The organism is Streptomonospora wellingtoniae (assembly GCF_031845375.1).
Classification (GTDB): domain Bacteria; phylum Actinomycetota; class Actinomycetes; order Streptosporangiales; family Streptosporangiaceae; genus Streptomonospora; species Streptomonospora wellingtoniae.
In genome coordinates this window covers 1-57,671 of the sequence record NZ_JAVREK010000008.1, presented here as the reverse complement: position 1 = coordinate 57,671, position 57,671 = coordinate 1, and the positions used below count along the sequence as shown (strand labels likewise).

Sequence of the window (57,671 nt, the reverse complement as noted above, 5' to 3'; positions counted from 1 at the left end):
GTGTCGCCGTCGGCGATGAAGCAGATGTCGTGGCTGTCGGGCTTGTCGGCCACCGCCAGCCCGCGGTGCTCGGCCTCGGCGCGGACCTCGTCCTTGGTGCAGTCGCCCAGCGGGAACATGGCGTGCGCCACCTGGCCGCGGTCGAGTACGCCCAGGACGTAGGACTGGTCCTTGTCGGCGTCGACGCTGCGCCGCAGCCGGCCGCCGGCCTTGCGCACGTGGTGGCCGGTGCACACGGCGTCGAAGCCGAGAGCGACCGCGCGGTCCAGCACAGCCTCGAACTTGATCTTCTCGTTGCAGCGCAGGCACGGGTTGGGTGTGCGCCCCACCGCGTACTCGGAGACGAAGTCCTGCACGACGTCGCGGTCGAACTCCTCGGCCATGTCCCAGACGTAGAACGGGATGCCGATGACGTCGGCGGCCCGCTGCGCGTCGCGGGAGTCCTCGGCCGTGCAGCAGCCGCGGGCGCCGGTGCGGTAGGACTGCGGGTTCTTGGAGAGGGCCAGGTGCACGCCGGTGACGTCGTGGCCGGCCTCGGCGGCCCTGGCCGCGGCGACGGCGGAGTCGACGCCGCCGGACATGGCGGCCAGTACACGCAAAGTCATAGCGCCTTCCAGACTATGCGCACGCGCGGCCCCCTCTCGACCGGGTTTCGCATACTCCGCCTGCACCCCTTGGACCGAGCGCCGTGCCCGCGGTGTGGCACGGCGGTCTCCCGGCTCTGCAAAAATCATGACCATGGCTCTGTTCCGTCGCCGCCGTTCAACGCAGTCCGACTCCGCCGTCGCCGTCGATGCGTTCTGGCGCCAGTGGCCCGAGTTCCGGGCTCACCTGGCGGCCCTGGCCGAGAGCGGCACCCGGCTGCCCGAGGACGTCGCCGCCCGGCTGAACGAGGCGGTCCGGCGCATCCATCCCGACGTGACGTGGCGGGTCGGCGCGGCGCCGCAGGCGTCCGGCGGCGGGCCGGGCGACACGGGCGACCTCGACATCGACGAGGACAGCGACCCCGGGCGGCTGCTGGAGCGCCTTGCGGCCCTCGACGACCCGCTGGCCTCGCTGGAAAACGCCGGGGACTTCGCCCTGACGCTCAGCGCCGGATCCGACGACCAGGCGCGGGTGCTCACCGAGCGCTGGGCGCGGGCGGCGCCGCAGGAGCCGGGCTGGCGGTTCTTCCCCGCGTTCCCGCGCGACCACGACCGGCTGGGCAAGACCCTCGGCTGGGAGGGCCACGAGCTGGACCTGGCCCACTGCACCGTCGCCATGCGCGTGGACCAGCAGAGCAGCAGGATGGAGATCGGCGTCTACCATCCCGACTTCATGTTCCTGGCCGACGACCTGCGCGGCGGTGTCAGCGAGCGCGTGGTGATACTCGCACTGGGCGAGGACGACTACGTGCGCTGGATCTCCAAGGTCGAGCCGCTGGTGGAGAAGCCGCTGGACCCGCTGCCGCCGGCGTCCATGCCGTCGGTGGTCGAGCAGCTGGCGAACACCATGGGCAGCGGCGGCTGGGTGACCCTGCAGGGGCGGGTGCCGCTGCGCGGCATCATCGAGATCGCGGTGCGCCACCCGCTGCACCGCCGCGACTTCCCGGCGCTGACCCTCTACGTACACGTCGCGCTTGCCTACACCAACAGCGACAGCGACCGGCTGCCGGCCGAGCCCTCCGCGACCGCGCTGGCGGAGTTCGCCGAGGGCCTGCGCACTCTGCTGGGCGACAACGGCGCGCTGCTGGCGCAGCAGACCTCGAGCGGGCAGCGCCAGTTCTACTTCTACCTCGACCCCGACTCCGGCGTGCTGAACGACTTCGAGGCCGCGGTGCGCATGTGGAGCGAGGGCCAGCCGACTCTGCAGAGCCGACTCGACCCGGAGTGGCAGACCATCGACCAGCTGATGCGCCCGATCCGCCGCCAGCTGGGCGGCTGACGCCCGCGGGCGCCACCTCACCGTCGATCTTGTAGCCATCGCAAACGGAAATCGCTTTCCTTCACGATGGCTACAAGATCGACGGGGTGCGGCCCCTGGGGTGCGGCGATCACCCGGTGGCGCGACGGCGCTTCAGGCCGCGCGGCGCTTGCGCCGGGCGGCCCGGGCACGCTCGACGGCGGGCCCGATGGCCTCGCTCAGGGCGTCGACGTCGGCACGGGTCGAGCCCCGCCCCAGCGAGAACCGCAGAGAGCTGCGTGCGGTCTCGGGGTCGGCGCCCATGGCCAGCAGCACGTGGCTGGCCTGGGCCACGCCCGCGGAGCAGGCGGAGCCGGTCGAGCACTCGATGCCGCGGGCGTCGAGCAGCATCAGCAGGGCGTCGCCCTCGCAACCGGGGAAGGACAGGTGGGCGTTGCCGGGCAGACGCAGCTCGGGGTGACCGTTCAGCTGGGCGTCGGGCACCTGCTCGCGCACGGCCGCGACCAGGTCGTCGCGCAGCCGCGCGAGGTCGCGCGCATGCTCTTCGCGCTCGTCCACGGCCAGGCGCAGTGCGGTGGCGAACCCGCGCAGCAGCGGGGTCATCAGCGTGCCCGAGCGGACCTCGCGCTCCTGGCCGCCGCCGTGCAGCACGGGCACCGGATCTGTGCCGCGGGCCAATAGCAGCGCTCCGGCGCCGGTGGGGCCGCCGAGCTTGTGCCCGGTGACGGTCAGCGCCGAGACGCCGCTGCCGGCGAAGTCGACGGGTTCGGCCCCCACCGCCTGCACGGCGTCGGTGTGGAAGGGGATGCCGTGCTCGCGAGCGGCGGCCGCGAGCTCGTGCACCGGCTGCACGGTGCCGACCTCGTTGTTGGCCCACATGACCGAGACGACGGCGACGTCGCCGGGGTTGCGGGCGATGGCGGCGCGGAGCCCTTCGGGCGAGACCCGGCCGAAGGAGTCGACGGGCAGCTCCTCGCAGACCGCGCCCTGCTGCCCGGCCAGCCAGTGCACGGGGTCGAGCACGGCGTGGTGCTCGACCGCGCCGACGAGGATGCGCCGACGGGCGGGGTCGGCCCGGTTGCGCGCCCAGAACAGCCCTTTGAGGGCGAGGTTGTCGGCCTCGGTGCCGCCGCCGGTGAAGACGACCTCGTTGGGGGTGCAGCCGAGCGAGTCGGCGACGCTCTCGCGCGCCTCCTCGACGGCGCGCCGGGCCCGGCGGCCGGCGCCGTGCAGGGAGGACGGGTTCCCGAGGAGGCCGAACTCCTCGTTCATGTCCGCGACGGCTTCGGGCCGGACGGCGGTCGTGGCGGCGTGATCCAGGTACACCATGGCGCTTCCAGGATACGGCGGTGCACTCGCCCGCCGTCCCGCGGCCCGCCCCGGGGCGGGCCGCGCGCGGGCGCGCGGCCCCGGCCGTGCCCGGACCGCGCGCTCCCGTCCCGCCGGACCGGCTCCTACTTGCGCTTCTCGATCTCCTCGGTGAGCTGCGGCGCCACACTGTGCAGGTCGCCGACCACACCGAAGTCCGCCAGCTCGAAGATCGGCGCCTCGGGGTCCTTGTTGACCGCGACGATGTTCTTCGAGGTCTGCATGCCGGCGCGGTGCTGGATCGCGCCGGAGATCCCGAGGGCGACGTAGAGGTTGGGGCTGACCGTCTTGCCGGTCTGGCCCACCTGGAACTGGTTGGGGTACCAGCCGGAGTCGACCGCCGCGCGGGAGGCGCCCACAGCCGCACCCAGCGAGTCGGCCAGCGCCTCGACGACCGAGAAGTCGTCCGAACCGACGCCGCGCCCGCCGGAGACGACGATGGCCGCCTCGGTCAGTTCGGGGCGCGCCCCCTTCTCCTGCACGACGCGCTCGACGACCTTGGCGCCGGTGGCCGCCTCGGACACCTCCACCCCGGCCTCCTCCAGCTCGGCGGCGCCCGCGGCGGGCTCGGCCGGAACCGAGTTGGGGCGCACCGCCACGACCGGCACGCCCGAGCGCACGCGGGCGTGGGTGATGGTCGCGCCACCGAAGACGCTGTGCTCGGCGACCAGTTCGCCGGTGATGTCGACGACGTCGGTCAGCACGCCCGAACCGAGCTTGACGGCCGTCCGACCGGCGACCTCCTTGTTCTCGGGGGTGGCCGAGACGAGCACGGCCGCGGCCGACTTCTCGCCGGCCAGCATCGCCAGCAGCTCGGCCTTGGGCGCGACGACGTAGTCGTTCAACTCGGCCGAAGCCGTGTAGACCTTCTCCGCGCCGAACTCGGCCAGCTTCGCCTTGCCGGACTCGGCGCCGTCGCCGACCCACACGGCCGCGGGCTCCCCGATGCGGCGGGCTGCGGTCAGCAGCTCGGTGGTGACCTTCTTGACCTCTCCGTCGACGTGGTCGACGAGGACGAGGACCTCAGCCATCTGTCAATCCTTCCTTCGTCTCCGCCGGACCTATACGAACTTCTTCTCGGCGAGGAACTCCGCGGCCTTGGCTCCGCCGTCGCCCTCGTCCTTGACGACGGTGCCGGCCGCCCGGGGCGGAGCCGGCGCGAAGTCGGTGGTCTCGGTACCGGCGTCGGCCACGCCGACCTGCCCGGCGTCGATGCCGGCGTCGGCGGTCGAGAGCTTCTCCACCGGCTTCTTCTTCGCCTGCATGATCAGCTTGAACGAGGGGTACCGCGGCTCGTTGATCTTCTCGATCACGGAGACGACCGCGGGCAGCTGCGCCTCGACGACGTCGTAGCCGTAGTCGGTGGCGCGCTGGATGCGGACGGCCGAGCCGTCGACGTCGACCTTGCCGGCGAGGGTGAGCTGCGGCAGGCCCAGGTACTCGGCCAGAGCCGCGCCGACCACGCCGGTGCGGGCGTCGGTGGACTCCGAACCGAGCACCACGAGGTCGAACTCGACGGTGCCCAGCGCCTTGGACAGCGCGTAGGCCGTCTGCAGCGCGTCGGAGCCGTGCAGCGCGTCGTCCACGAGGTGGACGGCCTTGTCGGCGCCCATGGACAGCGCCTTGCGGATGGAGTCGGCGGCCTGGTCGGGTCCCATCGTCAGGACGGTGACCTCGCCGCCGTGCTTCTCCTTGAGGAGCAGCGCCTCTTCGATGGCGTACTCGTCGAGTTCGTTGATGACGCCGTCCGACGCCGCGCGGTCCAGCGTGTTGTCGTCGGACGAGAGTTTGCGCTCGGTCGCCGTGTCCGGGACCTGCTTGACCAATACGACAATATTCATGGCCGGTGGCCGACCTCCCTGCACTCCCATGCGTCGCCCACTCGGACGGCGCGGGCGCTGGCGCGCCCGTGGCCCCTTACGGTGCCAGATGCACTGTTGCCATCGGGTGGCGGGGGCGTTCCCGTCACGCCTCCCGCCTGCGGTTTCCGCACTACCATCCCGATGTTACTGGCTAGTAGCCCCGGGTGCGAACGCACCCCCGCCGGGCAGGCCGGGCAGGGTGCGCCGAAGCGGTCGCCTCGGCCGCTTCGACGCACGCGGGCGGGCGTCGGCGGTCAGCCGCCGAAGAGCGCCCAGCCCGAGGGCCCGTTGCCCATCAGCCACCACGACGGCGCCGCGCCGATGCCGTAGGAGCACACCAGCATCGCGAGCAGCACCGATACCACGATCACGCCCCAGTAGACGTAGGGGCTGCGGACGGTGACGGAGTCGATGGCCGAGCGCGCCTGGTGCACGGCGCCGCGGCCGTTGGGCCCCAGGAAGCTGAGCACCACGACGAGGGCGAACGCGTAGGAGCCCACGAAGTTCGGCGTGTTGGTGCCGTCGCTGGTCAGCAGCGTGATGACGATGCCGACCACGATTCCGGCGAGGAGGTAGCCCAGCCCGTAGAGCAGGTTGCGGCCGAGCGTGCGCAGCAGTGCCCAGGGCATGCTCAGCACGATGACGGCATTGTCGGAGTTGCGCGGGCCGCGGGTCTGCAGCCGCCGCGCGTGCTCGCTCTTGACCGTGTCCAGCGCGCCGAGGACGCTCGCTGTGAGCAGCCCCACGATCAGGCCCAGCACCGGCACGGTCAGGCAGAGGCCGGCCAGGAACGCCAGCGCGGGGATGAGCAGCAGCCACGGCAGCGGGCGGTCGCCGTGCCCGCGGTCGTAGCCGCTCTCGCTGTCGTCCTCGTCGGAGGTGTCGATGTAGTCGCCGAGCCGGTCGCCGCCCGAGCGGCGGAACCGGTCGAAGTACCCTCCGCGCTCCTCGGTCTCGCCGCGGTCGGAGCGGCGCGCAACAGGGCGCTCGTCCACCGGCGTGAGGATGTCGCGGAAGTCCTCGGGACGCAGCGTCGAGTTGAAGTACTGGGTGCTCGGGCCCGCCGCCGCGGAGTCGTCGGCCTCGTAGGTGCCGAGCCTGCCGGTCTGCTGCGGCGAGCGGGCGTCGTCGGGGTCGCCGCCGACACGCGTCTGATCCGCACCGCCCGCACCGGCGGCGTATGTCTGGTCGGCCCCGCCGACACGCGTCTGGTCCGCACCGCCGACGCGCGTCTGGTCGGCGCCCGCGCCCATCGTGCTCCCGGCCGCACCGGACTCGGGCGCTGAGGTCCAGCCGCCCGCGGCGGGCGCACCCGCCGCGGCGGCGCCCGCTCCGGCACCGGCGGCCGCTGCGGCGCCCCAGTCGCCGCCGTCGGGCCGGCCACCGCGGTCCGCGGAGGGTTCGTGGGTGGAGGCCTGCACCGTGTGCTTGCCGGTCATCCCGCTGCTCATGTAGCTGGCGACGTCCTCGCTCAGGGGGAGGTCGAGGTTGAGCCGGCCGGCCTGGGCGACGATGCCGGCGGCCGTGGGGCGCGCGGACATGTCGCGCGAGACCGCGGCCTGCACCAGCGGCTGCAGTTGGGAGGGCATCCCGTCGAGGGAGATCTCGCCGTTGAGGATGCGGAAGAAGATGACCTCGAAGGAGCCGGAGCCGTACGGCGCCGTACCGGTCGAGGCGAATGCCACCGTGGCGCCCCAGGCGTGGATGTCGGTGGCCGGGCCGAGGTCGGTGCCCTCGATGACCTCCGGCGAGAGGTAGCTGGGTGTACCGACGAAGGTGCCGGTCTGGGTGAGCTTGGCGCCGTCGACCGCGTGGGCGATGCCGAAGTCGATGACGATCGGCTCGCCGTTGGAGATGATGACATTGCCGGGCTTGAGGTCGCGGTGGATGACGTCGGCCGCGTGGATGTCGCCGATCGCGCGCGCCAGGCCCGTCACGAAGCGGCTCAGCGCCCTGCCGCGAAGCGGGCCGTGGTCGGTGACCGTGGAGTCGAGCGTGGGGCCCGGGATGTACTCGGTGACGACCCAGGGAAGCTCGGCGTCGGTGTCGGCGTCGATGACCTCGGCGACGTTGGCGCTGTGCACCCGCCGCATGGTGGCCACCTCGCGTGCGAGGCGGGCGCGGGCGATGTGGTCGCCGGCGACCTCCGAGCGCAGCACCTTGATCGCGACGAGCCGGTCCTCGCGGGGGTCGATGGCTTGGTACACGACGCCCATGCCGCCCTGGCCGATCCGGCGGCGGATCCGGTAAGGGCCGACGCGTTCCGGCAGCTCCTCGCCCTCGGGGAAACCTGCCGACATTGCCATTACGAATTCATCCCCTCAACCTGGCACACCACGACTTCTAGCCTATCCGCTGGAGATGGCAGGGCCAGAGGCCGCAAACTGCGGCCGACGGCCGGTCCGCTACCGCTCTCGCTGCAGCGACCACGTCCTTCGGCGCCGCGGCGGAACGGACCGGTCCGCGGGCGGTTCCCCGAGGTAGACCAGCCGGGCCGCCAGGTCGCGGAAAGGCCTCGGCGGCGACCGGGCCACGTGCGGGCCCGCCTCCAAGCGACCCCATGAGTATGACGCACGTTTCAGGGGTGTGGTTCCGCCCCGCGGCGACACCCGACGGGGCGCGGCACGGCGCTTCCGGCCCGCAGCGCGGGGTCCGCGCCGCGGCGGCGTGGCCGGCGCGCGGCACCACGGCCCGAGGGGACCGCGCGGCCCGGTCAATCGGTGCGCACACCCAGGCCCGAGATCGCCTCGGCGCCGGGGAGCTCGGCGAGGTCGGCGCCGGGAAGCACGAGCTTGGAGGACCGCAGCCCACTGCCCACGACCACGTGGCCGGCCTCCAGCACGGCCTGGTCGACCAGAATCGGCCAACCTTCCGGCAGCCCCACGGGGGTGATGCCGCCGTACTCCATACCGGTCGCGGCGACCACCTCGCCCTGCGGCGCGAATGAGGCCTTGCGCGCGCCCAGGTGGCGCCGGGCCGCGCCGTTGACGTCGGCGCGCGTGGTAGCCAGCACCATGCACGCTGCCATGCGCACCTGGCCCGCCCGCTTGGCGGCGATCACCACGCAGTTGGCCGACGCCTCCAGCGGGATACCGTAGGCGGCTGCGCACTCGTTGGTGTCGGCCAGGTCCGGGTCGATCGGCGCCGCCAGCACGCGCTCGGCCGGCGCCCAGGCTTCGAGCCGGGCGGCGACCGCCGGCGCCGTCAGGTCGGCGCGTTCCAGGGCCGGTTCGGTCTTCAGTCCCCACATGGGCTATCCGTCTCCCTCCGCGTTCGCGCGCGGCGTGCGTCGCCCGCGTCGCGCGCCCTGCCGTGTCTTCGGTCCCGCGCGGCGCCTCGCCGCCCCGCCCCGCCCGACCGGCGGACAGCGCGGCGGCCGACGTGCTCAGTCGCGCGCGAACCGGCTCGGGTCAGCGGCCCGAGAAGCGCGCCTTGCCGGGCCCCTCCTCGATGAAGCTGCGCATCCCGGCCTTCTGGTCCTCGGTGGCGAACAGGCCGGCGAAGTGCATGCGCTCGATCTCCAGCCCGGTGGCCAGATCGGTCTCCGACCCGCCGTCGACCGCCTGCTTGGCCGCGCGCAGCGCGAGCGCGGGGCCGTCGGCGTAGCTGGCGGCCATGGCGACGGCGTGGCCGTAGACGTCGGCCGCCGGCACCACCGCGTCGACCATGCCGATGGACAGGGCCTCCTCGGCGGCGACGTGGCGCCCGGTGAAGATGAGGTCCTTGGCGCGGGCAGGCCCGATCAGCCGCGGGAGGCGCTGCGTACCGCCCGCTCCGGGGATCACGCCGAGCCGGATCTCGGGCTGGCCCAGCCGGGCGTCCTCGGCGGCAACGCGGAAGTCGGCGCACAGCGCCAGCTCGCAGCCGCCGCCGAGCGCGAAGCCGGTGATCGCGGCGATCACCGGCTTCGGGATGCGCGCAACGGCGGTCAGGGAGTCCTGCAGCACCCGCGAGTGGTCCGCCATCTCGGCGAAGCCCATCTCGGACATCTCCTTGACGTCCGCACCGGCGGCGAAGACCCGCTCGCCGCCGTAGACGACCACCGCCCGCACGTCGTCGTCGGCGCTGACGCGCGCCGCGGCCGCACCCAACTCCCGCAGCACCCGGGCGTCGATCGCGTTCATCTTCGGCCGGTCCAGCCGGATCACGGCGACCGCCGGATCGCCTCCGTCGCGCTCCACCCGGACGAACTCGCCAACCGCCTCGTCCACCGTCGTCACCCCGGCCCTTCTGCCGTCGACTACCCGCCTCGGCCCGGCGCCCGGGCCGCTCCGCCCGGCGTCCGCGCCCGACCGTCCGGCGCTCGCGCCTCAATACCTACCACTGCCCCGAGCCGCCCTCCGCATCCGCCGGCGCCTGCGGTCCCGCGCTTGCGGCGCGGCGCCCGCCGGTGTCAGAAGGTCAGCGGCGCCCAGGTGCCGACGGCGGCCGAGACCGCGTGGGCGCCACCGAGCACGGCGGCCGCCGAGGCGACGAGGGCGGTGTCCCGCGCGCGCCAGGCGCTCAGGCGGGCGTGGCTGCGCGGGCCGCCGGCGAACCCGCGCGCGTCCATCGCCATGGCGAGCAGGATCCCGGTCCGGATCGAGCGCACGAGCAGGGCGAAGGCCTTTCCCGCGAAGATCGCGGCCGCCCGTGCCGGGTTGCCTCCGGCGTCCAGGCCGCGGGCGCGGCGCGCCCGGCCCAACGTGCGCCACTGCTCGAACAGCAACGGCACCAGGCGCAGCGCGGCGAGGACGGCGATCGCCGGTCGCTCGGGCATCCGCAGGCGCTGGACCAGCGAGTCGGCCATGTCGGTGGGGTCGCTGGTGACGGCCGCGAGCAGGCTCGGCAGGGCGATCGCCAGCAGCCGCACCGCCGCGCCGAGCGCCGCGACCGGCCCCTCCTCGCCGAAGACCAGGTTGACGAACCCGATCGAGGCGCCCATCAGCACGAGGGGGCCACCCAACGCGAGCATCCGCGCCCGGTCCAGCCCCGCGAACGGCAGGAGGGCCAGGCCGGCGGCCAGCACGATCCCGGAGGTCACCGGGTCCACGACGGGGATCAGCCCCGCGGTGACGAGCACGGCCGCCATCAGCTTGCCCGCGGGATCGGCCCGCGGGAGCCAGGCCCTCCGCGGGAGGCCGCCGGAGCGGGAGTCGGGGGCGCCGTGGTCGTCCTCGGTCTCCGGCGGCCGGTCGGCGGCGGACCCGTCGTGCGGCCCGCCGCCGGGCTGGCGCCCGCGCGGCGGCGCGTCGACCTCCGCGGCGCGGCGCCGGCGAGCGGGCGCTCCCACGGGGCCGGCGCCCCGGGGTGCGCCGGCGGTGCTCATCCGCGCCTCCTTCCGCTCCGCTCTGACCGGCTTCGGCACGGCGCTCCTCCGCGCCCGCCGCCCGTCTCAGAGGTGCGGTCGTCTGCGGTGCCCGGCCCTCCCGGCCGGCTGCCCCGATCGCCGCCCGATCCCCCGTCCGCCCCGTCGGAGCCTGCGCTCCGCTCTCCGGCGGCGAGGGCGGCCCCGGCACGCGTCCGGGCGGCGGGCGCAACGGCGTACCCGCCCTTCAACCCGACCTCGACGTCGGCGAAGCGGTCCAGCAGCACCGGGTCGTGGGTGGCGGCCACGACCGCGCGACCGTCGGATCGCAGCTCGGCCAGCAGCTCTACGAGGTCCGCCCAGGTGCGGGTGTCCTGCCCGAACGTCGGCTCGTCCAGCAGCAGCACGTCAGGCGCGTGGGATGCGCCGGAGCTCAGCGCCGTCGCCACCGACAACCGCCGCTTCTCCCCACCGGAGAGGGTGAAGGGGTGCACCTCGGCCAGGCCCGTCAGCCGCAGGCGCCCCAGCAGCTCGTCCACGCGCCGCTGCGTAGCGCGGGGCCCCAGTCCGGCGCGGCGGGGGGCGAAGGCGAGTTCGTCGCGGACGCGGCCGGTCACGAACTGGTCCTCGGCGTGCTGGAACACCGTCCCGACATGGCGGGCGAGGCGCCGGGCCGGCCACGACGCCAGCGGTCGGGTGCTGGTCTCGGCCAAGCGCCCGCGGGGCACGACCGTTCCACCCCGGGGCGCGTCGAGCCCGGCCAGCAGGCCCAGCAGGGTGGACTTGCCCGCTCCGTTCGGGCCGGTGAGGGCGGTCGCGACGCCCGCATGCACCGCGGCGTCCACGCCGTGCAGCACCTCGGCGCCCGGCGCGCCCAGAGGGCCGGCGCCGCCGGGGGCCCGCGCGGTGCAGTCCGCCGCCTCAATCACCGCCGGGCCCGGCCGAGCGGTTGGGCGGACACGGGGGCGCGGCTCGCGTCCGGGAACCCACACGCCCTGCGCGGCGAGCGCTGCCCCCTGGTCGGCGAAGACGGCGGAGGGGGCGCCGTCGGCGATCACCCCTCCGCCCGGCTCGACCACGACGACCCGGTCGACGAGGGCCGCCACCGCCTCCCCGGCCTCGCCTGCGGACGCCCCGCCGACGGCCTCCGCCACGCGGTGCTCCACGAGCACCATGGTCGCCTCGGCACTGCGCAGCAGGTGCCCGAGCACGCGCCGTACCCGCTCGGCGCCGCCGCGGTCGAGGTTGGCGGTGGGCTCGTCCAGCAGCAGCAGGCGCGGCCGCATCGCCAGAGCCCCGGCCAGCACGAGGCGCTGCTTCTCCCCGCCGGACAGGGCCGCGGTGGGCCGGTCCAGGCCGTAACCGAAGCCGACCTCCTCCAGTGCGGAGCGAACCCGCGCCCAGATCTCCGCGCGCTCCACACCGAGGTTCTCCGGGCCGAACGCGACGTCGTCGCCGGAGCGGGCCATGACCAACTGCGTCTCGGGATCCTGGCTGACGAGCGCCACCGAGCCGCGCGCGGCGCCGGCGGGGCCGCCGTCGACGAGCAGCCGCCCCTCCTCGTCGCCTGAGACGGCGCCGGAGTCGCCGGTCAGCCCGGCCATCGCGTGCAGCAGCGTACTCTTTCCCGCACCGGAGGCGCCGAGCAGCAGCACCCGCTCGCCCGGCTCGACGACGAGGTCGACACCGCGCAGGGACCATCCGCTGCGGCCCGAGTGGCGCCACCCCCAGCCGGCTAGGGCGACGCGGGCGCCGCCGCGGCCGGCACTCATCCGCGCGCCGAGGGGAACGCGGAGAGCGCGCCGGCCCTGGCCAGGGCCGATGTGAGCAGGCGGGAGCCGGCACCGCCGATGACCGCGGCGCTGATCACGACGAGCACGCCGTAGGTGAGCTGGAAGGACAGCGGCCAGGTGAAGTAGTAGCGGACGTTGTCCCATACGGCGGGCGCGACTCCGGCGGCCGCGCCGGCGAGCATCGAGATCGCCATGCTCCAGCGGCGGTACCGGCCGGCGGCGAAGACCAGTTCGGGCAGCAGGCCCTGGACGAAGCCGGCCAGTGCGACCTCGACACCCCAGGGCGTGCCGAGCACCATGGACACGAACGCGGCCGCGGTGGAGGTCAGCACCGCGGCGCCGGGCTTGCGGACGACGAGCGCCCCCAGGACTCCGGGCAGCAGCCACATGCCGTAGATGACCGCCTGGGCGGGCGGGAAGAATGCGAACAGCGGACCGGAGACCTGCCACAGCAGGCTCCACGCCCAGAAGATCACGCCGACGGCCACGCCCAGCACAGCGGGGACGACGATGTCGACGGTGCGGTAGCGCGGCCTCGCCGTGGCGGCGGCGCCGACGGCCGGCCCCGGGTCGGTGTCGCCGGTCGGCGGCTTCTGATCACGCACAAGACGTCCCTTCGCAGGCGGAAGCGAGGAGACCAGGCCGAGAGTGCCGACCGGACGACGGGCGCCCGCGCACTGGGGCGCGCGGCCGCGCCGAACCGGCGGACGGGTTCACGACTCCCTGCGCTGGCATTACCCAGATCAGGTGTGTGAGGGTCTGCGGTCGCGGACCGCACTCTCAGCGCCGAAGCGCTCCCCTGTCGGTTTCACCTCCATTATGGGGACCTACGCACGCCGAAGGTCAAGGCGGGCATCGGACGCGCAGGTCACAGGACGCGACGACGCCGCGCCACGCGGCGGGGCCGGGCCCGCCTGCCCGGCCCCTTCCCCTCCTGTGCCGCCCGCGGTCGGGTTTCGGCGTCGGCCGCGGGAGCGGCGCGCTCCCGGTGGGCCGCAGTGGGGGCGTCGTCGGTGGGCAGAGCGGCATCGGCGAGCAAAGTCTGCAGGTTCGCCGCGAGGGCTCCCACCACGGCGTCGGGGCGGATGTAGGTCAGCGCAGCACCGCCGCGGCCGCTGGGGAAGACCCCGTCGAGGTCGACGGCGACGGGCAACTCCGAGGGGGAGGTGCCGCCCGGCGACCCGTCGGGCAGCATCCGCAGGACCCCGACCTGGGCGGGAAGTGCGGCGCGGGCCGAGCGGGCGGTCGCCTCGACCTCCGCGGGCGTCCCGGAGACCACCACGAGGTGCCGGCCTCGGGCCGACTGCTCTGCGACGGTGCTCTGTTCGGGCCCGGCGGGCCTCCCCCCGCCGGGGCCGCCCGCTCCGGCTCCCCCGGTCGCGGTCGCGCCGTCCGCGCCCTCCTGCACCGCCGCTTGCATGAGCAGGCGCCCGTCGGCCGCGCGGCGGCCCGGCCGCATGCGCCCCCCGGCGCCCGCAGCGCTGCCGGAGACCGCCGGGCTGGCGCTGTGGTCGTTGTCGAGCTGGGCCAGTTCCGGGACGAAGCGGCGTTCCAGGACGCGGGCCGCCGAGAGCGCGCCCATCACGCGGTCACGCAGCGCACGCGCCGCCGGCGAGCGCAGCAGCCAGATGCGGGTCTGGCGGTCGGCGTTGCGCACCGCCCGGGCCGAAGCGGGGCGGCGCTCCGCGGCATAGCTCTCCAGCAGGCGTTCGGGCGCACCGTGCAGCACGGCGGCCAGCTTCCAGCCGATGTCGTAGCCGTCCTGCACCCCGGTGTTCAGGCCTTGCCCTCCGGCCGGGCTGTGCACGTGCGCGGCGTCGCCGGCCAGGAACACCCGGCCGCTGCGGAACCGCTCGGCCAACCGGGCGTGGACGCGGAATCGGCTCGTCCACCACGTCCGCTCCAGGCGCATGCGGCCGTGGCCACGTTCGTCCAGCAGCCGCTGCAGCAGGCCGGTGTCCGGCGCGGCCGTGCCGTGTCCGGGCACGGTGTCGAAGAAGACGCGGTGCCCGCCTCCGGGCAGCGGCACGACGACCAGCACCCCGTCGGGTCCCAGGTGGTACTGCGCCTGGTCCTCGGGCGGGTCGCCGGAGACGATGCCGTCGCCCAGGAGGAAGTCGCGGTCGTAGGTGTCCCCTTCGAAGGCGATGCCCAGCGACTCGCGGATCCTGCTGCGGCCGCCGTCGGCCGCGATCACCCATTCTGCCGTGATCTCGTCGGGGGCCGGCGTCTCGACCCGCACTACGGCGCTGCGGTCGGTGGTCCGGCACTCCGCGGCCGCGACCCCCCATTCGACCTCGCCGCCCAGCTCCCGCAGGCGGTCGTAGAGCGCGCGCTCGGTCACCGGCTGGGGTACACACAGCGGGCGGGGGAAGGCCGTGCCGCGGAGCGCCCCGAAGCCGATGCGGGCGATGCGGCGGCCCTTGGACCAGTAGCCCGCCGAAGCGAGGGGTAGCGACTCGGCGAGGACCGCGTCGGCGGCCCCGATGCGGCGGAGCGCCTCCAGCGCGCCGCTCCACAGCACGATGGCCTTGGGCTCGTCGGAGGGCCCGGCGCGCCGGTCGACCACGCGGCAGTCCACGCCGTTGAGCAGCAGGGTGCAGGCGGACGCCAGGCCGGTCGGCCCGGCGCCGACGATGAGTACGGATGTCGTCATCGCTGATCTCCCGGAGCGGGTGCCAGGGCCGCGCGGATGCCCGCTACGGCCTGGGGGGTCGATGTGAAGTGCACTGTCGCGATCCCGAGCTCGCGGGCGACGGCGAGGTTGGCTTCGACGTCGTCCACGAACAGGCACCGGCCCGGGTGTGTCCCGAGTGCCTGGAGCGTGCGGTGGTAGATCTCCGGGGCGGGTTTGCGGACCCCCTCGTGTGCGGAGTTGACGACCACCTCGAACAGCTCGTCGACGGGGATCGTCGCGCGCCAGTGCCGCTCCCATTCCACGACGTTGTTGGTGAGCAGGGCCAAGCGGACCCGCCCCTTGAGGGTGCGCAGGAACGAGACGAACTCGCGGTTGCCCGTGCGCCCTGCGAACCACAGGTCGCCGAACGGGACGTCGTCCGGAAAGGGCGGGGCGCCGGGCGGCAGCTCCGCCGCCACCCGCGCCACCATCTCCCGCTCGGTGATTTCGCCGACCTCCAGCGCGGCCATGGGCGAGTGCCCGTAGCGGGCGGTCGCGGCGGCGAACGCCGCGGCGATGTCCTCGAACGGGATACCCACCTTGTCGGCCAGGGCCGTATAGGTCTCGGCCAGCGGGTTGGTGAGGACACCGCCGTAGTCGCAGATCACGGCTTCGATGCCGGGACGGTCCCCGGGCGCGTCCGGCGGGCTCACACCCATTGGGCCACCACCAGGTCGAAGCGGCTGCGGCCCACGCCGGCCTGGACGGCCTCCACCCGCACGGGCACCACGGGGACGCCCAGCCGGGCGTCGCGCTTCAGCTCTCCTGCGTCGGCCTCCAGACCGCACACCAGATCGGTCTCGACGAACCCCGTGAACTCCGCGGAGACGCCGACCGGGACCAGCGAGGCGGGCGTGACGCCGTGCAGCCTCGACACCGTGGCGACCGCCGCCTGCCGCGCCGCCTCGATGAGGAGGTTGCCGGGGATGTGGTCGAGCGGGTGGTCGAACAGGTGGGGGTGGCTGAAGTCTGCCTTGACCGCGCTCCTGCTCGTACGCTCCGAGGTGATGACGGGGTCGGTGACGACGACGTTGCGCGGGTCGAGCCGGCCCACCGCCCCGGGGGCGGCCGCCGTCAGATCGGGGACCACGGCCCCTTCCACATCCAGTTCGGCCCGCGCGCGCTTGCGCAGCACCTCGTATGAGCGCTGGGACAGGAACGTCAGCGCCCCCGTGGCCCGCAGGGCGTCGACGCCGTCGAGCGTCGCCTCGCTGGCGAAGTCGTAGCCCAGCAGGCGGCCGCGGCGGTTGGTGTTGGCTTCGGTCTGCGCGCGCATCACGATCCTGGCGGGCAGGTCGCCGATGCGGCAGGCGTCGAGGTCGGTGATCCCCACGCTCATGCGGCCCATGATGAAGGCCTGATCGAAGGGGACGTCGTAGTGGCGGTGCGCCACGACGACGCCCGTCTGCCGGAAGGCCTCGACGACCAGCGGGAAGTCGTACAGCTCGCGCCGTTCCCCCATGACGTGGCCCCGCGGAAGCTGCCCGGCGACGTCGAAGACGCCCGGCGATACCTCGCGGGAATCTGTGACGAACACCTCAGCCACCGATTTCCGGTGCACGAGTGCGCGCGGAAGCGTCGAGTCGAAGGCCAACTCGGGAAGGTCGGCCGCAAGCAGCGCCGACGTCTCCTCACGTACGGTTTCGCGGTCCCCGATCAGCCCGAGGCCCGTTCCATTGTGAACCAGCGGGGAGGTAGTCATTTCGCCCCCAATTCTCAGCGTGTCGCCCCACTACTACTTCTTGCGGACTCCCCGGAAACACCGTCCGCCTGGTCGCGACAGACCGGGCGAGCCGTGGCCAGTATTCAGAAGTCGACGTGAAGGCGACATGGAAGCCGAGCTGAATGTGAAATCGGTTCGGATTCCGCCGCGACCTCCGGACGGACACCGAACCCCACGAAATCCCGTGACCATCACCCTATGAATTCCCCCGGATACGCACGGCTCGACCCCCTGGCCGAATGTGGCCGTTTCGGAAGCGTCTCGCGAACATTGGGGCCACCCGCCTTCACGAATGCCCGGGGGCCGGGGGGTAGAGTTCGGATTCAACACGCATGCGCAGGTCACTCTGACCTCGTGACCCCGCATGCCATTCGCGAACCGCGATTGGATATCAGCCGGATGCCGGCGCAACAGGCCGTTAACAAAACGGCGCACACCCCTCTGCCAGCACCTGAGTCCGCCACGCGGATCGAATCCTGGGATCAACCGGCTCCTCGGCGTTTTTTTGCAGTACCCCGCCTCTACCAGGAGATATCCCGATGCCGAACCCGTCGCCCGCGACCACACCCGTGCTGGAAATCCTCGGACGCCTGCAGGTCAGAAGCCGTGAGGGGCATATCGACCTGGGGCCGCCCCGCCAGCAGTCGGTGTTCGCGATCATTGCACTGTTCATTGACGAGCCTGTGGCGACCGACAAGATCATCGAATGCGTGTGGGCGGGCAGCCCTCCTGCATACGCGGCCAATCTGGTGCACAAATACATCTCCGGACTGCGCCGGATTCTGGCCGACTCCCGACCGGCCTGGCCGCTGAACATCGAACGCGACGCCGACGGCTACACCCTTCGCGCCGGCGGCCGGCGCGACGTCGATCTGTTCCGCGAGCTCGTCGACGGGGCGCGCGACGCGCGCGAGCAGGGCCGGGTCTCCGACGCCTCCGCGCTGCTGAGCCGGGCGCTGCACCTGTGGCGCGGCGAGCTGCTCAGCGGGATCGACGCCCAAGTCGTCGAGGACGAGCGCCGCCTGGTGGCCGACCAGCGCCTGAGCGCCGTGCTGGAGTACACCGAACTGCGCCTGGAGTTGGGCGACCCGGGCGACGCCGTCGGCCTGCTGGAGAGGGAGCTGCGCGACCACCGGTTCGACGAGCGCCTGCACCGGCTGCGGATCCTCGCCCTGCACGGCTCGGGGCGCACCGCCGCGGCGGTGGCCGCATTCCGCGAGCTGGAGTCCACCCTGCGCGACGAGCTCGGCGTCGGCCCCGGACCGGAGTCCCTGGAGGCCTACGAGCGCATCCGCAACGGAACCGGCCCGTCGGCGCTCGAGCGGCCCGGGAGGGCGGGGCCGGCCGCGCCCGGACCGGCGTCCCCGCCCCGGCCCGCGCAGCTGCCGCCCGAGGTGCGCGGGTTCACCGGACGCGAGCAGGAGCTGGCCGTCCTCGAGTCCGTCCTCGCTCCCGACGGAGCGGGCCTGCCGATCGTCTCCGTCTACGGCCCGGCCGGGATCGGCAAGACCGCCCTGGCCCTGCATTGGGCGCACCGCAGATCCGACCTCTTCCCCGACGGCCAGCTCTACGTCAACCTCGCCGACAGCGGGGACGGCGGCACACCGGCGCCCGAGTGCGTCCTGCCCGGACTCCTGCGCGCGCTGGGGCGCCACCCCCAGCAGGTACCGCAGGACCTCGCGGAGCAGACGCTGCTCTACCGCTCCCTGCTGGCGGGCCGCCGGGTGCTCGTGGTGGTCGAAGGCGCGTCCTCCTCCGCCCAAGTGCGGCCGCTGCTGCCCGGCTCGACCGGCTGCGGCGTGATCGTGACCGGCCATCACCACCTGGCAGGCCTCACCACCCGCGACGGAGCCCGCCCCCTGCGGCTGGCGCCGCTGAACGACCGCGACAGCAGGGCGCTGCTCACGGCCGAACTCGGCCGGGCCACGCCCTCGGGCCCCCGGCTGGAGGCTCTCCTTCGGCTGTGCGGCGGCATTCCGCTGGCGCTGCGGATCGCCGCGGCCAAGGCCGACAGCTCCGCGATCGGCGACCTGGCCGACGCGCTCGGACGTACCGATCCCGCGGACGAGGAGCAGACGGCCCGCGCCGAAAGCGTGGACCTGCCGCTGCTGTCGTACTGGCTGCTGTCGCCGGAGGCTCAGCGCATGGTGACGCTCATGTGCGTCGTCCCGGCGGTGGAGTTCTCCGTGCACAGCGCGGCGGCGATCGCCGGCATCGCGCCGGCCGACGCCGCCGCCGCGCTCGACGAGCTCGCCTCGGTGAACCTGCTGGAGGAGCGGAAGCGCGGCTACTACCGCACGCACACCGCACTGCGCAGCCGGCTCTCCGCGGCCATGCCCGACCGCATCGCGCCGGCGGCCTGCCGGGAAGGCCTCTACCGCCTGCTCGCCTTCCAGGTAGCCGCGGTTCGCAAGGCCGCCGGCCTCTACCACTGCGGGTCCCTCAGCCTGCCGGGCGCGCCGGAACCGGCGGACCCGGCGCCGCCCGACCCGCCGTTTCGCACCTTCGAGCAGGCGATGGCGTGGATGAGCGCCGAGCGGCTGAATCTGTTCGAGACGCTGCGATTCACCGCCGAACACGTGCCGGGGCGGCCCGTCTGGGAGCTGGTCGGCATCCTGTGCTGGTTCTGCTGGGTGCCCGACGCCGGTGTCGACCGGTTGGCGGCCGCCAGCCTGGTGGAGGCCGCCGACCGGCACGGCGACCCGGCCGCCAGGCTGGTGACCCGCCTGCTGGCCGGGGGCCGCAGCGGCTACCTCGGCGAGCCGCGGGCCGCCCTGGTGCATTACGACGAGGCGCTGGGCCTGCGGGATGGCCTCACCTGGCCGGCCGGCATCGCCGAGGCCCGCGCCCAGCGCGGCCACGTGCTCTGGGTCTGCGGCCGCCTGGCGGAGGCCGAGCAGGATCTGCGCGCGGCGATCGCGATACGCCTGCGGCTGGGAACGCGCCAGGAGGAGGCCGTCGCACGCCTGTGGCTGGTGCGGGTCCTGGTCGACCAGGGGCGGCCCGGCGCCGCCGAAGAGGAGGCGGAGACCTGCCTCGCGCTGTTCGCCGACGCCGGCCACTCCCCCGTGCGCGAGGCGCTCACCCGCCTCCACCTGGCCGAGATCGCGCTCAACCGCGGCGACGGCTGCCTGGCGCGCCGACGCGCCCAGTCGGCCCAGCGGGCGCTGCGCGACCGCTCCCCCCAGGTGCGGTCCCTGGCACACGCGACGACCAGTCTGATCGCCGCCCAGGAGCATGACCGCGCCGCGGCCGACGAGCACGCGCGCCTGGCCGGCGAGGGCGGCCGCAACGGGGACCTGCGAATCCTGGCCGAGACCCGCAACCTGCTGGGTGAGGCGCGCCTGGTCCTGGGTGAGGACGAGGCGGCGCTCGGCGAGTTCCGTGCGGCCCACCGCTGCGCCGCCCATGCGGGGTTCCGGCGCGGGGAGCTGACCGCACTGACGGGAGTGGCCGAGATACACCGCAGGCTCGGCCACGACGAATGGGCGCTGGACGGTTGCGGCCGCGTCCTGGCGATGGCGGGCGAGGAGTACCCCGCCGCCCGCGGTCGGGCGCTGGCCGTACGGGCCCGGCTGCATGCGGCGGCCGGGAGCAGGGGGGCATCGGACCGCGACCGCGGCGCCGCCGAGCGGCTGTTCGCGCAGGCCGGGTACCGGCGGTCCGCGTGGCGGCGCTCCGCGGGGCCCGTATGCGTTCCGAGCCTGCGAGGCGACTGAGGCGGACGCCGGCCGGGAAACCTCGGACCGCGCTGCCGGGGCCGTGCGCGCCGGGTCACCGGGGGACGGAGGCTCCGCTGGGGCCGGGCAGGATGCCGTGGGCGCGGTACCAGGCGACCTCGTCGGCGATGGTCCGCTCCATGGGGCGGAAGGCGGTGCCCAGCTCGCGCTGGGCGCGCGCCGAGGTGATGTTGCGCCCGTCGCCCTCGCGCAGCACGGCCAGTCCCGTGCGGGTGGCCGGCGGCTCAGTGCCGCGCAGCCGGGCCAACCCTTCCATGAGCGCGACCACGCCCAGCGCGGCGGGGACGGGGACCTCGCGCGGGGCGGCCGTGCCGGTCTCCGCGGCGACGGCGGCGGTGAGGTCGCGGAGGCGGTGCCTGGTCCCGGCAACGACGTAGCGGCCCCCGCCGCCCGGTCCGGCGGCGCGGACGCAGGCCGCGGCGACGTCGCGCGCGTCGACGACGTAGTTTCCCAGGGCCGGCACGGCTCGCATCCGCCCGGCGGCGACGGCCTGGAGCAGCCGGCCCGCCGAGGTGGGTCCGGCGTCGCCCGGCCCCCACATCCAGCCGGGCAGCACGATCGGCACCCGCATGGAGCAGGTTCGGGCGTACTCGCGGACCGCCTCCTCGGCGCGGACCTTGCTGGAGGGGTAGTCGAGCGACCGGTCCAGGCCGCGGTACCGCCGGGGCGGGGGTGTCTCCTCGTCGGCCGGGCTGTCGGGGCCGGTGGTGGCGAGGACGTTGACGGAGCTGGTGTGCACGAAAGCGGAGACGCCGGCGTCCTCGGCGGCACGCAGCAGCGGGTGCAGAGAGGCGACGTTGACCCGCTCCAGCACGCGCAGGTCGGCGCCGGTCTCGTAGTACTCGCGGAAGTAGGCGGCCGTGTGGAAGACGGTGTCGCATCCGGCCAGCAGCGGCGTGTAGGCGGCGGGGTCGGTGACGTCGCCGACCCCGATGCGCAGGCGGGGATGGTCGGGCAGCAGCCGCCGGGCGCGGTCGGCGTCGCGGACCAGCGCGGTGACCTCGCCGCCGGCGTCGAGCAGCTGGGCGGTGATGTTGCCGCCCAGCAGCCCGGTGGCCCCGGTGACCAGGGAGCGCCGGGGCACCGGCCCGGGCGGGGTGGCCTCGTCCATACAAGACTCCGATCATGATGTCCGCATATCGTATATCGAGCATATTATATAGCAGACATGACGATCTGACGGAACTAGCATGTGGATATGAACAGCGCGGACGACTTCGGCGGGGTCCCCGGAAGCACTCTGTGGGGAAACACCGGCTACCGGCTCATCAAGCTCGGCGAGATGGTGCTCTCGATGACCGAGGCGGCCTTCGAGCCGCTCGGGCTGAACCCGCGCCACTTCAACGTGCTCGCCACCGCCGCCGCGATGGACGCGCCGTCACAGCAGGAGCTCAGCCGGCGGCTGGGCATCGACCCCAACGTCATGGTCGGGGTCGTCGACGATCTGGAGAGCAGCGGCCTCGCCGAGCGGCGGCGCAACCCCGACGACCGCCGACGCTACATCGTGGTGCCCACGCCGCGCGGCCGCGAACTGCTGGCGGAGTGCACCGAGGTGGTCGACCGAGTGGAGGACCGGCTCTTCTCCGGCCTCGACGAGGACGAGCGGGCGGCGCTGCACGGCATCGCGGGGCGGCTGCTCGCAGAGCACCCCGCACCTGTCAAGCGGCACTGAGGGCCCGCGGGCTTCACCGCAGAACCATGCCCTCCGGGGCGGCCTCGGGCGGCTCGGGGGTGGCGACCAGGCCCATTTCCGCGCTGTCGGCGAGCAGGGGGTGGTGCGGCAGCACCCGGACGGTGAACCCGCAGCTTCCCGCCCGCCGCAGCGGTACCGATCCGTGGTAGCACACCGTCCGCGGACCGGCGGCGTCCGCGGCGCCCCCGTCCGCCGACAGCTCGGCCAAGACCGGCTCGACCAGCGCCTCGGAGTCGGTGACCCGCCCCACGGCCACCTCGACCCGCACGTCCTCGGAGTCCAGCTCGCCGAGTGCCACGGACGCGCGCACCCGCAGGTCGCCGCCGACCAGCGGGGGGCCTTCGCTGCCGGTCATCTCGACGTGCTCCACCCGCACGCCCGGCCAAGCGGCGCGCACCCGCCGCTTCCAGGCGGCCAGCTCGCCCGCGCCGCGCATGCCGCCGGCGGCCAGTGCCCGCGAGGACTCGGCCGCGCCCTGGTAGAGCCGGGTCACGTAGTCCTGCACCATTCGGGTGGCCAGCACCTTGGGGCCCAGCGAGACGAGCGTGTGCTTGACCATCTCCAGCCACCGCTTGGGGAGACCGCGGTCGTCGAAGTCGTAGAACAGCGGCACCACCTGCTGCCCGACGAGGTCGTAGAGTGCGGCGGCCTCGATGGCGTCGCGCCGGTCGGGGTCCTCGACGCCGTCGGCAGTGGGGATGGCCCAGCCGTTGGAGCCGTCAAACCACTCCTCCCACCAGCCGTCGCGCACCGACAGGTTGAGCCCGCCGTTGAGAGCCGACTTCATGCCCGAGGTGCCGCAGGCCTCCAGCGGGCGCAGCGGGTTGTTCAGCCAGACGTCGCACCCCTGCACCAGAGCCCGCGCCAGCGCCATGTCGTAGTCGGGCAGGAAGACGATCCGGTGCCGCACCCGGGGGTCGTCGGCGAAGCGGACGATCTCCTGGATCAGCCGCTTGCCGCCCTCGTCGGCCGGGTGCGCCTTGCCCGCGACGACGATCTGCAGCGGCCGCTCCGGGTCCAGCAGCATCGAGGCGAGGCGCTCGCGGTCGCGCAGCATCAGGGTGAGCCGCTTGTAGGAGGGCACCCGGCGGGCGAAGCCGATCGTCAGCACCTCGGGGTCGAGCACGTCGTCGACCCAGCCCAGCTCGGCCTGGGAGGCGCCACGCCGGCGCCAGGACGCGCGCAGGCGCTCGCGGACGTCGGCGACGAGGCGTTCGCGCAGCGTGCGGCGCATCTCCCACAGCTCGCCCTCGGAGGCGCCGGCGAGCTTGCGCCAGCCCTCGGCGCTGGTGAACTCCCCCGTGTCGGGCACCATCCGGCGGGCGAGGTCCTGGGCCTCCTCGGCCACCCAGGTGCGCGCGTGCACTCCGTTGGTGACGGCTGTGATGGGCACCTCGGCGGTGTCGAACCCGGGCCACAGGCCGCGGAACATGTCGCGGCTCACGGCCCCGTGCAGTCGGCTGACCCCGTTGACCCGCTGGGCCAGGCGCATCCCCATGACCGCCATGTTGAACACGTCGGGGTCGCCCTCGGCGTAGTCCTCAGCGCCCAGGCGCAGGACGTCGTCGGCGGCCAGTCCCGGCGCCGCGGAGTCGCCGGGGGCGAAGTGCCGGCGGACGAGCTCGCGGTCGAACCTGTCGATACCGGCGGAGACGGGGGTGTGCGTGGTGAAGACGGTGCCGGCGCGCGCGGCCTCGACCGCCTCGTCGAAGGACAGTCCGCCGTCGACCAGCTCGCGCGCGCGCTCCACGCCGAGGAACCCGGCATGGCCCTCGTTCATGTGGAACACCTCGGGCGCGGGGTGGCCGGTCTCCTCGCAGTAGGCGCGCACCGCGCGCACGCCGCCGACACCCAGCAGGAGCTCCTGGCGCAGGCGGTGCTCCTTGCCGCCCCCGTAGAGGCGGTCGGTGACCGCTCGCAGGTCGGCGGAGTTGTCCTCGTGGGCGGCGTCGAGCAGCAGCAGCGGCACGCGCCCGGCCCTGGCCACCCATACGCGGGCGTTCAGCCGCTGACGGCCGGGCAGGTCCAGCCCGACGCAGGCGGGGGCGCCGCCGCCGTCGCGCAGCTGGGTCAGCGGCAGTCCGCGGGGGTCGACCTCGGGGTACTCCTCCAGCTGCCAGCCCTCCGGCGAGAGCGCCTGGCTGAAGTAGCCGTGCTGGTAGAGCAGCCCCACCCCGATCAGCGGGGCACCGAGGTCGCTGGCGCTCTTCAGGTGGTCGCCGGCCAGGATGCCCAGCCCGCCGGAGTACTGAGGCAGCGCCGCGGTCAGGCCGTACTCGGCGGAGAAGTAGGCGACGGCGGCGGGGGCGTCGCGCTCGCGGGCGTAGTGCTGGTACCAGCGGTCGTCGCCGAGGTAGGCGGCCAGGTCGGAGTCGGCTGCGCCGAGGCGCGCGAGGAACCGGTCGTCGCCCGCGAGCTCGCCGAAGCGCTCGGCGGAGACCTCGCCGAGCATGCGGAAGGGGTCGTGGCCGCAGCGCTCCCATACGGCGGGATCCACCGCCGCGAACACCTCGCGTGTGGGCGCGTGCCAGGCCCAGCGCAGGTTGGCGGCGAGCCGCTCCAGCGCGGCCAGCTTGTCGGGTAGGGCGGTGCGGACGGTGAACCTGCGAATGGCCTTCACGGAGCGTGAGGCTACTCAATCGACGCGCTCCGTGCGACTCGTCCCCGGCGTTTTATGAAAAATCATGGATAACACGGTGTTCCCAGACTGTAACCGGACCCCGCATTATTCAGAAGTTCCACATAACGGGCACTCCAACCACACAACGGGAAATTACGGACACCTGATATCACCAGCACCCAATCGATCTTCCGTAACCGGTATCCGTTGGACCGAAACCTCTGGTGCGCCAGGGGCTCCTGCCTCACACGTAGGGGTTTGCCCGGTTTCCCGAACTTCCGTTGATCCGAGATCCCCGCAGGTCAGAAGAGAACCAAGCCAGTGTGACGACAATCACAAAAAATTGCGGCCTCGGGTTGTCGGCGCACCCCGCGTTCCGGCCTGACGATAGACAGAGGAGCAGGCCCGGACCGAAATCACCGATGCCGATCGACTGGACATTCGGTCGTGTCGGGCTGCCCGAACACGACTCATGAGCGCCACACGGCCACAGGAACGAAGCGTGGCATCCGCGGCTCACGCGGGGTGGTTACCGAGAGAATCCGACAAACCCGATCAAATCTCGGGTATGACGACAATGATGGTGTACCTGTGATTGGACGCATTCCCATTCTCGACGTCTCGCCCGTCCTGGACTACGGCACCGCCAAGGCGGCCGCCGGCGAGACCGTTCCCGTCCGAGCCACGGTGATCCGCGAGGGCCACGGGGCCCTGGGCGCCGCCGTCGTCCTCTACGACCCGCGCGGCCGCAGGCACTCGCTGACTCCTATGCGCGAGATCGCGCCGGGCACCGACCGCTACGGCGCCGACGTCGCCGTCGGCCACGAGGGGCGGTGGAGCTTCAGCGTCGAGGCCTGGAGCGACCCCGTGGCCACCTGGCGCCGCGACGCCGCCGTGAAGATCCCCCTGGGCCAGGACGTCGAACTGACGCTGGAGGAGGGCGCGCGCCTGTTCGACCGCGCCGCGCGACGCGTGCCGCGCCGACCCGCGTTCGCCCGCGTCGCCGCCGTCCTGCGCGACGGCTCCCTGTCCGCCGATGAGCGCCTGGCCGCCGCCTCCGGCCCCGAGGCGACCGAGCGGCTGGCCGCCGAGCCCCTGCGCGACCTCGTCACCCGCACCAGGCGTCGCCCCCTGGCCGTGCACCGCCGGCGCGCGCTGGTCGGCTCCTGGTACGAGTTCTTCCCCCGGTCGGAGGGCGCGGTCATGGACGGCGAGGCCGGCGCCTGGCGGTCGGGCACCTTCGCCACGGCGGCCAAGCGGCTGCCCGCCATCGCCGACATGGGCTTCGACGTCGTCTACCTGCCGCCGATCCACCCCGTCGGCCGGTCCTTTCGCAAGGGGCGCAACAACACGACCACCGCCGGCTCCGGCGATCCGGGGTCGGTCTGGGCGATCGGCTCCGAGGAGGGCGGCCACGACGCGGTCCACCCCGGCCTCGGCACGCTCGCGGACTTCGAGGAGTTCGTCGCCGAGGCGGCCGAGCACGGCCTGGAGATCGCGCTCGACCTGGCCCTGCAGTGCTCGCCCGACCACCCCTGGGTGCGCGAGCACCCCGAGTGGTTCGCGCGCCGCGCCGACGGATCGATCGCCTACGCCGAGAACCCGCCCAAGAAGTACCAGGACATCTACCCGCTGAACTTCGACGGCGACCCCGAGGGGCTCTACGCCGAGGTGCTGCGGATCGTGCGGTTCTGGATGGAGCGCGGGGTGCGCATCTTCCGCGTGGACAACCCGCACACCAAGCCGCTGGCGTTCTGGGAGCGGCTGCTGGGCGAGATCGCGGCCTCGGACCCCGACGTCGTCTTCCTGTCGGAGGCATTCACACGCCCCGCGATGATGGCGGCGCTGGCGCGCGCCGGGTTCCACCAGTCCTACACCTATTTCACGTGGCGCAATTCCAAGGAGGAGTTGGAGGACTACCTCACCGAACTCTCCGCCGAATCCTCGGCCTACATGCGCCCCAACCTCTTCACCAACACCCCCGACATCCTCTCGGACTACCTCCAGCGCGGCGGCCGGCCCGCCTTCGAGGTGCGGGCCGTCCTCGCCGCTCTGGGATCACCGGCGTGGGGCGTCTACTCGGGCTACGAGCTCTGCGAGAATACCCCGATAAAGCCCGGGAGCGAGGAATACCTCGACTCGGAGAAATACCAGCACCGCCCCCGCGACTGGGCGGCGGCGGAATCCGCTGGAAAGACCATCGCGCCCCTGCTGCGCAGGCTAAACTCACTCAGGCGCGAACATCCTGCATTGCAAGAACTGCGCAACCTGCGGTTCCACCATGTCGACCGGCCGGAGCTCATCTGCTTTTCCAAACGGCTGGCCGGGGCCGGCGAGAACGGGCGCGACGACGTCGTCCTCGCCGTCGTGAACCTCGACCCGCACCACGCGCATGAGGCTACGGTGCGGCCCGACTGGCCCGCTCTGGGGTTCGGCCCCGACGCACGGATAACGGTCGCCGACCAGATATCCGGCGACACCTACAGCTGGGGAGAGGCGAATTATGTCCGCCTTGACCCGCAATTCCAACCCGCACACATATTCACAGTCGGCCCCGCTGAATAAGGGTTCGCGCTAAAGGGCCGCCTCCTGCAGGCGCTCCGCTCTTCGCGCACCGGTCCATCGCAGCGGCAGGCGCTGGAAAGCCAACTCGTGGAGTAGCCTCGTGACCACACAAGAGCCGTTGCCAGGCACCAGTCACACGCCGTTCGCGGCCGTGCCCGATACCTTCACCCACGAGAAGCCCCGCGATCCCTACTGGTACAAGCACGCGGTCTTCTACGAGGTGCTCGTCCGCGGATTCCACGACTCCAACGGCGACGGCACCGGCGATCTGCGCGGGCTCATCAAGAAGCTCGACTACCTCGAATGGCTGGGCATCGACTGCGTCTGGCTGCTGCCCCTGTACGAGTCGCCGCTGCGCGACGGCGGCTACGACATCTCCGACTACATGAAGATCCTGCCGGAGTTCGGGCAGATCGCCGACTTCGTGGACCTGGTCGACCAGGCGCACCGCCGCGGCATCCGGGTCGTCGCCGACCTGGTGATGAACCACACCAGCGACCAGCACCCGTGGTTCACCGCCTCGCGCGAGGACCCGGAGGGGCCCTACGGCGACTTCTACGTCTGGTCCGACAGCACCGAGCGCTACGGCGACGCCCGGATCATCTTCGTCGACACCGAGCAGTCCAACTGGACCTACGACGAGATGCGCGGGCAGTACTACTGGCACCGGTTCTTCTCCCACCAGCCCGACCTCAACTTCGAGAACCCGGCGGTGCAGGAGGCGATCCTGGAGGTCCTGCGCTTCTGGCTGGACCTGGGCATCGACGGTTTCCGGCTGGACGCGGTGCCCTACCTCTACGAACGCGAGGGCACCGACTGCGAGAACCTCAAGGAGACCCACGAGTTCCTCAAGCGCATCCGCTCCGAGGTCGACCGCCTCTACCCCGACCGGGTGCTGCTGAGCGAGGCCAACCAGTGGCCCGCCGACGTCGTCGACTACTTCGGCGACTTCGAGGCCGGCGGCGACGAGTGCCACATGAACTTCCACTTCCCGCTGATGCCGCGGATGTTCATGGCAGTGCGCCGCGAGCAGCGCTACCCGATCTCGGAGATCCTCGCCCAGACCCCGCGCATCCCGCGCAACTGCCAGTGGGCGATCTTCCTGCGCAACCACGACGAGCTGACGCTGGAGATGGTCACCGACGAAGAGCGCGACTACATGTACGCCGAATACGCCAAAGACCCGCGGATGCGCGCCAACGTCGGCATCCGCCGGCGCCTGGCGCCGCTGCTGGACAACGACAAGAACCAGATCGAGCTGTTCACCGCCCTGCTGATGTCGCTGCCCGGCTCGCCCGTCCTGTACTACGGCGACGAGATCGGCATGGGCGACAACATCTGGCTGGGCGACCGCGACGCGGTGCGCACCCCCATGCAGTGGACCTCTGACCGCAACGCCGGGTTCTCCCGTTGCGACCCGGCACGCCTCTACCTGCCGCTGATCATGGACCCGATCCACGGCTACCAGGCCCTCAACGTCGAGGCCCAGCGCGACGACCCGGGCTCGCTGCTGAACTGGACCCGCAAGATGATCCAGATCCGCAAGCGCCACCCGGTCTTCGGCACCGGCGACTTCACCGAGCTCTTCGCCAGCAACCCCAGCGTCCTCGCCTTCGTCCGCGAGTACGGCGACGACCGGATGCTGTGCGTCAACAACCTGTCGCGGTTCCCGCAGCCGGTCGAGCTCGACCTGCGCCGGTTCGAGAGCGTCACGCCCATCGAGTGCATGGGCGGGGTGCGCTTCCCCGCCATCGGCGAACTGCCCTACCTGCTGACACTGCCGGGCCACGGCTTCTACTGGTTCCAGCTGCCGCCCGTCGAGGAGGCCGACGGCCCCGCCACCGAAGACCGCAACCGACAAACGCGAACGACTCCGCGGCCCGGGACGGCCACCACGCGGCAGCGACAGGCGGCCGCGGCGAGCCGATCGGGCGCGCCGGCGGCCGAGTGGCCCGCCGCCGGCGCCCCGGCCACCCCCGACCCCCGGCCGCGTCGATAAGCGGAAGAGGACTCATCGCAGATGACCCAGCTTGAGGAGCTCCTGGCCGACTGGATCCCACGACAGCGGTGGTTCGCCGGAAAGGGGAAGCCGATCGAGACCGTCACGGTCCGAACGGAGCATCCGCTGGTCGGCGGCGACCCCGGACTGAGCGTCCTGGTCGTCGAGGTCGGCCAGCAGGGCTCCGTCTCCCGGTACCAGGTGCTCCTCGGGCTGCGCCCGGCAGGGACGCTGCGCGAGGAGCTGGCACACGCCGCCATCGGCGTGTGCCGCCTCGGCGGCGCCCCCCGCACGGTCTACGACGCCGTGCACGACCCCGAACTGACCGCGCTGCTGCTGGACCGCATCTCGGCTGCCGACGGCCTCGCAGCCGGTGCCCGCGCGGACACCGAGGGAGGCGGTCCACTGCCTCCCGTGCGGTTCCGGCGCCTGCCCGAGGCCGCCGTGAGCACAGGGCACCGGAGTCTGGTCCTCAAGGGCGAGCAGTCCAACACCTCCCTGGTCTACGGCGAGGACTACGTACTCAAGTCCTTCCGCCGGCTGTGGCCCGGCCTCAATCCCGACCTGGAGCTGACCGCCGCGCTCGCCGAGTCGCCCTACGTGGCGCGTCCCTACGCCTGGATCGAGACCGACGTGAGCGACGGCGACCGGTCGTTGCCCACCACACTGGCGATGCTGCAGGAGTACATGCGCAGCGCCACCGACGGCTGGGTGCTGGCCGCGACCAGCGTCCGCGACCTCTACGCCAACCCCGGCCTCTCCCCCGCCGACGCCGGCGGCGACTTCGCCGGCGAGGCCGAGCGGCTGGGCGCGGCCACCGCGGCCGTGCACCGCGCGCTCGCCCGCGAGCTGCCCACCGACGTCCTCTCCCCCGGCGCGCTGCGCGAGCTGTCCGGGTCGATGCTGGAACGGCTGCGCCAGGCCACCGCGGAGGTGCCCGAGCTGCAGCCCTACGGCGGGGTGCTGCGCGGCGCCTACGAGGCCCTTGCCCGGGTCGACGAACCACTGCCGATACAGCGCGTGCACGGCGACTACCACCTGGGCCAGGTGGTGCGCACCGACGCGGGGTGGGTGCTGCTGGACTTCGAGGGCGAGCCCGCCGCCCCGGTCGAGGAGCGCCGCCGCCCCTCGAGCCCGCTGCGCGACGTCGCCGGCATGCTGCGCTCCTTCGACTACGCGGCGCGCTACCAGCTCGTGGGCTCGTCCTCGGCTCCGGAGCTTGCGCCGGCCGCACGCGCCTGGGCACAGCGAAACCGCGACGCCTTCAGCGCCGGATACGCCTTCGGCGGCGGCGTCGACCCCGAGAAGCACCAGGCGGTGCTGCGCGCCTTCGAATACGACAAAGCCGTCTACGAGGTGCTCTACGAGGCGCACAACCGCCCCTCGTGGCTGCGCATCCCGCTGGACTCCATCGCGGCGCTGGCCGCGTGAACCGCCCGATCACCACGACGACCCCAGGATGGCCGCGATACACATGAGCGTCTCCCCAGCGGAACTGACCGCAGAGATCGACCGGCTGACCGCCGGCCGCCACCACGACCCGCACAGCCTGCTCGGCGCGCACCCGGTCGCCGAAGGAACCGCCCTGCGCGCCCTGCGCCCCCTGGCGCGCACCGTCCACGCGGTGCTGGAGGACGGCCGCCGCGTCGAGCTGCCCCATGTCCAGGGGGGTGTCTTCGCCGCCACCCTGCCCGGCCCCGAGCCGGGCGATTACCGGCTCGCCGTGGCCTACGACGACGGCCGCGGAGGCAGGGTCGAGACCGTCGGCGACGACCCCTACCGGTATCTCCCCACTCTGGGCGAGCTGGACCTGCACCTGATCCGGGAGGGCCGCCACGAGGAGCTGTGGCGCGCCTTGGGCGCGCACGTGCGCACCTACCGCACGCCCATGGGCGAGGTCGGCGGGGTCGGCTTCGCCGTGTGGGCTCCCGGCGCCGAGGCCGTGCGCGTGGTCGGCGACTTCAACCACTGGGACGGCACCGCCCATCCCATGCGGTCGCTGGGCTCCAGCGGCGTCTGGGAGCTGTTCGTGCCCGGCATCGGCGACGGGGCGCTGTACAAGTTCCGGGTCCTCGGCCGCGACGGCGTGTGGCGCGACAAGGCCGACCCCATGGCCTTCGCGGCCCAGCGCCCGCCCGAGACCGCGTCGGTCGTCTACACCTCCCGCCACCACTGGCGCGACGACGCCTGGCTGTCGGAGCGCAAGACCCGCGAGTGGGACCGCCGACCGATGAGCGTCTACGAGGTGCACCTGGGCTCGTGGCGGCCGGGACTGTCCTACCTGGAGCTGGCGACCCAGCTGGTGGCCCACGTCCGCGAGATGGGCTTCACCCATGTGGAGCTCCTGCCGGTGGCCGAGCACCCCTTCGGCGGGTCGTGGGGCTACCAGGTCACGTCCTACTACGCGCCGACGGCGCGCTTCGGCTCGCCCGACGACTTCCGCGCACTCGTCGACGAGCTACACCGAGCCGGCATCGGGGTGCTGGTGGACTGGGTGCCGGCGCACTTCCCCAAGGACGAGTGGGCGCTGGCGCGCTTCGACGGCTCGCCCACCTACGAGCACGCGGACCCGCGCCGGGGCGAGCACCCCGACTGGGACACGCTCATCTTCGACTACGGGCGCACCGAGGTGCGCAACTTCCTCGTCGCCAACGCGCTGTACTGGCTGGAGGAGTTCCACATCGACGGCCTGCGGGTGGACGCGGTCGCCTCGATGATCTACCTCGACTACTCGCGCGAGGGCGGCGATTGGGAGCCCAACGAGTTCGGCGGCCGGGAGAACCTGGACGCGCTGGAGTTCCTCAAGGAGCTCAACGCCACCGCCTACCGCCGCAACCCCGGCATCATCATGGCCGCTGAGGAGTCCACGGCCTGGCCGGGGGTCTCGCGCCCCGTCGACCACGGCGGCCTGGGGTTCGGCTTCAAGTGGAACATGGGCTGGATGCACGACACCCTGGAGTACGTCAAGCGCGACCCGATCCACCGGCAGTACCACCACAACGAGATCACGTTCTCGATGGTCTACGCCTACAGCGAGAACTACGTGCTGCCGCTGTCGCACGACGAGGTCGTGCACGGCAAGGGCTCCCTGCTGTACAAGATGCCCGGCGACGAGTGGCGCCGGTTCGCGGGGCTGCGCGGGCTGCTGGGCTTCATGTGGTCCCACCCCGGAAAGAACCTGCTGTTCATGGGCGGCGAGATCGGCCACGGCGACGAGTGGTCGCACGAGGCGGGCGTGCAGTGGTGGCTGCTCGACCACGCCTGCCACCGCGGGGTGCGCGCCCTGGTCGCGGAGCTCAACCGCGTCTACCGCGACACCCCGGCCCTGTGGACGCTCGACACCGACCCGGCCGGGTTCACCTGGCTGGACGGAGGCGACGCGGCGGGCAACACCCTGTCCTACCTGCGCCACGGCGACGAGGGGTCGGCGCTGGCGTGCGTGGTCAACTTCTCGACGGAGCCGCACACCGGCCGCCGGGTGGGCCTGCCGCGCGCCGGGAAGTGGCGCGAGGTGCTCAACACCGACTCCCGCGACTTCGGCGGCAGCGGAGTGGGGGCCGTGGGCCGGTCGGGCACCGTGCGGGCCGAGGCGGTGGAGTGGAACGGCCAGCCGGCCTCGGCGAAGGTGACGGTCCCGCCGCTGGCCGCGGTCTGGCTGGCGCCTGCCTGATCGCGCGGACGCATCGAGGCGCGCGGGCACGGCCGCCCGGGCCGGGCGTCCGCCCGGCGGGACCCGCCCGCGCGCCTCGGGCGACGCTCAGTCGCGCTTGTAGTCGTCGGTGTTCATGGACCGGGCGATCTCGTCGTATAGCGTCGAGTACCGGGCGTCGACCGACCACGCGTAGACCGCGATGTCGCTCTGCGGCAGGAACCACAGGCGCACCTCGAACGTGTCGCCGTTCTCGCAGGTGACGTCCCACACGCGGTGGTGGGACTTCAGGCCGTCGGCGTGCTGGGTCAGCCCCTGGGGGTTGTCGACGTCCACCTGCTCGGCGCCGCTGACGCCCGTACCGCCCGACTCGGCGGTGCCCAGACTGCGGCAGGCCCCGGGGTCGGAGGCCCAGCCGTCCGGGTTGTTGTACTGCTTCTTGGGCCACTTGTTCGGGTCGTTCGCGGCCACATGCGGGATGACCTTCACCGCGCCGTAGCCGCAGGAGTCCTGGCCCGGCGGGCGCATGCACAGCTGCCCGCCGGTCTTGTCGATGCTCCAGTTCTTGGGCGCACCGATCTTGATGCCCTGGATCTCGACCGTGCTGAAACCGGCGGCGGTCGAAGGCGGCTCGGCGGCCGCGACCACGGCGCTGTAAGTGGAGTCGGGGCTGGGCGCGGCGGAGCCGCCGGAGCCGCCTCCGCACCCCGACGCCAGCAGCGCCAGCGCCGCGGCGGCTGCCGCGGCGACGGTTCTGGACCGCCGTGAACCGGACGTGCCGGACATGGGCTTCCCTTCTGCGTCCACGCTTGACCCCACGACGATAGCTGCCCATACCGACCACCGCGCCACAAAGGTGCGGTCGCCGGGGCGGTACGCGGGCGGGGCGGCCCGCGTGCCCGGGAACAGGGGGGACGCAGTGGCCGCTGTCGCGTGCGGCGTTCAACAACAGCGGGGCGCCTCGTCTAGCCTGAGGGCATGGTGCATCCGGTCAAGCTGCTCGGTCCCTTCTCACGTCTCCAGGAGCGGCGCAGCGGCCCGCTGATACTGGAGCTCGACCTCACCGACGGGCTTGCGGAGGAAGCGCCGGGCGACCCCCTGGGGCAGGTCCTGGCCCGGCGCCACCAGCAGCTGCGCGACGTCGTCGAGGGCATCCGCCGCGGCGCCAAGGACCCGCGCGTCAAGGCGCTGGTGGCCCGCATCGACGGCCGGGCGCTCGGCTTCGCCCGGGTGCAGGAGGTGCGCGCCGCGGTGTCGGCGTTCCGCGCCGCGGGCAAGGACACCGTCGCATGGGCGGAGTCGTTCGGCGAGTTCGGCCCCGGAACCGTCCCCTACTACCTTGCCTGCTCCTTCGCCGAGATCGCGGTGGTGCCGACCGGGTCGGTGGGGCTGACCGGTCTGCGCGTGGGCACCACCTTCTTCGGCGGCGCGGCCGAGCGGCTGGGCGTGCGCTTCGAAGGCGGCGCCCGCCACGAGTACAAGAACGCCCCCAACCAGTTCACCGAGCAGGGGTTCACCGAGCCGCACCGCGAGATCACCGAGCGGCTGGTGGAGTCGCTGAGCGAGCAGGTCGCCGAAGGCGTCGCCGAGGGGCGCGGGCTGAGCACCGAGCGGGTGCGCGAGCTCATCGACAGCGGGCCGCTGCTGGCCGCCGAGGCGCTGGAGGCCGGGCTGGTCGACCGGCTGGCCTACCGCGACGAGGTCTACACCGACCTGCGCGCCCGGTACGCGCCCGCCGCCGAGACCGGCGGTGACCGCGACGGCGCCGCCGAACCGGCCGCTGCGGGCGAGGGCTCCGGCCGGGGCGGCGCGCGGCTGCTCTACGTCGGCCGCTACCACCACCGCGCTTCGATGTCGGAGCGGGTACCCGTGCGCGCCGGCGGCTACATCGCGCTGATCACCGCGACCGGAGTCATCACCAGCGGCCGCAGCCGCCGCTCGGCGCTGGGCGGAAAGTCCATGGGCGCCGACACCGTCTCGGCCGCCCTGCGCGCCGCCCGCCGCGACAGGAACGTGCGGGCGGTCGTCTTCCGGGTGGACAGCCGCGGCGGCTCGGCGGTGGCCTCCGACGTCATCCGACGCGAGGTCGCCCTCACCCGCGAGGCGGGCACGCCGGTCATCGCCTCGCTCGGCGACATCGCCGGCTCCGGCGGCTACTACATCGTGATGGACGCCGACGCGATCGTCACCCGCCCCGGCACCCTCACCGGGTCCATCGGCGTCTACAGCGGCAAGCCGGTGCTCACGGGCCTGCTGGAGCGGCTGGGGATCACCAACGAGAACGTCGAGAGCGGCGCCCACGCCGCGATGTTCGGCCCCGACCGCGGGTTCACCGAGTCCGAGTGGGAGCGGGTCAACGCCATGCTCGACAACACCTACGCCGACTTCGCGGGCAAGGTCGCCCGCGCGCGCGGGCTGAGCGCCGAGCAGGTCGACGCGGTGGCGCGCGGGCGCATCCTCACCGGACGCGACGCGCACGACGGCGGCCTGGTCGACGACCTCGGCGGGCTGCCGGCGGCCGTGCGCCTGGCACGGGAGAAGGCCGGCCTGCCCGCCGGGCGGTTGCGCTCCTTCCCCGCCGGAGCACCGTGGGAGCGGCTGGTACCGGCCGAGTCCAGCGAGGACCGCACCGCTGCACCGCAGCAGACGGCGCCGGAACTGGCCGCCGCGTTGGCCGGACCGGGCGGCCTGGAGGATCTGGCGGCGCGCGCGGGGCTGCCGTCCTCGGCCCCTCTGCTGGTGCCGGGCGGCTGGGAGGTCACGTGAGCCCGGCGCCGGGACCGGCCGAGTTCACCGAGGCGATGGCCCGGTTCGCCACAGGGGTGACCGTGGTGACCGTGCGCGACGGCCGGGACGACATCGGCAGCACGGTCAGCGCCTTCGCATCGGTCTCGGCCGAGCCGCCGCTGGTCATGGTGGGGGTGTCGACGGAGAGCTACCTGTGCGAGGTGATCGACGCTCAGGGCCGGTTCGCGGTGAACGTCCTGGGCGAGGGCCAGCGCGCGGTTGCGGGCCGGTTCGCGGCCGAGGGCCGGCCCAGTGCGCGGCTGCTGCTGGAGGGTGAGGCGCACCGGCGCGGCGAGCACACCGGAGCGCTGGTGCTGGAGACAGCGATCGCCACGCTGGAGTGCTCCGTCGAACAGCGGGTGGCGGCCGGCGACCACATCGTCTACATCGCCGCCGTCAAGACCCTGCCGGCGGTGCGGCCGCGGCGCCCCGACGAGGCGCGGCCGCTGATCCGCTACGGCGGCCGATACCGCGCTTCGGGCTGAGCCAAACTCGCTAGAGAGATAACTCTTCGCGTTCCCGCCGCCACGGTTTCTGTGCGGTCCGGCTAGTTCACCGCGGGGGCCGGGCGTCGTCCAATGGAAGCATGGATGGCTTCTACACCGTGCTGGGAATCCTGGTGGCCGGGCTCATCCTGGCCATGATCCTCTGATCGCCGATCCCGCGGCCACAAACCTCCAAGGGCCGCGGGCGCGGCCCGCCTACGCCCCTCCCACCGACAGCAGGTCGCCCGGCACCGCCGCGGACCGTGCTCCTCCGCGGCGGTGCCGGGCACCGCGCGTCCGTCACGGCCGCCGGCGGCGCGGCGCCGCCCGCCCTGCGGGGCCGGGATGTGCCGCGCCGCCGTATACCGTGGCGCCGCTTCCTGCGTCAGTCCAGGCCTGCCTGGGAGAGCCAGTCGGCGGCGACCTCGTCGGCCTCCTCGTGGTCGATCTGCACACGTGCGTCCAGATCGATCAGCTTCTCGGTGGTCAGTTCCGCCGAGACCCTGTTCAGCACCTCGCGGGCGTCCTGGCCGACCGCCTTCTTGTTGATCAGGGGCGTGACGTTCTGCGAGCCGAAGAGGTTCTGCGGGTCCTCCAGCGCGACGAAGTCGCCGGTGGTGAACGCCGGGTTGGTGGTGAACAGGTTGGCCGCATCCACGTCGCCGCCGCGCAGGCCCTCGACCAGCAGGTTGCCTTCCAGCGGCCGGAAACCGCCGAACTCGACCCCGTAGGCGTCCTTAAGGCCGGGAACGCCCTGGGGGCGGGTCTCGAACTCGGCGGGGGCGCCGAGCGTCATGTCGCCGGCCACGCTTTCGAGATCGCCGATGGCGGTGAGGCCGTGCTCCTCGGCGGTCTCCTCGGTGACGGTGATGGAGTCCTTGTTCTGAGCGGGGGCCGAATCCAGGATCGCGAGCCCGTCGGGCAGCTCCCGGCGGACCGCCCGGTTGGTCTCCTCGGTGGTGCCGGACTCGGCCTCGGGGTCGAGGTAGTAGAGAATGCCGCCGTTGTACTCGGGGAACACCGACAGGTTCCCCTCGGCGACCTGGTCGTGGTAGACCTCGCGGCTGCCGATGTCCAACTGGGTCTCGACGGGGATGTCCTCGGCTTCGAGCGCTTTGGCGTAGATGTGGGCCAGCAGCGTGCTTTCGGGGAAGTTCGCCGAGCCCACGACGATGGCGTCTCCGCTGCCGCCGCCCCCGTCGCCGCCTCCGCCGGAGTAGGGGTCCCCTCCCCCGCCGCAGGCGGCCAACAGGAGCAGCAGGGGCGCGGCGGCGGCCGCCGGTCGCGTCGGATTGCGCATGACTTCACCCTTCTCGTGTGCGGATGCTGATGCGGGCGTGTGCGGTCGGCGTTCAGGACGCGGTGGAGGAGGACGCGGCGGCGCGGCGGCGCAGCCCCGGCGCGACCACCCAGCGGCGCAGCAGGGTGAACAGCCCGGTCACCGCCAGCGCAAGCGCGACCACCAGCAGCGCGCCGCCCAGGATCTGCTCGATGCGCTGCTGGGACTGGCCGTCGACGATGAAGCGCCCCAGGCCGCCGATGCCCACGTAGGCGGCGATGGTGGCGGTGGAGACGACCTGGATGGCGGCGGTGCGCAGCCCGAGCAGGATCAGCGGCATGGCCATGGGCACCTCCAGCCGGGCCAGGACCTCCCCGCCGCGCATGCCCATCCCCCGGGCGGCGTCGGTGACCTGCGGGTCGACACCGCGCACGCCCTCGTAGGTGTTGACCAGGATCGGCGGCACGGCCAGCGCCACCAGCGCCACCAGCACCGGGGTCAGGCCCAGCCCCATGCCCAGCACCACCAGCGTGAGCACCCCGATGGTGGGCAGCGCGCGGGCGAAGTTGGCCAGGCTGATGGCCAGGAACCCGCCGCGGCCGGTGTGGCCGGTCAGCAGACCGACGGGGACCGCGATCGCGGCGGCCGCCAGCAGCGCCAGGACGGAGTAGTAAACGTGCTCGGCGAAGCGGACCGGGATACCGCCGGAGCCGCTCCAGTTCTGCGGCTGGGCGAACCAGGACGCCACCTCGGAGGCGATGTTCACGCCGCCGCCTCCTCTCGGGCTCGGGCACCCGTCCCCGGAATCCGGCGCCGGGCGCTCCGACCGCCGCGACGGGCGGGGCCGCGGTCGCGGGCCCAGGGCGTCAGCGCGCGCTGGGCCAGCACCAGCAGGCCGTCGGTGGCGAATGCCAGCGCGACCGAGAGCGCAATCCCCACGACCACGGGTGCGGCGAAGTCGCGCGCGAAACCGTAGGTCAGGATGACGCCGCCCAATCCGCCCAGGCCCACCAGGGACGCGACGCTGACCATGCTGATGGTGGCCACGGAAGCCACGCGCAGGCCCGCGATGATCACGGGGACGGCCACCGGAAGCTCCACGCGCAGCAGCCGGCGCAGCGGGCCGAAGCCCATGGCTACCGCGGCCTGGCGCACGTGGTCGGGCACCTGGTTCAGGCCGTCGACGACGTTGGGCACCAGGATCGCCAACGTGTACAGCGCCAGCGGAAGGATGGCGGTCCACGGCGTGAACGCGGTGTAGGGCAGCAGGAGGAAGAACAGCGCCAGCGACGGAACGGCGTAGAGCGCGTTCACCCCGCCGAGGACCGGGGGGTAGACGACGCGGTAGCGGACGCTGAGCACGCCGAGCGGCACCGCCAGGGCCAGGCCGATGAGCACCGAGGCGTAGGAGAGCAGCACGTGCTCGGCCAGCATCGGCCCGACCGGGTCGTCGAAGTTGCTCCAGCCCCACTGCCAGCTCTGCACCGCCCAGCCCCACAAGGGCTCGGTGAAGGCCAGTGCGGCCCGAACGGCCTCAACCACGGCCGTCCTCCGTGCCGGAGCGGTCGTCGTCGCTGCCCGCGGCCCAGATCGCCGACCCCAGTTCGGTCTGGTCGACGGCGCCCAGCACCGTGCCGTCGTCGGCCACGCCGACCGCGCGTCCGGCCGGCGAGAGGACTGCGGCGTCGAGCGCGGCCCGCAGGGAGTCGGTGGAGACGGTGAAGATGTGCCCGTAGCCCACGAGGTCGAGTTCGGCGACGTCGCGGTCGTCGGCGGCCGCGGCCAGCGCATCGGCCGAGACCCAGCCCAGCGGACGGCGCCGGGAGTCGACGACCAGCAGCCAGGGCTCGCCGGTGGTGGCGGCGACCTCGCGGGCGACCGCGGCGGTCTCGCCCTCGCCGACGATGACGTCGCTGCGCAGCGGGAGGTCGCGGGCGGGGAAGAAGGACAACCGGCGGACTCCCCGGTCGTAGCCCACGAAGGACTCGACGAAGTCGTCGGCGGGCTCGGCCAGCAGCCGCTCCGGGCTGTCGACCTGGGCCAGGCGGCCGCCGGGGCGCAGCACCGCGATGCTGTCGCCCAGCTTCACCGCCTCCTCGATGTCGTGGGTGACGAACACCACGGTCTTGCGCAGCTCGGCCTGCAGCCGCAGCAGTTCGTCCTGGAGCCCCGCGCGCACGACGGGGTCGACGGCGCTGAAGGGCTCGTCCATCAGCAGGACCGGCGGGTCTGCGGCGAGGGCGCGGGCCACGCCCACGCGCTGCTGCTGGCCGCCGGAGAGCTGGTGGGGGTAGCGGGAGGAGTGGGCGGGTTCGAGGCCGACCAGGTCCATGAGCTCGCGGGAGCGCTCACGCGCCCGCCGCTTGGACCAGCCCAGCAGCTGGGGGACGGTGGCGATGTTGTCGGCGACCGTACGGTGCGGGAACAGCCCGGCCTGCTGGATGACGTAGCCGATGGAGCGGCGCAGGACGGGCGGGTCCTGGCCGCGGACGTCGTCGCCGTCGATGGCCACCGTTCCGGCGGTGGGCTCGACCATACGGTTGATCATCCGCAGCGCGGTGGTCTTGCCGCTGCCGGAGGATCCGACCAGGACCGTGGTGTGCCCGGTGGGCACGGTGAGGTCGAGGTGGTCGACGGCGACGGTGCCGTCGGGGTAGCGCTTGCTCACGCCCTCGAAGGTGATCATCTGCTCGGTGCGGTCTCTCCTCGGGGCGTCGCACGCCGGTCCGTCGTTCGCTTGCGTGTACCCGGCCCGGTACGGGCCAAACTGCCCGGGCGCGGGATTCGGCGGCGGCTCAGTCGCCCTGGTCGGCGATCCAGCCGGGCAGGTCGGCCAAGCCGTCGAGAACGGTGTCGGCCTGGCGGGCCTCCGGCCGGCCGGCGTGCAGGTAGCCGAGCATGCCGCGGCGCAGCAGGGCCGCGCGCAGCCCGGCCCGCTTCGCGGGCAGCACGTCGTTGTCGAGGCGGTCGCCGACGTAGAGGATCTCGGCGGGGTTGGCGCCGGCGACGTCCACGACCCGGGAGAAGAAGGCGGGATCGGGCTTGGACACGCCCCAGTCCTCGGACACGTGGATCTGGTCGGCAGGCAGGTCCATCACCGCGAGCGAGGGCCGGGCGGCGGAGGGCTGGTTTCCGGCGACGACCACGCTCAGGCCCATCGCGCGCAGTTCGGACAGCGCGGGGCGGACGTCGGCGTAGAGGTCGTCGGCGTCGAAGTTCTCGCGCAGCGACGCGGGTTCGTCGGCCAGCCAGGCGGCGGACTCGGCTTCGAGGTCGAACCCGGGTTTGACCAGGTGGAACGCGTCCATCAACGGGCGGTCCTCGGCGAGCACGGCGCCCATGAGGCCGAAGAAGGCGAGCCGCGGGACCCCGAGGCGGTCGGCCCACCGCTCGAAGATGCGGGATTCGTCGATGAGGGTCTCGCCCACGTCGAGCACGACACTGCGAATCTTCACGAAATGGACGCTAGCACGGGGCACCGACACCACCCGGTACCCCGTCGCCGCAGGCGGCCCCGCCCCGAAAGCCTTCCCGACCCGACCCGGCGCCGCGCGGGCGCCGGGGCTAACCGGCAGCGGGCGGGCGCAGGACCGCGAAGGCGTCGGTGATCTCCAGACGGCGGACGCGGAAGCGGAACAGGGCCGCCGGGCGGCCGCCCGAGCGCCCGGAGGGGACGAAGCCGCCGGTCTCCTCGATCTGGCCGCGGCGCAGCAGCACACGGCGGAGGTTGGTGGCGGCCACGTCGTGGCCCAGCGCGGCGCGGTAGTAGCGCGACAGCTCCGAGACGGTGAATTCCGGAGGCGCGAGGGCGAAGCCGACGTTGGTGTAGGACAGCTTGGCGCGCAGCCGGCGGCGCCCGGAGTGCACGATCGCGGCGTGGTCGAAGCCCATCTCGGGCAGCTCCGCGGCGGGCTGCCAACCGGTGTCCTCGGGAACGACCGGGTCGATGTCGGCCGGTACGAGGCCGAGGTAGGCGGTGGCCAGTATCCGCCCCTGGGGGTGGCGGCCGGGGTCGCCGCGGGTCTCCAGTTGCTCCAGGTGGGTGAGGTCGCGCACGTCGACCTTCTGGGCCAACTGGCGGCGGATGGAGTCGTCCAGCCCTTCGGCGCCGTCCAGCCGTCCGCCGGGCAGCACCCAGTGGCCCTCGTAGGGCGGTCGCGCCCGCCGCCACAGCAGTACGCACAGGCGATCGGCCCGGATCTGGAAGACGACGGCCAGCACCTCGTGGCCGGCCGGCGCGCCGCCGGCCGGCGGGCGCGACCGGCCCAGGGCCGCCTGCTGCTCGGTCTCGGCGCCGCTCACCGGTGCGCCCTCCCGTCCGCGCCGCCGCTCACGTGCGCCCCGGCGGGCCGTACCGGTGTGGTCGCGCTCACTGCCCCTGTCGCCGCCATGACTCCCCATGTTAGAGTGCTATGAGTTTTTGCCTGCAAGACAAAAACCGGATGCGGCCCGGTCGCCGCCGCCGGCACGAGAGTCGGCGACCTCCGGGCACCGGACCTCCGGGCCCGTCTCTCGAAGGAAGAACACCGACATGGCAACCGTCCCCGCCACAGCAGACACCACGCTCTCCCAGGACTGGGCCGCAGAGGTCCGCAGGCTCGCCGAGAGCCGCGACGCGGTCATCCTCGCGCACAACTATCAGCGGCCCGAGATCCAGGACGTCGCCGACCACACCGGCGACTCCCTCGCGCTCTCACGCCTGGCGGCCGAGGTCGACGCGGGCACGATCGTCTTCTGCGGCGTCCACTTCATGGCCGAGACCGCCAAGATCCTCTCCCCCGAGAAGACCGTCCTGCTGCCCGACCTCGCGGCCGGCTGCTCGCTGGCCGACACCGTCACCGCCGAGGACGTGCGGGCCTGGCGCGCGGAGCACCCCGGCGCCGTCGTTGTGGCCTACGTCAACACCTCCGCGGCGGTGAAGGCCGAGACCGACATCTGCTGCACGTCCTCCAACGCGGCCGACGTCGTACGCTCCATCCCCGAGGACCGGGAGGTCCTGTTCCTGCCCGACCAGTTCCTGGGCGCCCACGTCAAGCGCGTCACCGGCCGCGAGAACATCCACGTGTGGATGGGCGAGTGCCACGTGCACGCCGGCATCGACGGCCACACCCTGCGCGAGCGGGTGGCGGCCGAGCCCGACGCCGAGCTGTACGTGCACCCCGAATGCGGCTGCGCCACTTCGGCGCTGTACCTGGTGGGCTCGGGCGCCGTGCCGCAGGACCGCGTCAAGGTGCTCTCCACCGGCGGCATGCTCAGCGCCGCGGAGGCGTCCACGGCGGAGAAGGTCCTCATCGCCACCGAGACCGGCATGCTGCACCAACTGCGCGCCGCCAACCCGGTCACGGACTTCGAGCCGGTCAACCCGCGCGCCGAGTGCCACTACATGAAGATGATCACGGCCGAGAAGCTGCTCGCGACGCTGCGCGACGGCACCGGCGAGATCCGCGTGGACGACGGAACCGCGGCCAAGGCGCGCCGCTCGGTCGAGCGGATGGTCGCCATCGGCACGCCCTCGCGCGGCGGAGAGTGAGCGCGGCACAACCGCCCGGAGCGTTCCCGGGCGGAAGCAGGGCCTGCGCCGCCGAAATCGGTAACAAAAGACTTACCTTCGCGCTATAACTGTCCAATGTACCGGACAACGTTCCACCTGGATCGCTAGCGTTACCGGACAACTCCGGCCTATCGCCCTGATATGGGCACCCCCGGCCGGTGCGTGTCGCGCTTTGGGGAGGGAACGTGGCATCGCAGTCCCCGACTTCGGGGGGAAGCACCGCGCCTTCGGCCCGGCCGGCTCCGCCGGGCCGGTCGTCGCGCGCCAGGGCGGGCAGGCACAGCGCCGCGCCCGGCGCCGAACTGGCCGCCGCTCTGCGCGGCGGCACCGGCTACGGGCGGTGCTACGACCTGTTCGCGGACCAGCTCTACCGCTACTGCTGGTCCCTGGTCGGGCCGGGCGGCGGCGCCGAGCCCGACCGCGCGGCGGACGCGGTACACGAGACGTTCCTGGCCGCCGCCGACCGCATCCACGCACTGCGCGACGACCGTGAGTTCGCGGCCTGGCTGTTCGCGCTGGTGCGCACCGCCGCTCGGCGGCGCGGGTTCGCTCCCCGCTCTCCCTACGCCGAACTGGCCACCACCGACGACGAGCAGGCCGCGGTGCGGCTGTCGCAGCGGCTGCCACCCAGTCACCGCGAGCTGCTGGAGCTCTATCTGCGGCACGGGCTGCCCACGCCCCTGATCGCCCGCGTGTTGGGCCTGGGCGCCGAGACCGCCGCGGAGCTGTGCCGCACGGCGGTGCTGAATGCAGCCGACCAGCTGGCGCGCTATGCCCGGGCCCCCGAGCCTCCGGAGCACCGCGGGGCCGACCGCGGGGTGCGGTCGGTGCTCGCCGGGCTCGAACCGCCCGGCCCGCCCCCGGGCCTGCGCGAACGAGTACTGGAAGACTGCGCCTCGCCGCTGGCCGAAGCCGAGCGGCGGGCGGCGGGCTACGCCCTGGCCCCGCTGGGCGACGACGGCTTCCCGCTGCACCGCAACCGCACACCAGCGGCCGGCGGCGCGGCCGACGCCGCTTCCGAGGCCTCCGGCGACGCCGGCGGAGCAGCCGCCGTTGCCGAGACCGAGGCGACCGTGCTGCCGGAGGACCGCGTCACCACCGGCGACGTACCCGCCCGGGCCGAGGCCGAGCCGCTCGCCCGTCCCGGCGGCGCAGCGGGCGCCCGAGAGCGGCGGCGGCCGCCCGTCCCGGTCGTGGCGCTGCTGGCAGCCGCGGCCGCCATGATCTGCCTGTGGGGTGTGGTGGCCGCCGTCGGCGGCCGCTCCGGCGGACCGGTCGCCGAGGCCGGCCCCGCCGGACCGCCCGCCGCCGCGCCGTCGGCCGAGGAGCGGCCCGGCGCGGCGTCGGCGGTCTCCGACGGCCCGGGGAAGGCCGCGGAGCAGCCCCCCGAGGCGACCGACGACGCCTCGACCGCGCCTTCCCCCGCACCCGAGGGCGCCCCGCCCGCGGAGCTGCGGCCGAGCGGAGACCCCTCCGGCGCGCCGGGTTCCGGGGGCGGCAGCGCGGCCCCCGCCTCCCCGACCGCCGGCGCTCCGGAAGGCGGGAGCGGTCAGGAGGGTGCCGGGGACGCCGAAGGCGGCTCGGCGGAAGGTCCCGAGGGCGGCTCGGACGGCGAGGGCTCCGGGTCCGGCTCCGGGGAGGACTCCGGCGGTTCGGAGGACGCAGACGACGGCATCTCCGGGTTCTTCGACGGCCTCTTCGGCCTCCTCAGCGGCGGCGGCACCGAGCCGCCCGCCTAAGGGACCGCACCCGGCACCTCACCGTCGATCTATTCCCAAAACAGCGGAGCTAGCACCTCTGACCTGGGCAAACGCACTCCATCGCGAGACGCCCACGAAATCCCGTTATCGCTCCGTGACATTCTCTGAAGTGGGTCTGGAGCGGGCCGGTTCACCCTCGTTTTGTTCCTCCGGTACGGCCGACCAGAGGGAGGCCCCACACAGCTTGTAGCCATCGTCACTGGAAATCGTTTTCCTTCACGATGGCTACAAGATCGGCGGGGACTGCCGACCGCCCCGCGGGGGTCAGCAGTGGGCGAGCAGAGGCTCGGCGGCGATCTCCATGCGGCGTTGGACCTCGTCGAGGTCGCGGTCGCCCTTGAGGAGCTCCAAGAGCTCGAAGATCCAGACGCTGGCCAGCGAGGCGACGCGGACATAGGCGGCGTCGGTGCGGTCAGGCGGCTCCGCCGGACCGGCGTCCTGGCCGCCCGAGAGGGCGGCGCCCGTGGCCACGCGCCAGAGGAGGTCGGTGATGCGGGCGCCCAGTTCGGTCTTGGCCTCGGACATGATGAGCGAGCGCACCAGTGCGTCGGCGAGCTCGGGCTCGCGCATCAGGCCGCGGGTGGCGCGCATGAGCACGTCGACCGCGCGGCCGGCGGCGGTCTCGGCCGTGGGCGGGCGGCGGCCGATGCTGGACTCCAGCAGGTCCAGCTCCTCGGTGACGACCGCGACGACCAGGTCCATCTTGGAGGGGAAGTAGCGGTAGAGGGTGCCCAGCGCGACTCCGGCGCGCTCGGCGACCGCGCGCATCTGCATCGCCTCAACGCCGCCGCGCAGCGCCAGGGCCGCGGCCGTCTGCACGATCCGCTTGCGGCGCTGGTTCTGACTCCGGGACCGCATTCCGATCGCCGCCTGCTGGACCGCCACGCCGGATCTCCCATCGTCGTCGTCCGCGCGGCGCACCCGCCGGCCCCGCGCGGAGCCGGCAGCCGGTCGGCGCCGGCGCGGGTCCTGCGGGCCGCTTCGCCGGAAGGCATCGCCCGGGCCACCGGACGGCACCCCTACAAGAACACGTTATCCCAGCATCCCCCAACGGTCCGATCCACCACAACTGGGCATGCGGCCTCTTCACCCGGAGATGACCGGATGCACGCTCGCGCGATAGGCGCCGTACCGATATAGCCGGACACGGAATGGAATGTGTTCTAGTCGGCGCCGGAGGCCGATTCGCACCCACCCCGCGGAGTGCCCGCACCCCGCCCCGAATAGAATCCGATTCTGTTTCGGTTGAGGAGGAGGAGGATTCCATGCGGCCGCTGCCACCGGTGGAGGATCTCGGCGAGGGCGTGTGGAGCGTGCCCGTGCCCATCCCCGGCAACCCTCTCGGCTACACCCTCGTCTACCTGCTGGAAAGCCCGCGAGGGCCGGTGCTCGTCGACGCGGGATGGAACCACGAGGACTCCTGGCGGGCTCTCACCTCCGGGTTGGCGTCCGCGGGCGCCTCGGTCGGCGACGTGTACGGCGTCGTGCTCACCCACTTCCACCCCGACCACGCCGGGCTCGCCGCGCGCGTGCGCGAGGCCTCCGGCGCCTGGATCGCGATGCACCGCGCCGACGCGGAGCTGGTGCGCGGCTTCGCCCGCCTCGGCGCCGACGGACAGCGCGCCCGGCAGCTGCGCTACGCGGCCGCCGCCGGGGCGGCGCCCGCCGAACTGGAGCGGCTCGCGGAATCGGCGCCCCTCTTCGAGCCGCCCGCGCCGCCCGACCGCGACCTGTCCGACGGCGAACCGGTGGACGTGCCCGGCCGCAGCCTGCGCACCGTGTGGACCCCCGGCCACACCCCGGGCCACGTCTGCCTGCAGTTGGAGGATGCCGACCGGCTGTTCACCGGCGACCACCTCCTGCCGCGCATCACCCCCAACATCGGCCTCTACGGCTTCGACGACGCGGGCGACCCCCTCGGCGCCTACCTCTCCTCCCTCGCGAAGCTCGCCGACATCCCCGAGGACACCCGGGTGCTGCCCGCCCACGAGCACCGCTTCACCGGCGCCGCCCGCCGCGCCGCCGAGATCGCCGAGCACCACGAGGCCAAGCTCGACGAGCTGGCCCGGCTGCTGGACGGCGGCGGCGCCACGTTGTGGGAGCTGAGCGCTCGCCTGCCCTGGAAACGCGGCTGGGACGGGATGGAGGTCGCCTCCCGCCGCATGGCCGCCGCGGAGACCGCCGCCCACGCACGGGCACTGGAGCGGCGCGGTCTGGCGGTGCGCGCGGACGGCGACGACGGCCTGCCGCGCTGGCACCCGGCGGAAGCCGCCGCACCGCAGGCCCCGGCGCGGCCCTGATACCGGGGCCGCCGCTCCGGTCGCGGTCGAAGCCGACCATCCTGGACACCCGAGCCAGGCCTTAAACTGGTGAGTAACATGCGGGCGCGCGATCGTACCCGCCCCTCCGGCGGCCCCACCCCGCGACCAGCGGTGGCCGAACGCGCGAGCGACGAACGAGGTGAAGCAGTGACCCTGCCGGTGCGTCCAGCGCCACCGCGCCCCCGCAGCACCGGCCCGCCGGGCTCCGGCCCCGCCCCAGACCCGGGCCCGCTCCGCCTCCGCGCACCGCGCGGGCACCTGCCATCCGCCACCACGCTGTCGATGGGGTAGTCCTATGCCGCACGCCGACCGCCCACTGCGCGTCGCCCTGCTCTCCTACCGCAGCAAGCCGCACTGCGGCGGCCAAGGCGTCTACGTGCGCCACCTCTCCCGCGAGCTGGCCGCCCTGGGCCACGACGTCACCGTCCTCTCCGGTCAGCCCTACCCCGAGCTGGACGCCGGTGTGCGCCTGGACAAGGTCCCCAGCCTCGACCTCTACAACGACGCCGCCCCCTTCAAAGCGCCCCCGCTGAACGAGTGGCGCGACTGGATCGACGTGCTGGAGGTCGCCACCATGTGGACGGCCGGGTTCCCCGAGCCGCTGACCTTCTCCCTGCGCGCGCTGCGCGAGCTGCGCCGGCGGCGCGGCGAGTTCGACGTCGTCCACGACAACCAGACCCTGGGCTACGGACAGCTGGGTATCCGGGCCGCCGGCCTGCCCATGGTCACCACGATCCACCACCCCATCACCGTCGACCGCCGCATCGAGGTCGAACAGGCCACCGGCTGGCAGCGGATCAGCAAGCGGCGCTGGTACAGCTTCGTGGGAATGCAGGGCCGGGTCGCCCGCCGCATCGACCCCGTGCTCGTCCCCTCGCGGTCCTCCGCCGACGACATCGTCCGCGAGTTCGGGGTGCGCCGCTCGGCGGTGGACGTCGTCCCGCTCGGCGTGGACACCGACCGCTTCCACCCGCGCCCCGCGGCACCGCGGGTCCCCGGCCGCCTGGTGTGCGTGGCCAGCGCCGACAGCCCGCTCAAAGGCGTCGCCACCCTGCTGCGCGCCACCGCCAAGCTCGCCACCGAGCGCGACGTCTCGCTGACCGTCGTGAGCAGGCCCACCCCGGGCGGCCCTACCGACCGGCTCGTCGACGAGCTGAGCCTGCGCGACCGCGTCTCCTTCGTCAGCGGTATCGACGACACCGAACTGGGCGAACTGCTGGCATCCGCCGAGGTCGCCGTCGTACCGTCCTTCTACGAGGGCTTCTCCCTGCCGGCCGTGGAGGCCATGGCCAGCGGCACGCCCCTGGTCGCCAGCCGCGCCGGCGCCATACCCGAGGTCGTAGGCCCCGAAGGCGAGGCCGCGCTCCTGACCGCACCCGGCGACCCCGAGGAGCTCGCCGCCGCCGTCGGCGACCTGCTCGACGACCCCGCCCGCCGCCGGGCCATGGGCGCGGCGGCCTGGAGCCGCGTCCAAGAGAGGTTCACCTGGCGGGCCGTGGCCGAGGCCACCGCCCGGCGCTACACCGCCGCCGTCGACGCCGCCCCCGGCCGCGCCGGCGAGCCCGCCGCGCGCCCGTGACCCGAACGATCCCAAGGAGCCAGCACTGATCACCGTCGACTTCTCCCTGTTGCCCGTGGGGCCCGGCGACCGCGTCCTCGACCTCGGCTGCGGCGGCGGCCGGCACGCCTTCGAGGTATACCGCCGCGGCGCCGACATCGTCGCCTTCGACCACAATGAGAACGACCTGGCCGAGGTCGACGCCATGTTCGACGCCATGCGCGCCGCCGGCGAGGTGCCTGTCGAGGGCGGGGCCGCCGCCGAGGCGGTCAAGGGCGACGCCCTCGGCATGCCCTTCGACGACGACTCCTTCGACCGCGTGATCGCCTCCGAGATCTTCGAGCACATCCCGCACGACACCGCCGCCATGGCCGAGCTGTACCGCGTTCTGCGGCCCGGCGGGATCGCGGCCGTCACAGTGCCCAGTTGGCTGCCCGAGCGCCTGTGCTGGGCGCTGTCGGAGGAGTACCACACCAACGAGGGGGGCCACATCCGCATCTACACCCGCGCCGAGCTGGAGGCCAAGCTCAAGGCGGCCGGGTTCCTCATCGGACCGCACCACCACGCGCACGCACTGCACGCCCCCTACTGGTGGATCAAGTGCGCCGTGGGCACGTCCGAGGAGGACCACCCCCTGGCCTCCGCCTACCACCGCATGCTGGTGTGGGACATGATGGAGTCCCCCCGCACCACGCGCACCGCCGAACGCCTCCTCAACCCCCTGATCGGCAAGAGCGTCGTCGTCTACCTGCGCAAGCCGCCCCGCGGCCGCGCGGAGAAGAACGGATGAGCATCGGCACCTCCTCCGAGCCCGCCCGCCCCGTCCCCGAACTGCCCGGTGTCCTCACCGCCGCCGACACCGCCCTGTCCGCGCGCTACCTCCTGCGGACCCAGAGCGCGGACGGCGCCATCCCCTGGTTCCCCGGCGGCCACACCGACGTGTGGGACCACGTCGAATGCGCTATGGCACTGGCGGCCTCCGGGCACACCGGTGCGGCGCTGCGGGCCTACGAGTGGCTCGGCCGCGTCCAGCTGCCCGACGGATCCTGGCCGGCCAAGCTCCGGCAGAACGAGCCCGCCAGCGCGCTGCGCGAGGCCAACCACGCCGCCTACCCCGCCGTCGGCGTCTGGCACCACCTGCTGGTCACCGGCGACGAGCGGTCGGCCACCGACCTGTGGCCGACCGTGCGCGCCGGCGTCGACTTCGCTCTGGGGCTGGGCACCGAACGCGGTGAGATCCGCTGGGCGCGCGACGCCGACGGCAGTCCCGGCGGCCACGCGCTGCTGACCGCCTGTGCCAGCATCCACCACGCGCTGCGCTGCGGCGCCGCCCTCGGCGAGCGGCTGGGCGCCCCCCAGCCCCACTGGGAGCTGGCGGCGGCACGGCTGGGCCACCTGATGGCCGAGCACGAGTCGGTCTTCGCCGACCGGAGCCGCTACTCGATGGACTGGTACTACCCGATCATCAGCGGCGCCGTCCGCGGCGCGGCCGCGCACCGGCGGCTGGACTCGGAGTGGGAGGCCTTCGTGGTGCCCGGGCTGGGTATCCGCTGCGTCAGCGACCAGCCCTGGGTCACCGGGGCGGAGACCGCGGAGCTTGCCCTGGCGCTGGCCGCGCTGGGCGAGACCGACCGCGCGCGGCGGCTCCTCGCCGACATCCAGCACCTGCGCGACCCCGACGACGGCGCCTATTGGACCGGCTACCAGTTCGCCGAATCCGTGCGCTGGCCGGTCGAGCGCAGCACCTGGACGGCGGCCGCGGTCATCCTCGCCGCCGACGCCATCAGCGCAACGACGCCCGGCGCCGAGGTCTTCACCGGCCGCGTCGAGGCGCCGGAGGCCCCCGACCCCGACACCTGCGGCTGCACCGCTCTGGTCGGCTGACCGCTTCGCCGCGGCCGCGACCGCCACATCACCGTCGATCTTGTAGCCATCGCAAACGGAAATCGTTTTCCTTCACGATGGCTACAAGATCGACGGGGGGCCGTCCCACTCCCGGTCCGGATCCCGCTCCCTCCGACGCGGACGGCCGCGGGACAGGCCCGCGGCCGCGTGCCCGGCGCCCAGCCCTTCGGCGCGGACCGTGATCCGCCCCGCCTCCACCCGCACCGCCGTCTCGGTCGCGTCGCCGGGCTCGCCCACTCCCGCGGCCGCCGCCACGTCCCCCGACTCGTCGCAGACCACGCGCAGCCGCGGCCACGCCCCCGGCGGCAGGGCACGGCGCAGCAGCGCCCGGATGTCGGCCACGGCCATCCGGGCCAGCGGTCCCAGCTCGGCGGGCGAGCCCGACACCGCGACCGCGGTCACCTCGGCCCCTTCCGGCGCGGCGCGCAGCACGTCCTCGGCGGCGGAGAACCGGTGCAGCCCCAGGATCGCGACGACGCCGTCCGCCGCGAGCGGCGCCGGTTCCCGGCGCAGCGCGTCGAACGCGGCCGGAGGGGCCCACGGTTCGTCGGCCGCGTGCGGCTCGGGGACGATCGCAGGCCCGTCCCACCGGTCGCCCAGATCCAGGGCCGCGAGGCGTTCGCAGGCGCTGACGACGTTGAACGGCTCACCGAATCCGGGTGCCGCCGCGGCCAGCCGGCTCGCGCCGTGCAGCGTCGTCAGCGCGGTCTCTGCCATGCGCACCCGCCGCTCGCCGGCGGCGGCCGGGGGCCTCAGCCGCTCCAGGCCGCATCCCAGCAGGACGGCCTGGAACCGCACCAGCTGCGCGTAGGCCCGCCGAGCCGGCTCGTCGGCCAGGATCTCGGGGACCGTTCCGGCACCGATCCGGGCAGCGGGGTCGTCGGCGTCGGTGGCCAGCGGCAGGCGGGCGACCCAGGCGCGGGCGAGTGCGCCCAGGGCCCCGCCTGCGGTGCGGACGGACTCTGCGCCGTCCGCCGCAGGGTCCTCGGCCAGGTCCGCGAGGACCTCGAAATAGAGCGCGCGCTTGCCCGGGAAGTTGGAGTAGACGGCACCGCGGGTCAACTCGGCGCGCTCGGCGATGGCGTCGATCCCGGCCTCGTGGAAACCGCGCTCGGCGAACTCCGCGCGCGCGGCGGACAGCACCCGGGCCCGGTTGCGCCGCTGCGTCTCCGCCCTGGTGAGGCGAGCCAACCGTGCTCCTTCCGCTGCTTGGGGTGCTTGCGTCCCCGGTGACCGGGATTAAGATACGCTCACCATTCAGATGATGCCATCATCTGAAATCGGCCGCACTGCCCCCTTCTGCTTCCGCCCCTCGAACGGAGAAGTGATGAACGGTGTCACCGCGCACGCCGACGGCGTCTGCGAGATCGACCTCTCCTCCCCCGACGTGATCGCCGACCCCTTCGCCGCCTACGGCGCGGCGCGCGAGCACGCGCCGCTGGCCCGGCTGGCGATACCCGGGATGGCGCCGATGTGGGCGGTGCTGCGCCACGGCGACGCCCGCGCGGTGCTCAACGATCCGCGGTTCGAGCTGACCGCCGACACCTTCGCGATGCGCCCCGACGTACCGGAGGAGTACCGCCCCTACATGCGCAACATGGGCGAGATGGAGGGCGCCGAACACCTGCGGCTGCGCCGCCTCGTGGCCCCGGCGTTCACGCCGCGGCGCGCCACCGCGTTCCGGCCCCGAATCGAGGCCGTGGTCACCGGCCTGCTGGAGCGGCTGCCCGAGCACGCCGAAGGCGGTGCGGTGGACCTTGTGGAGCACTTTGCCGGCCCGCTCCCGATCGAGGTGATCTGCGAGCTCGTCGACATCCCCGCCGCCGACCGCCCCCGCTGGCGCGAGTACGGAGGGGTCGTCGCGGCCGGAGCGGGTACGTCGTTCGCCGAGGCGGTGCCCGCGATCATCGACAGCGCGAAGGCCGCCGTGGCCGCCCGCCGCGCAGACCCCGGCGACGACCTCGTCTCCGACCTCGTCCGCGCCCAAGCCGAGGACGGCGACCGCCTCAGCGACACCGAGATGGTCTCCCTGGTCTGGAACATCGTGCTGGCCGGGCAGACGCCCACCAACCTCGTCGCCAACGCGGTCTCGGAGCTCCTGGCCCACCCCGACCAGCTCGCGGCGCTGCGCGGCGACCCGGGCCTGATGCCGGGAGCGGTCGAGGAGCTGATGCGCTGGTGCGGGCACCAGCTGCTGGCGATGCCGCGGTTCGCCCGCGAAGACGTGGAGATCGGCGGTGTCGCCATCAGCACGGGAGACCCGGTCACCGCTGCGATCGCCGCCGCCAATCGCGACCCCCGCGCCTTCGCTGAGCCGGACACCCTCGACGTCACCCGGCCGCGGGACGGTGTCCAACACCTCGGTTTCGGTCACGGTCCGCACTTCTGCCTCGGCGCGTCCCTCGCGCGGGTCCAGACGCAGGCGGCGCTGGAGGCGCTGCTGCTGAGCCGTCCCGCGCTCGCGTCCGCCGGCGACGGGCCCGACCGTGCTCCCGACCCGGGAACGTGGCGCCTGAGGTCGCTTCCGGTGGTGCTGTGAGGCGGCGGCGGTGCGCCGCCCCCGGGTGAGGGGCCCGACGTGCGGGCCGCACCCGGGGAAGCGCACCGCCGCGCGGACTCGCTACATCCCGTCGGCCGCTTCCCCTTCGCCGCCGGAGTCGTCGGGCAGTCCGGGGTCGAACGGCGGCGTCGAGGGCTCCTCCGGCGCCGTCTCGGGCGGCGACCCCGTGGGTACCTCCGGATCCTCGGGGGCCTCGGTCCCCGGGTCGGCCGGCTCCTCGGGCCGCGTGGCCGGGGTGGACGGCTCGGCCGGCGCAGTCTCCTCCGGCGAGGGCGGCGGGTCGGGCGCGAGGTCGTGCACCTCGCCGCCGAAGGTCGGCTCCGGGAACTGCTCGACCTCCTTGCCCTCCATCGCCTGGGTCATGAAGGTGTTCCAGATGGCGGCGGGCAGCGTGCCGCCCGACAGCGCACCCCACCCGGGGACGCTGAACGGCTGGTTGTTGCCGTTGTAGACGCCGACCGCGCCCGACAGCTGCGGCGTGTAGCCGGCGAACCAGGCGGCGACGCTGCCGTCGGTCGTCCCGGTCTTACCGGCCACCGGGCGGCCGTCCGGCAGCGCCGCGGAGGTACCGGTACCGCTCTGCACGACCTGCTGGAGGGCGTAGCTGACGTTGGCGGCCGACTCCTGGCTGATCGCTTGGGAGGTCTCGGGCTCGGGCCGCTCGTTCTCGCCCTCCTTGTTGACGATCTCGCGGATAACGTGGGTCTCGACGTGCTCGCCGCCGTTGGCGAACGTCGCGAACCCACTCGCCTGGTCCACCGGCCGCACGTTGGAGACGCCCAGGGCGATGGCCGGCACCGCCTGGTCGTCCTGGATCATGCTCTTGGGGATGCCCACGTCGTTGGCGGTCTGGCGGACGTTCTCCGGCCCGACCTCCTGCGCGAGCTGCACGTAGCCGGTGTTCAGCGACATCCGCGTGGCCTCGATCAGCGAGGTCGGCCCGTGGCTGGTGTGGTCGTAGTTGCTGATGGAGCTGCCCCCGACCTGGATCGGGGAGTTCCCGTTCACCTGGCTGTTCAGGCTGTAGCCCTGCTCCAGGGCGGTCGCCAGCACGTAGGGCTTGAACGCCGAGCCTGCCTGGGCCGAACCGTTGAACGCGCTGTCGTACTGGTTCTCCATGTAGTCGTGCCCGCCGTAGAAGCCGACCACCTCGCCGGTGGAGGGCTCCACCGCGGTAAGCCCGGCCTGGACGCCCTCGGGCAGCGAGCCGACGTCGACTGTGTCCTCGACCGCGCTCTTCGCCAACTCCATGGTCTGCTGGTCGAAGGTCGTCACGACCTTGTATCCGCCGCGGTTGATGTTGTCCTCGCTGTAGCCGAGGTCCTTGAGCTCCTTCATGGCCTGCTGGAGCATGTAGCCCTTGTAGCCGCTGAGGTCGACGCTGTTGGCCGGGCGCTCGGCCTTGGGCGCGGGAAACTCCATCTTGTCGGCCTCGGCCTGGGAGACGGCACCGCCTTCGACCATCCCGTCGACCACGTACTGCCAGCGCTCCTCCATCTGCGGCGTGGTGTTGCTGTCGGCCTGGCCGTACAGGGACGGCTGCTGGATCGCCGCGGCCAGGAAGGCCGACTCCGAGGAGGTGAGGTCGCCGACGTCCTTGTGGTAGTAGGCCTGGGCCGCCGACTGGATGCCGTAGGCGTTGCGGCCGAAGTAGATGGTGTTCAGGTACTGCTCCATCACCCACTGCTTGTCCATGTCGGGAGACTGATCGACCTTGAGGGCGATGATGATCTCCTTGAGCTTGCGGGTGATGGTCTGCTCCCGGCTGATCCCCTCGAAATAGTTGCGGACGAACTGCTGTGTGATCGTCGAGCCGCCCTGCACCTGCTTACCGGTCACGGTGAACCACACGGCGCGGACGGTACCGGTGACGGAGACGCCCGGGGAGTCCCAGTAGCCGCGGTCCTCGGCGGAGATGACCGCCTCCTGGACCTGGTCGGGGATCTGCTTGTAGTCGACGGGCTCGCGGTCCACGCCGCGCTCGGCGAACTGCGTCTCGCCGTCGGCGTAGTAGAACGTCGACCCCTGGTTGACCGCGGCTTCCTTGGCGACGTCGGGCACCTGGATGACCGCATAGGCGACACCGAAGCCGCCCAGAACGAGGACGGCGCAGGCGGCGAAGGCGATCAGCGACGCGCGGGTCATGCGCCACCACAGCGGCTTCCTCGTCTTCGGCCTGGAGCCGCCGCCCGTTCCGCCGGGCGGGGTCGGCCCGCCGGGGCCCGGCGGGCGGCTGGGGTCCGAGGGGCCGGACGGACCGGAAGGGCTGTGGCCACTGGGCGGGCCGGCGAAGTCCGATCCGCTCGCGGAGCCGGAGGCGGGACCGTAGCCGGGGCCGGAGGCGGCGTTGCCGGAGCCGGAGGCGGGACCGTAGCCCGGGCCGGAGGCGGCGTTGCCGGAGCCGGAAGGTCCGGTGGGTTCGGCTCCCGAGCCGGCGGCGCCCCCGGAACCCTCTGCCGCCGCGGCGGCGGAACCGGCGGCGGCCGCGGCCGCGGCGGAGCCCGCGGCGCCACCGGCACGCCCGCCGGGGCCGGGACCGGAGGCAGCAGCTCCGGTGGTCGGCGCCGAGTCCGGCGCCGACCGCTCGGCCGGCTTCCCGGGCTGCTCCGGCGGGGGTGTCTCAGCCGTGCCGCCGACAGAGGACGAGACTCCGGACGTAGCGGGCCGGTCTCCTGCTCCCGGTCCGCCCGGTGTCGTATAAGGGGACTGCTGCGGCCGCGCGGCCGCGCCGCCGCCCCGGGCCGTGTCGTCGCCCCACCGCGGAAGGCGGGGGCCGTCCTCGTCCACTGCGGCGGAGGAGGACCCGGGCGTCGGAGGAGCGGGCGAGGCAGGAGACTTCGAGTCGGCGGGGGCGGCGGGCGCATGCGCGGGGGTGTCGGCGGCCGTGGCCTCGTCCGCGCCGGTTGCGGAGGATTCAGAGGCCGACCCGGTAGGGGGCGGGTCAGACGGAGCCTCGCGTCGACCGGCGGGGGCGGTGCCGCCCGCCGGTGGAGCGCTCGGCGCCGCGGGAGGGTGCGGGAGCGTCGACTCGGTCTCGGATGAGGGCTCGGACGGCCCCGCGCTCGCAGAGGCGTCCTCCCCGCTGTCCGCACTCGCCGCAGCCGCCGCGGGGCCACCCGCGGCAGGGCCTTGCGACGCGACGCGCGGTGTGAACCAGGAGCGCGGCTGCTCGACAGTCCGGTCGGCGCCCGGGACCGCGTCATCGGCACCGGCCGAATCGGCACGGGCTGCGTCGTCGGGCTCGGAGGACGCGGGCGACACGGGGGACTCCTCCGACGGCGCCGACCCCTGGTCGGTGCGCGGGGCGGACTCCGCCTTCGGAGCGGAGGCCACGGCCCCGTCGGTCGCCTCTTCGGCGGCCGGGGGAGAGGACTCGTCGGCTGCAGGGACCGCGGGGGCGGCCTCGGTCTTCGGGGGCTCATCGCGCGCGGCGGAGCCGGCGGAGGCAGCAGGCGCGTCGTCACCCGAGCGGGCGGCGGACGTCGGGGCTGCGGCGGCGGTGTCGGCATCGTCGGCCTTCTCCGCGGGGACAGCGGGCGCGGCATCGGAGGGGGCCGCGTCGGCACCCTCGGCCTGCGCCTCGGCCCCGGCGGCGGACGCCTCCGAGGGACCCCAGGTGCCGTCCTCCCTCAGGTTGAAGCCCTGGTCCGCCAATGTGCGGGCGACCCGGTCGCGGAAGAAGCTCCCGCTGTCCTTGAAGGCGCTCTCGCGGCCCGTCGCGGGGGTGCCCTCGTCGCCTCGGGCGGCCTCTTCGGCATTCGGCCCGTCCGCGGACTCGGGTTCGGGGGCGTCGGCACCGGCCTCGGGGGAGGGCGTGGACCCCGCCTTCCCCGTCTGCTTGCCGCGGGCCTCCGCGGCGGGCTGTCCTGGATCCCGCCGGGCCTCGTCCTGCGCCTTCCCCTTGGAGTCGTCGTCACGCTCGTTCATCATTGCAGCACCATCGGGTCGGTTCACGCGATCGTCGGTCTTCTCGCCGGGACCGCGACCGGAGCCACTCCCCCAGCGCACTGCGTCCCCCGCAGTGCGACCATCATCAGGCGTCTCAGCGTCATGGCGCGGCGTAACGTCGCCGTCGCCGTCAGTGCTATCACTCAGTTGGTGGCCCCCTGGCACTCTCGATTCGCCCGCCGCAGTCCTATGTAGGACGCTCAAGCAGGGCGAATCGGTTCAGCACAATCTCGTATCGTGAGCAGGTTCGGCACGGCGGGGGACTTGCCCGAACCTGTTCAACACGATACCTGCACCGATCACTCCGACCACCATCGGAATCCCGTGGTGGCGAGGGCGATTCGACCGGGGATCGCGAAGACTACGGCGGGTGATCGTTCCTCGTGCACCGGTCGCACAGCGTTTCCGAGGGCTGTCAAGAACCGTTGAGAAGCGTTAGCACGAATCCCCGCGATAGCCGCGCGGCGAGAACCGGCCGACCCGTCACCGAGACATAAGGCGCTCCAGGCTGTTTCCGGGCATAAAAAATGGGGGGTTCCGCACGAAACGGAACCCCCCAACAAAAAATGCGGCAGCAACCTACTCTCCCACCCCCACCATGAAGGCAGTACCATCGGCGCAAAGAGGCTTAACGACCGG

General features: G+C 73.3%; 41 protein-coding genes and 1 riboswitch (1 of these 42 running past the window's edge). Of the genes, 16 read left to right on the top strand and 25 right to left on the bottom strand.

Annotated elements, in window-relative coordinates; all coding sequences use genetic code 11:
• Positions 1–605 carry the 5' portion of a tRNA 2-thiouridine(34) synthase MnmA gene (mnmA, locus tag RM446_RS09740; protein ID WP_311544877.1) on the bottom strand. The gene continues 481 nt to the left of window position 1, outside the view, so the window shows 605 of its 1,086 coding nt (coding positions 1–605); its start codon is at positions 603–605; its stop codon lies beyond the left edge, outside the window.
• Positions 606–738: 133 nt separating this feature from the next.
• On the opposite strand from mnmA, the gene RM446_RS09735 reads away from it, so the two are divergent.
• Positions 739–1,923, top strand: coding sequence for a DUF695 domain-containing protein (locus tag RM446_RS09735; RefSeq protein WP_311544876.1), 1,185 nt, complete (start codon positions 739–741; stop codon positions 1,921–1,923).
• A gap of 132 nt (positions 1,924–2,055) precedes the next feature.
• On the opposite strand, the gene RM446_RS09730 is transcribed toward RM446_RS09735, so the two are convergent.
• The 12 genes from RM446_RS09730 to RM446_RS09675 all read right to left on the bottom strand — a co-directional run bounded on the left by RM446_RS09730 (position 2,056) and on the right by RM446_RS09675 (position 16,591).
• Complete coding sequence (locus RM446_RS09730) at positions 2,056–3,231, bottom strand: cysteine desulfurase family protein (RefSeq protein WP_311544875.1); 1,176 nt, start codon at positions 3,229–3,231, stop codon at positions 2,056–2,058.
• Between the two features lie 125 nt (positions 3,232–3,356).
• Positions 3,357–4,301, bottom strand: coding sequence for an electron transfer flavoprotein subunit alpha/FixB family protein (locus RM446_RS09725; RefSeq protein WP_311544874.1), 945 nt, complete (start codon positions 4,299–4,301; stop codon positions 3,357–3,359).
• A 30-nt stretch (positions 4,302–4,331) separates the two neighbouring features.
• Entirely contained in the window at positions 4,332–5,111 is a 780-nt protein-coding gene (locus tag RM446_RS09720) for an electron transfer flavoprotein subunit beta/FixA family protein (protein WP_311544873.1), read from the bottom strand.
• A 275-nt stretch (positions 5,112–5,386) separates the two neighbouring features.
• Positions 5,387–7,438: a serine/threonine protein kinase gene (locus RM446_RS09715; RefSeq protein WP_311544872.1), complete on the bottom strand. Its 2,052-nt coding sequence runs from the start codon at positions 7,436–7,438 to the stop codon at positions 5,387–5,389.
• 407 nt (positions 7,439–7,845) lie between these two features.
• A complete protein-coding gene (locus RM446_RS09710) occupies positions 7,846–8,382 on the bottom strand; it encodes a YbaK/EbsC family protein (protein WP_311544871.1) in 537 nt (178 codons plus the stop codon).
• 160 nt (positions 8,383–8,542) lie between these two features.
• On the bottom strand, positions 8,543–9,343 hold the full coding sequence (locus RM446_RS09705; RefSeq protein ID WP_311544870.1) for an enoyl-CoA hydratase/isomerase family protein: 801 nt from the start codon (positions 9,341–9,343) through the stop codon (positions 8,543–8,545).
• A 182-nt stretch (positions 9,344–9,525) separates the two neighbouring features.
• Complete coding sequence (locus RM446_RS09700; protein ID WP_311544869.1) at positions 9,526–10,440, bottom strand: energy-coupling factor transporter transmembrane component T family protein; 915 nt, start codon at positions 10,438–10,440, stop codon at positions 9,526–9,528.
• Positions 10,437–12,191 carry an ABC transporter ATP-binding protein gene (locus tag RM446_RS09695; protein WP_311544868.1) on the bottom strand — a complete coding sequence of 585 codons (1,755 nt, stop codon included), beginning with the start codon at positions 12,189–12,191 and terminating at the stop codon, positions 10,437–10,439. Before RM446_RS09695 ends, RM446_RS09700 begins: the two co-directional genes overlap by 4 nt.
• The gene (locus RM446_RS09690) at positions 12,188–12,817 is read right to left on the bottom strand and encodes an ECF transporter S component (RefSeq protein ID WP_311544867.1); all 630 of its coding nucleotides are present in this window, start codon (positions 12,815–12,817) and stop codon (positions 12,188–12,190) included. Before RM446_RS09690 ends, RM446_RS09695 begins: the two co-directional genes overlap by 4 nt.
• A gap of 98 nt (positions 12,818–12,915) precedes the next feature.
• Positions 12,916–13,023: riboswitch (TPP riboswitch) on the bottom strand.
• 57 nt (positions 13,024–13,080) lie between these two features.
• Positions 13,081–14,868: an FAD-dependent monooxygenase gene (locus RM446_RS09685; protein WP_311544866.1), complete on the bottom strand. Its 1,788-nt coding sequence runs from the start codon at positions 14,866–14,868 to the stop codon at positions 13,081–13,083.
• Entirely contained in the window at positions 14,865–15,548 is a 684-nt protein-coding gene (locus RM446_RS09680) for an HAD family hydrolase (protein WP_311544865.1), read from the bottom strand. Before RM446_RS09680 ends, RM446_RS09685 begins: the two co-directional genes overlap by 4 nt.
• Positions 15,539–16,591, bottom strand: coding sequence for a ScbA/BarX family gamma-butyrolactone biosynthesis protein (locus tag RM446_RS09675; RefSeq protein WP_311544864.1), 1,053 nt, complete (start codon positions 16,589–16,591; stop codon positions 15,539–15,541). Before RM446_RS09675 ends, RM446_RS09680 begins: the two co-directional genes overlap by 10 nt.
• A 560-nt stretch (positions 16,592–17,151) precedes the next feature.
• On the opposite strand from RM446_RS09675, the gene RM446_RS09670 reads away from it, so the two are divergent.
• A complete protein-coding gene (locus RM446_RS09670) occupies positions 17,152–20,331 on the top strand; it encodes an AfsR/SARP family transcriptional regulator (RefSeq protein ID WP_311544863.1) in 3,180 nt (1,059 codons plus the stop codon).
• A gap of 55 nt (positions 20,332–20,386) precedes the next feature.
• On the opposite strand, the gene RM446_RS09665 is transcribed toward RM446_RS09670, so the two are convergent.
• On the bottom strand, positions 20,387–21,463 hold the full coding sequence (locus RM446_RS09665; protein ID WP_311544862.1) for an NAD-dependent epimerase/dehydratase family protein: 1,077 nt from the start codon (positions 21,461–21,463) through the stop codon (positions 20,387–20,389).
• An 87-nt stretch (positions 21,464–21,550) separates the two neighbouring features.
• Between RM446_RS09665 and RM446_RS09660 the strand changes: the two genes are divergently transcribed.
• Positions 21,551–22,024 carry a MarR family winged helix-turn-helix transcriptional regulator gene (locus RM446_RS09660; protein WP_311544861.1) on the top strand — a complete coding sequence of 158 codons (474 nt, stop codon included), beginning with the start codon at positions 21,551–21,553 and terminating at the stop codon, positions 22,022–22,024.
• 13 nt (positions 22,025–22,037) lie between these two features.
• Here the strand turns inward: RM446_RS09660 and glgP are convergent, their stop codons facing one another.
• Complete coding sequence (gene glgP / locus RM446_RS09655) at positions 22,038–24,665, bottom strand: alpha-glucan family phosphorylase (protein WP_311544860.1); 2,628 nt, start codon at positions 24,663–24,665, stop codon at positions 22,038–22,040.
• 591 nt (positions 24,666–25,256) lie between these two features.
• On the opposite strand from glgP, the gene RM446_RS09650 reads away from it, so the two are divergent.
• From RM446_RS09650 to glgB, 4 genes are all read left to right on the top strand, one after another.
• Positions 25,257–27,230 carry an alpha-1,4-glucan--maltose-1-phosphate maltosyltransferase gene (locus tag RM446_RS09650; protein WP_311544859.1) on the top strand — a complete coding sequence of 658 codons (1,974 nt, stop codon included), beginning with the start codon at positions 25,257–25,259 and terminating at the stop codon, positions 27,228–27,230.
• A 151-nt stretch (positions 27,231–27,381) separates the two neighbouring features.
• A complete protein-coding gene (gene treS, locus RM446_RS09645; protein ID WP_311544977.1) occupies positions 27,382–29,229 on the top strand; it encodes a maltose alpha-D-glucosyltransferase in 1,848 nt (615 codons plus the stop codon).
• A gap of 21 nt (positions 29,230–29,250) precedes the next feature.
• The gene (locus RM446_RS09640) at positions 29,251–30,660 is read left to right on the top strand and encodes a maltokinase N-terminal cap-like domain-containing protein (protein WP_311544858.1); all 1,410 of its coding nucleotides are present in this window, start codon (positions 29,251–29,253) and stop codon (positions 30,658–30,660) included.
• A 43-nt stretch (positions 30,661–30,703) separates the two neighbouring features.
• Positions 30,704–32,899, top strand: coding sequence for a 1,4-alpha-glucan branching protein GlgB (gene glgB / locus RM446_RS09635; RefSeq protein WP_311544857.1), 2,196 nt, complete (start codon positions 30,704–30,706; stop codon positions 32,897–32,899).
• Positions 32,900–32,986: 87 nt separating this feature from the next.
• On the opposite strand, the gene RM446_RS09630 is transcribed toward glgB, so the two are convergent.
• Positions 32,987–33,664 carry a hypothetical protein gene (locus RM446_RS09630; protein ID WP_311544856.1) on the bottom strand — a complete coding sequence of 226 codons (678 nt, stop codon included), beginning with the start codon at positions 33,662–33,664 and terminating at the stop codon, positions 32,987–32,989.
• 192 nt (positions 33,665–33,856) lie between these two features.
• On the opposite strand from RM446_RS09630, the gene RM446_RS09625 reads away from it, so the two are divergent.
• Positions 33,857–35,644, top strand: a complete 1,788-nt coding sequence (locus RM446_RS09625; RefSeq protein WP_311544855.1) for a S49 family peptidase — start codon at positions 33,857–33,859, stop codon at positions 35,642–35,644.
• 35 nt (positions 35,645–35,679) lie between these two features.
• Positions 35,680–36,150, top strand: a complete 471-nt coding sequence (locus tag RM446_RS09620) for a flavin reductase family protein (RefSeq protein ID WP_311544976.1) — start codon at positions 35,680–35,682, stop codon at positions 36,148–36,150.
• 385 nt (positions 36,151–36,535) lie between these two features.
• On the opposite strand, the gene RM446_RS09615 is transcribed toward RM446_RS09620, so the two are convergent.
• The 6 genes from RM446_RS09615 to RM446_RS09590 all read right to left on the bottom strand — a co-directional run bounded on the left by RM446_RS09615 (position 36,536) and on the right by RM446_RS09590 (position 41,698).
• Positions 36,536–37,450 (bottom strand): ABC transporter substrate-binding protein, encoded by a 915-nt coding sequence (locus RM446_RS09615; protein WP_311544854.1) that lies wholly within the window; start codon positions 37,448–37,450, stop codon positions 36,536–36,538.
• A gap of 52 nt (positions 37,451–37,502) precedes the next feature.
• Positions 37,503–38,195, bottom strand: coding sequence for an ABC transporter permease (locus tag RM446_RS09610; RefSeq protein ID WP_311544853.1), 693 nt, complete (start codon positions 38,193–38,195; stop codon positions 37,503–37,505).
• Positions 38,192–38,971 carry an ABC transporter permease gene (locus tag RM446_RS09605; protein WP_398694829.1) on the bottom strand — a complete coding sequence of 260 codons (780 nt, stop codon included), beginning with the start codon at positions 38,969–38,971 and terminating at the stop codon, positions 38,192–38,194. The genes RM446_RS09610 and RM446_RS09605 overlap by 4 nt, the downstream gene beginning before the upstream one ends.
• Positions 38,964–40,115 (bottom strand): ABC transporter ATP-binding protein, encoded by a 1,152-nt coding sequence (locus RM446_RS09600; protein ID WP_311544852.1) that lies wholly within the window; start codon positions 40,113–40,115, stop codon positions 38,964–38,966. Before RM446_RS09600 ends, RM446_RS09605 begins: the two co-directional genes overlap by 8 nt.
• Before the next feature lie 109 nt (positions 40,116–40,224).
• The gene (locus tag RM446_RS09595; protein ID WP_311544974.1) at positions 40,225–40,878 is read right to left on the bottom strand and encodes an HAD family hydrolase; all 654 of its coding nucleotides are present in this window, start codon (positions 40,876–40,878) and stop codon (positions 40,225–40,227) included.
• Positions 40,879–40,993: 115 nt separating this feature from the next.
• Positions 40,994–41,698 (bottom strand): NUDIX hydrolase, encoded by a 705-nt coding sequence (locus tag RM446_RS09590; protein WP_311544973.1) that lies wholly within the window; start codon positions 41,696–41,698, stop codon positions 40,994–40,996.
• A gap of 262 nt (positions 41,699–41,960) precedes the next feature.
• On the opposite strand from RM446_RS09590, the gene nadA reads away from it, so the two are divergent.
• A complete protein-coding gene (gene nadA, locus RM446_RS09585) occupies positions 41,961–42,959 on the top strand; it encodes a quinolinate synthase NadA (protein ID WP_311544851.1) in 999 nt (332 codons plus the stop codon).
• A 206-nt stretch (positions 42,960–43,165) separates the two neighbouring features.
• Positions 43,166–44,719: an RNA polymerase sigma factor gene (locus tag RM446_RS09580; RefSeq protein ID WP_311544850.1), complete on the top strand. Its 1,554-nt coding sequence runs from the start codon at positions 43,166–43,168 to the stop codon at positions 44,717–44,719.
• A gap of 285 nt (positions 44,720–45,004) precedes the next feature.
• Here RM446_RS09580 and RM446_RS09575 read toward each other — a convergent pair whose 3' ends face one another.
• Positions 45,005–45,598 carry a TetR family transcriptional regulator gene (locus RM446_RS09575; RefSeq protein WP_398694873.1) on the bottom strand — a complete coding sequence of 198 codons (594 nt, stop codon included), beginning with the start codon at positions 45,596–45,598 and terminating at the stop codon, positions 45,005–45,007.
• 407 nt (positions 45,599–46,005) lie between these two features.
• On the opposite strand from RM446_RS09575, the gene RM446_RS09570 reads away from it, so the two are divergent.
• From RM446_RS09570 to RM446_RS09555, 4 genes are all read left to right on the top strand, one after another.
• Positions 46,006–47,040, top strand: coding sequence for an MBL fold metallo-hydrolase (locus tag RM446_RS09570; protein WP_311544848.1), 1,035 nt, complete (start codon positions 46,006–46,008; stop codon positions 47,038–47,040).
• 316 nt (positions 47,041–47,356) lie between these two features.
• Positions 47,357–48,640, top strand: coding sequence for a glycosyltransferase family 4 protein (locus RM446_RS09565; RefSeq protein WP_311544847.1), 1,284 nt, complete (start codon positions 47,357–47,359; stop codon positions 48,638–48,640).
• Positions 48,641–48,665: 25 nt separating this feature from the next.
• Positions 48,666–49,409: a class I SAM-dependent methyltransferase gene (locus RM446_RS09560; RefSeq protein ID WP_311544972.1), complete on the top strand. Its 744-nt coding sequence runs from the start codon at positions 48,666–48,668 to the stop codon at positions 49,407–49,409.
• Positions 49,406–50,503 carry a prenyltransferase gene (locus RM446_RS09555; protein WP_311544846.1) on the top strand — a complete coding sequence of 366 codons (1,098 nt, stop codon included), beginning with the start codon at positions 49,406–49,408 and terminating at the stop codon, positions 50,501–50,503. The genes RM446_RS09560 and RM446_RS09555 overlap by 4 nt, the downstream gene beginning before the upstream one ends.
• A gap of 81 nt (positions 50,504–50,584) precedes the next feature.
• Here the strand turns inward: RM446_RS09555 and RM446_RS09550 are convergent, their stop codons facing one another.
• A complete protein-coding gene (locus tag RM446_RS09550) occupies positions 50,585–51,715 on the bottom strand; it encodes a helix-turn-helix domain-containing protein (RefSeq protein WP_311544845.1) in 1,131 nt (376 codons plus the stop codon).
• Positions 51,716–51,851: 136 nt separating this feature from the next.
• On the opposite strand from RM446_RS09550, the gene RM446_RS09545 reads away from it, so the two are divergent.
• Positions 51,852–53,063 (top strand): cytochrome P450 family protein, encoded by a 1,212-nt coding sequence (locus tag RM446_RS09545; RefSeq protein ID WP_311544844.1) that lies wholly within the window; start codon positions 51,852–51,854, stop codon positions 53,061–53,063.
• A gap of 81 nt (positions 53,064–53,144) precedes the next feature.
• Here RM446_RS09545 and RM446_RS09540 read toward each other — a convergent pair whose 3' ends face one another.
• Complete coding sequence (locus RM446_RS09540; protein WP_311544843.1) at positions 53,145–57,014, bottom strand: transglycosylase domain-containing protein; 3,870 nt, start codon at positions 57,012–57,014, stop codon at positions 53,145–53,147.
• Positions 57,015–57,671 lie beyond the last annotated feature (657 nt).

Bases quoted from the DNA above. Each gene is read 5' to 3' on its own strand.
- RM446_RS09735 (WP_311544876.1), top strand. From the start codon at position 739: ATGGCTCTGTTCCGTCGCCGCCGTTCAACGCAGTCCGACTCCGCCGTC.
- RM446_RS09730 (WP_311544875.1), bottom strand. From the start codon at position 3,231: ATGGTGTACCTGGATCACGCCGCCACGACCGCCGTCCGGCCCGAAGCC.
- RM446_RS09725 (WP_311544874.1), bottom strand. From the start codon at position 4,301: ATGGCTGAGGTCCTCGTCCTCGTCGACCACGTCGACGGAGAGGTCAAG.
- RM446_RS09720 (WP_311544873.1), bottom strand. From the start codon at position 5,111: ATGAATATTGTCGTATTGGTCAAGCAGGTCCCGGACACGGCGACCGAG.
- RM446_RS09715 (WP_311544872.1), bottom strand. From the start codon at position 7,438: ATGGCAATGTCGGCAGGTTTCCCCGAGGGCGAGGAGCTGCCGGAACGC.
- RM446_RS09710 (WP_311544871.1), bottom strand. From the start codon at position 8,382: ATGTGGGGACTGAAGACCGAACCGGCCCTGGAACGCGCCGACCTGACG.
- RM446_RS09700 (WP_311544869.1), bottom strand. From the start codon at position 10,440: ATGAGCACCGCCGGCGCACCCCGGGGCGCCGGCCCCGTGGGAGCGCCC.
- RM446_RS09695 (WP_311544868.1), bottom strand. From the start codon at position 12,191: ATGAGTGCCGGCCGCGGCGGCGCCCGCGTCGCCCTAGCCGGCTGGGGG.
- RM446_RS09685 (WP_311544866.1), bottom strand. From the start codon at position 14,868: ATGACGACATCCGTACTCATCGTCGGCGCCGGGCCGACCGGCCTGGCG.
- RM446_RS09680 (WP_311544865.1), bottom strand. From the start codon at position 15,548: ATGGGTGTGAGCCCGCCGGACGCGCCCGGGGACCGTCCCGGCATCGAA.
- RM446_RS09675 (WP_311544864.1), bottom strand. From the start codon at position 16,591: ATGACTACCTCCCCGCTGGTTCACAATGGAACGGGCCTCGGGCTGATC.
- RM446_RS09670 (WP_311544863.1), top strand. From the start codon at position 17,152: ATGCCGAACCCGTCGCCCGCGACCACACCCGTGCTGGAAATCCTCGGA.
- RM446_RS09665 (WP_311544862.1), bottom strand. From the start codon at position 21,463: ATGGACGAGGCCACCCCGCCCGGGCCGGTGCCCCGGCGCTCCCTGGTC.
- RM446_RS09660 (WP_311544861.1), top strand. From the start codon at position 21,551: ATGAACAGCGCGGACGACTTCGGCGGGGTCCCCGGAAGCACTCTGTGG.
- RM446_RS09640 (WP_311544858.1), top strand. From the start codon at position 29,251: ATGACCCAGCTTGAGGAGCTCCTGGCCGACTGGATCCCACGACAGCGG.
- glgB (WP_311544857.1), top strand. From the start codon at position 30,704: ATGAGCGTCTCCCCAGCGGAACTGACCGCAGAGATCGACCGGCTGACC.
- RM446_RS09630 (WP_311544856.1), bottom strand. From the start codon at position 33,664: ATGTCCGGCACGTCCGGTTCACGGCGGTCCAGAACCGTCGCCGCGGCA.
- RM446_RS09625 (WP_311544855.1), top strand. From the start codon at position 33,857: ATGGTGCATCCGGTCAAGCTGCTCGGTCCCTTCTCACGTCTCCAGGAG.
- RM446_RS09620 (WP_311544976.1), top strand. From the start codon at position 35,680: ATGGCCCGGTTCGCCACAGGGGTGACCGTGGTGACCGTGCGCGACGGC.
- RM446_RS09615 (WP_311544854.1), bottom strand. From the start codon at position 37,450: ATGCGCAATCCGACGCGACCGGCGGCCGCCGCCGCGCCCCTGCTGCTC.
- RM446_RS09600 (WP_311544852.1), bottom strand. From the start codon at position 40,115: ATGATCACCTTCGAGGGCGTGAGCAAGCGCTACCCCGACGGCACCGTC.
- nadA (WP_311544851.1), top strand. From the start codon at position 41,961: ATGGCAACCGTCCCCGCCACAGCAGACACCACGCTCTCCCAGGACTGG.
- RM446_RS09575 (WP_398694873.1), bottom strand. From the start codon at position 45,598: ATGCGGTCCCGGAGTCAGAACCAGCGCCGCAAGCGGATCGTGCAGACG.
- RM446_RS09570 (WP_311544848.1), top strand. From the start codon at position 46,006: ATGCGGCCGCTGCCACCGGTGGAGGATCTCGGCGAGGGCGTGTGGAGC.
- RM446_RS09565 (WP_311544847.1), top strand. From the start codon at position 47,357: ATGCCGCACGCCGACCGCCCACTGCGCGTCGCCCTGCTCTCCTACCGC.
- RM446_RS09555 (WP_311544846.1), top strand. From the start codon at position 49,406: ATGAGCATCGGCACCTCCTCCGAGCCCGCCCGCCCCGTCCCCGAACTG.
- RM446_RS09545 (WP_311544844.1), top strand. From the start codon at position 51,852: ATGAACGGTGTCACCGCGCACGCCGACGGCGTCTGCGAGATCGACCTC.
- RM446_RS09540 (WP_311544843.1), bottom strand. From the start codon at position 57,014: ATGATGAACGAGCGTGACGACGACTCCAAGGGGAAGGCGCAGGACGAG.